Source organism: Pseudarthrobacter sp. lyk4-40-TYG-27 (assembly GCF_030209295.1).
In the GTDB taxonomy this organism is placed as follows: Bacteria; Actinomycetota; Actinomycetes; order Actinomycetales; family Micrococcaceae; genus Arthrobacter.
Map to the genome: position 1 here is coordinate 114202 of NZ_JARVSH010000002.1, position 57671 is coordinate 171872.

Genomic DNA, 57671 nt, shown 5'->3' on the forward strand with positions numbered 1-57671 from the left:
ACCGCAACGTCGACCGGACGCTGTTGGTGGTGCTCGCCATCCTCTCCGTGGTCCTGGTGGCTTTTGCCGTCACCGCCGCCAATCCGGTGCTCACCGTCATCTCACTGGTCCTGATGGGCGGCTTCGGCTTCGCCACCGTTCCCGGGCTGCAGATGCGGGTTATGAAGTATGCCCCCGGCGCTCCCACGCTTGCCTCCGGGGCGAATATCGGTGCGTTCAACGTGGGCAATGCCCTGGGCGCCTGGCTGGGTGGCGTCACCATTACTGCGGGATTCGGCTATACGTCGCCCATCTGGGCCGGGGCTGTCATCACCCTTGCGGGAGTGGTGGTCATGGCGTTCGCAGCGGCGGCCGCCAAGCGCGGCGAACAGCGGCCGGCCGGCGAGGTGCAGGCGGCGGAACCGTTGGCGGTCCGCTAGGCCGCCGGGCCGGGAAAAGAAGCGCCCGGTTTTTGGTCAGGCCCCGAAGGGCAGCCGGGGATCGATGTCCTGGCCCTCCCAGGCCTGCCGTACCCAGCCATGGTGCGGGTCGTCGCTGATCAGCCATTCGCGCACCGGCCCCGGGCCCGCCATGACGTTCAGGTAGTAGAGGTCGTATCCCGGGGCAGCCATGGCGGGGCCGTGCCAGCCGTAGGGCACCAGCACAACGTCGCCCGTGCGGACTTCTGCCGAGACATCGATGGGCCGCTCGTCCGAAGCGTAGACGCGCTGGTATCCAATCGCATCCACATCGGCAGGTGCCGCGCCGCCGGCCGCTACCTGGGTTTCGAAGTAGTAGATCTCCTCCAGGGAGGTCTCGCCGACCGTCTCCTCGTCATGTTTGTGCGGAGGGTAGGAGGACCAGTTGCCGGCCGGGGTGAGGACTTCGCAAACGATGAAGCGGTCCGCCTCGAGTGCTGCCGGTGTGCCGAAGTTGTGGACCTGGCGGGAGCAGTTGCCCGCACCACGCAGTTCCACCGGGATGTCGGCGGCGGGCACCACCCGGGTGGGGTACGAGGCCCGGGCCGGGGCGGTGGCAACGGCCACCCGCCCGCCGTCGGCTGACGTGATGCGGACGGTGCGTCCGGTGCCGGAATAGAGTACGTCGGTGGGGCCGGCGAAAACGGCCGGGCGGCCGGCCAACGGGTATTCCGTGCCGTCCACTGTCACGGTGAACGATCCGCTGAGGGGCACCACGATCCGTTCCTCGCCTGCGGCGGGAAGGTCGACGGCGGCGCCCGCCGGCAAGGTGGCCACCTTGAGTCCCGTGTGTGCCCAGCCCTCCACGGAGAGGGAGGAGTCGGACGTGCCGATCGAAACGTCCCATTTTCCGTCCGCGGCTGTGCCCAGGGGATAGACCCAGTTGGTCATGGCGGTGTTCCTTTGCGCTAGCGCTGTACGAGGGTCATTTCAAAGCTGTATGAATCGGCCCGGTAGACGTGGTGCCCGGTCTCGACGCGGCGGCCGGTGTCATCCACGGCCGTGCGTTCCATGGTGACCAGGGCGGAACCGGCGGCTGTGTCCAGCATGGATGCCTGGTAGTCGTTGGCATTCACGGCGCCGATGCGCTGGTTGGCCAGCCGGAAGTTCACGCCGCCACGGCGCAGGATCGAGTACAGGCCCTCGGCCCCCAGCATGGCCTCGTCCATGTCGGCGATATCGTCGCGCACCCAGTTCTCCATCAGGGCCAGCGGCTTGCCGGCCACCTTCCGAAGCCGGGTGAAATGGTAGACCTTGGAGCCGGCCGGAAGCTGGAGCGTGGTGAGGGTGGCGTCGTCCGCCTCCACATGGGAAAAACTCAGGACCTCGGTAGTGGGCTTTTTGCCGTTGTTGGTGAGGTCGTCGTAGAGGCTCGAGAGCTCCAGCGGGCGGCGCACCTGACTGGACACCACCTGGGTTCCCACACCGCGCTTGCGCACCAGGAGGCCTGAACGCACCAGTTCGTCCATCGCCTTGCGCATGGTTGGCCGGGAGAGGTTGAGCTGGGCGGCCAGGTCGATTTCGTTGTCCAGCCGGCTGCCGGGTTCGAGCACCCCGCTGTAGATTGCGGCTTCGATCCCTTGGACCACTTGGTGGTACAGGGGTACGGGGGAGGAACGGTCGATGTTCAGTCCCAGGTTGTTCGCCACGGTGCGGTCCCTCGCCTTTGGTGTCTGCGCGGCAGTCGGTCCGGGCGGCGTGCCGACGTACCGAGCGCCTATATGTTCTCTTGATAGGACATACTATCCTGCTCGATCGTAGCAGGCGGGTTCCGGGCGTCAAGGGAAGTCGCGGCTGGTGGCCGGACGGGACAGGCCCGGCGCCCATCGCGCCATGCGGCAGAGCCCCGCCGTGCACCTGCGGTGCCCTAGGCTGGCTCCATGACCAGGACCGGAGGGCAGCAACCGTGAACTTCGCCGGCAGCCTTGGCCCCCGTCCCCGCAACCTCGAAGTCCAGGACCTGGCCAGCTTCGACCGGTTGGTTGCCGGCGGCGCCGTCAACCTGCATGGCTGGCACGCCCAGTCGCTGGACCTCCGGGGGCGGGCCGCGGACCTAAAGAGGGTGGATGTTGAGGGGGCCATGTTCCTTGGCTGCCTCTTCGACGACGGCATGGAGGCCAACCTCCGCAGCCGTGGCGCGCTGATCTTTCCCCGGCTCGAAGGCGTCCCGTTCGACCCCTACCGCGCCACCCTGTATTCCCCGGCCGAGCTCTACGACGGGCTGGCTTCCTCTCCCTACGAGGAACTTCCCGATGCCCGCATCTACCACTGGAGCATCCAGGCCGGCCAGCGCCATCGCGTGGACGCGACCCTGGCCTCTGCCCTGCACGACCACGCCATCGGCGATGCGCTCGACGAACTCACCCGCTCCGCGCCCTGGAACCGCCGGTCCATCGTCGGCGTGATGGGCGGCCATGCGGCGCCCCGCGGCAGTTCGGGGTTCGCCCAGGCGGCGCGGCTGGGCAGGCTGCTTGCCCGCGACGGACATGTGGTGGCCACCGGCGGCGGACCCGGCGCCATGGAGGCGGCGAACCTGGGTGCGTACCTGAGCGGGGCGTCCGACGACGACCTGCAGCAGGAGCTCACCGCGCTCGCCGCCGTCCCCGGGTTCCGGCCCTCGGTCTCGGCCTGGGCACGCGCGGCCGCCGCCGTCGTCGACCGCCACCCGGGCGGGACTCCGTCCCTGGGGATCCCCACTTGGTTCTACGGGCATGAGCCGCCCAACTACTTCGCCACGCACATCGCAAAATACTTCGCCAACGCCATCCGCGAAGCCATCCTCCTGCAACTGTGCCACGGCGGCATCGTGTTCCTCCCCGGAGCCGCGGGCACGGTCCAGGAGATCTTCCAGGACGCCTGCGAAAACTACTACGGTGCCCGGGAAAAGGTGGCTCCCATGGTGCTGGTGGGGCGCCGGCACTGGGAACAGGAATACCCGGCCTGGCCCATGCTGGCAAGCCTGGCCGCCGGGCGCACCATGGCCGACTACATCTTCCTCGTGGACACAGTGGACGAAGCAGTGGAGGTCCTCCGGCGCCGCTGAACGGCGCCCGAAGACCTCCACGGAGTGTGGGCAGGTGGCGGCTAGCCCACCGCCGTGCCGAACAGCAGGCCCAGCAGGTAGGTGATGACGGCGGCGCCCAGGCCGATGGCCAGCTGGCGCAGGCCGCGGGTCAGCGGGGACGTGCCGGACAGCAGGCCAACAGCGGCGCCTGTGGCCAGGAGGGAGATGCCCACCAGGGACCCCGCCACCACGAGGGCGGCAACGCCGGTGAGGCCGAACAGGAACGGCAGGATGGGGATGATGGCGCCGGATGCGAAGAAGCAGAAGCTGGAGAGCGCGGCACCCCATGCGGTGCCTACTGCCTCATGCTGGTCCTCTTCCTCCGGCAGCTCCGGCTGCAGCGACAGGCTCGGGTCGCAGTCGCAGGACAGCAGGCCCGTGCGCTCGGCCACCCGGTGTTCGGCTGCCTCCCGGGACATCCCACGGGCCAGGTACACCAGCAGGAGTTCGTTGTGTTGGAGGTCAAGCTTGGGCGCAGCCGCCAGGGTGACCTGGGTGGGGCGCGTGGCTGCCAGCAGTTCCCGCTGGGAACGAACGGAAATGAACTCGCCGGCCCCCATGGACATGGCGCCGGCCAGGAGCCCGGCGATGCCGCTGAGCAGTACCACGCTGCTGGCCACTCCGGACGCCGCCATGCCCATCACCAGGGAGAGGTTGCTGACCAGGCCGTCGTTGGCACCGAAGACGGCGGCGCGGAACGTACCGGCCAACCGGTTGCGGCCGCGGGTTGCCAGTCCCCGGACCACCTCCTCATGGATCTGTTCGTCGGCCGCCATGGCCTCGGTGGCATTGGGGTCCTTGGCGTAGGGGGAGCGGCCCTCCGCCCGCTGGGCCAGGGCCAGCACGAAGACGGAGCCGAAGTGCCGGGCCAGGAACCCCAGGAACCGGCTTCGGGCGGATGCCCGTTTCGGCTTGCCCGCGTGCTCGCCCAGCAGGGCCAGCCAGTGCGCCTCGTGCCGGCCTTCGGCTTCAGCCAGGGCCAGCAGGATGGACCGCTCTTCCCCTTCGCGGTTCTGCGCCAGGTCGCGGTAGACGGCGGCTTCGGCGCGCTCGTCGGCGAGGTACTGGCGCCACCGTTTGATGTTCGACGGCGAGGGCTGGCTCCGGGGGGTCGTGGCGGCCTCCGGGACGGCATGGGATTCGGACTGGGCGTGCTGCGACACTGGTACTCCTGGGTTTGGAAAGGGCATGGTTGCGGCGCCTTTGCCCTGCCAGCGTACTGCGATTTTCCGCGGTTTTTTGGCTGGCAAACCTCGCTGGGGAGTTTCGGTTTACCGTAAAAAACACCCCGTATTTCCTGGATTCCGCGGCCTTTGATGGTGCCGCCGCGGCCCTTGACCCCCAGCCCCGCCGGTGCTGTGATGAAGGGGTGGCGCGGCCTTCGCCCGTCCCGAAAGAGCACGCCAGGCGAAACACGGAGGTTGGATCATGGGCACCACCGGACAGCACCCCGACATGCCGCACCTGGACGCCGTAGAAGCGGACCCCGCCTACGATTACGCCGAGGATGCCCCGGTGGACGATGCCGGCTGGGACGCGGAGGATGAATTCATGGACCAGGAAGAGCCCGTGGTCAAGGCCCCTCCGGTCGTCATCGACGCCGAGGACCGCGAGGTCCCGCTGGATGATGACGAGCTCCGCGGCGAAGGGGAGTAGGACCAACGACGACGGCGCCTCCTTCCGCCTGGAAGCGAAAGGAGGCGCCGTCGTCGTGCGTTGAAGCCTGTGTCCAGTCAGTGGCCGGCGAGGATTTCCTCGGAAGCTTCCTCCGGCTCCTGGCCGGCCACGCGGCGCTGCCAGGCCTGCATGACCAGGGGGTCGGTGGGGCGGGTGAGCAGCGAGGCGGCGACGTAGACAATGGCCGAGGCGATCAGGCCGTAGTAGATGGGCTCGTTCGCGTAGATGCCGTCCAGTGGCGCCTTGGCGTTGACCTCCAGGATGATCATGGTGCCCAGGGTCACCACGGAGCCGACTGCCATGGATGCCGCTGCTGCCAGTCCGGTGCCGCGCTTCCAGACGAGGCCGCCCAGGATGGCTACCAGGAGGCCGCCCACCAGGATGTCGTAGGCAATGGTCAGGGCCGCAACTACGTCCTTGGTGATGATGGCGATGACAATGGCCACAATGCCCAGCGCGAGGACCCACACCCGGTTGGCCTTGACGTCGTGCTCCGGGTTCTCGGAATCGCCGGTGGAAACCTCCTTGCCGAACCAGCCGGCGACGAACGGCAGGACATCCGCCCTTGCCACGGTGGCGGCGGCGATCAGTGCGCCGGACGCGGTGGACATCATGGCAGCTACGGCGGCGGCCAGGACCAGGCCGCCGATGCCGACGGGCAGGAGGTTTTGCGCCACTTCGGCGTAGACGTCGTCCTTGGCCGCGATCTTGACGTTGGACAACGCCACGTTGGCGGCCATGCCGATCAGCGCACCGGCCACACCGTACAGGATGCAGTAGACGCCGGCCGTGGCTCCGCCCCAGCGGGCCACCTTGGGCGTCTTGGCGGTGAAGACCCGCTGCCAGATGTCCTGGCCGATCAGCAGGCCCAGCGTGTAGACGACGAAGTAGGTGATGATCGTCTGGACGCCGATCCCGTCAATCTGGAAGAAGCTGGCATCAACGCGGCTGCGGATGCCGTCAAGGCCGCCGGCGGCGTTAAGGGTGAAGGGGAGCATCAGGAAGAAGATGCCCACGGTCTTGATCACGAACTGGACCTGGTCCGCCAGGGTGATGGACCACATGCCGCCAATGGTGGAGTACACCAGCACAATGGCTCCGCCGATCGCGATGGCGAGGGCCCGGTCAAGCCCGAACAGGACCACGAAGATGGTGGCGTACGCACCGGTGGAGGTGGCGCAGAGCATCAGGGTGTAGGCGAGCATGACGATGCCCGAGGCCTCCGTTGCCCGGCTCCCGTACCGGAGGGTGAGCATCTGGGACACGGTGTAGATTTTCAGCTTTTGGATGGTGCCGGCGAAGAGCAGGCTCAGCAGCAGGACCCCGGCGCCAATGGCCACCACGAGCCACATCCCGGAGATGCCGAACTTGTAGCCAAGTCCCACGCCGCCCACGGTTGACGCACCGCCCAGGACCACCGCGGCCATGGTGCCGGTGTACAGGAAGGGGCCCAGCCGGCGGCCGGCAACCAGGAAGTCACTGTTGTTCTTGGTGCGGGACTTGCCCCACCAGCCGAAGGCCAGCATTGCGAGCAGATACACCACCACGATGGCGATGTTGATGGCACTTGCATCCATGTGAAGGGCTCCTTGGAGCTGTTGGGCGCCGGGTATGGGACCGGGGGCGAGGGCCCGCGGAACCGCCGCGGACGAACGGAGGGGATTCCAGTATTGGGGATTCCAGTATTGCCTTATAGGCAACAGGAGTTTTCAAAGCCTAGGATGTGACGGCCGCAACAGTCAAGAACAATCGCGCCGCGCGGCCCGGGTGTGGCATGCGCGCGTCACAAAAGCGCCGCGGATTAGGATGGCTCGAGAGTGGAGCCGGGCTGCCGGCCATGAAAGGTTCGTAGATGAAGGCACTGCCAGTTGAGCCCAGCAACGTCCCGGTCGCCATCGGTTCCAGGATCCGGGCCGCCCGGCAGTCCCAGCGGCTCACCATCGAGCAAGTTGCGGACGCCACCGGGCTGACCAAGGGGTTCCTCAGCCGGGTGGAGCGCGACCTGACCTCACCGTCCGTGGCTTCACTGGTGACACTTTGCCAGGTGCTTTCGATTTCGATTGGCGACCTCTTCGCTGCGCCGGAAACCCACCTCACCAAGCGCAATGACGGCCCGCGCATCTCGCTCGGCGGCCAGGGCATCGTAGAGCGGCTGCTGACCGCCCGTTCGGAACGCCGGGTCCAGATCATCCAGGCCGTCATTGAGCCGCACGGCCGCGGCGAGTCCGAACTCTACGCCGTGGACTGCGATGTGGACGTGCTGCATGTGATCAAGGGGTCCATCAAGCTGATCCTCACCAACGAGGAATACGACCTCAGTACCGGCGATACGGTGACGTTCCCGGGGCGGGAGCCGCACACGTGGATCAATCCCTCGGATAAGCCGGTCGAGGTGCTCTGGGTCCTGGTGCCCGCCGCCAGCCGCTGACTGCTCCTCAGGGTCCCGGGGTCGGTTTGGTAAACACCTGATGCTCCAAAGGAAACAGGAGTGTATGATGGCAGTCACACAATCCCCTCAACTCCTCGAAGGAGAGGCCTCCATTGGAAGAACTGCGCATCGAAGCCAACGGCAACCTTGGCCCCATCGATTCATCCCGGATTCCGCGCTACGCAGGTGCCGCCACCTATGCCCGGCTGCCCCGCCTGGACCAGGTGGCCAAGGCTGACGTCACGGTGGTGGGTGTCCCCTTCGATTCCGGAGTTTCCTACCGGCCCGGCGCCCGCTTCGGCGCCAACCACGTCCGCGAGGCCAGCAGGTTGCTGCGCCCCTACAACCCGGCCTGGGACGTCAGCCCGTTCGAGAACATCCAGGTGGCCGACGCCGGGGATATGGCGGTCAACCCGTTCAACATCAACGAGGCCATCGAGACCATCCAGCAGAACGCACTGGACCTGACCGCGGCCGGCAGCAAGCTGCTGACCCTGGGCGGGGACCACACCATCGCGTTGCCATTGCTTCGGGCGGCTGCCGAGCGTGCCGGCGGCCCCATCGCCATGCTGCACTTCGACGCCCACCTGGACACCTGGGACACCTACTTCGGCGCCGAATACACCCACGGCACCCCGTTCCGCCGCGCCGTTGAGGAGGGCATCCTGGATACCGAGGCGATCAGCCACATCGGCACCCGCGGCCCGCTTTACGGCAAGAAGGACCTCGACGACGACCACCGCTTCGGGTTCGGCATCGTCACCTCCGCCGACGTCTACTACCAGGGCGTCCTGGAGACGGTGGCCAAGGTCCGCGACCGGATCGGCAGCCGCCCGCTCTACATCTCCGTGGACATTGACGTCCTGGACCCCGCGCATGCGCCTGGAACCGGCACGCCGGAAGCCGGCGGCATCACCAGCCGCGAACTCCTGGAAATCATCCGCGGCTTCCGCGGCATGAACCTGGTGGGCGCCGACGTCGTCGAAGTGTCCCCGGCCTACGACCACGCCGAGATTACCGGCGTCGCGGCCAGCCACGTCGCGTACGAGCTGGTGACCCTGATGGCGGACAACGCCGTTCCCGGGGACCGCTTCGGTGCGGCAAACGGCTACGAGGCCCAGGCGCTGGGCCGGGAGGCCCACCGGCCCGCCGGTTTCGCTGCCGCCGCCAAGGAGTAGATCCATGACCGAACCTGTACACCCCACTCCTGCCGGCGCCCCCGGGGGAGGCGCGCGCAATGGCGGGGATCTCGTCGTCGAAACGCTTGAAGCCCTGGGCGCCAAGACGGTGTTCGGCATCCCCGGCCAGCACGCCTTGGGACTCTTTGATGCGATGGGCCGCGGCAACCTGCAGTTCGTCTCCTCGCGGGTGGAGAACAACTCGGCCTTCGCCGCCGACGGCTACTCCCGAGCCACGGGAGAGGTCGGCGTTCTCTTCCTCTCCACCGGCCCCGGCGCGCTGACGTCCCTGGCCGGGCTGCAGGAGGCCTATGCCACCGGCGTCCCGATGGTGGTGGTGGCAAGCCAAATTCCGCTCGAAGGCCTCGGTGCCCGCCGCAAGGGCATGCTGCACCAGCTCGATGACCAGAAGGCCTCGGCCGCCAACGTCACCAAGAGCCAGCGGCTGATCCAGCACGCGTCCGGCATCCCCTCGGCCATCCAGGACGCCTGGACCGAGGCGATCTCCTCGCCGCAGGGCCCGGTGTGGCTCGAAATCCCGCAGAACGTCCTGCTGGATCCCATCATGGTGCCGCCGGTGGAGGATGCGCTCGCCGAGGCCGCGGACAACCCGCCGCGCGTTGAACTGGTCCGCGAGGCCGTGTCCTGGCTTTCGGAGGCGAAGCGCCCGGCGATCATTGCCGGCGGCGGCACCCGGCGCGGCCGCGCGGAAAAGTCCCTGCTGTCCCTAGCCGAGAAGCTCCGCGCCCCGGTGATCTGCACGCCCGGCGGCAACGGCGCGTTCCCCTGGAACCATGAACTCTCACTCCAGTCCTGGATCGAGGACCAGTTCATGACGGAGCTGCTCGAGGACGCCGACGTGCTGGTGGTCATCGGCTCCTCACTCGGCGAGGTCACGTCCAACTACTTCACGTTCGAGCCGCGCGGCCGGATCATCCAGATCGACGCCGAACCCCGGGTCCTGGAGTCGAACCGGCCGGGCCTGGGCATCCGTGCCGACGCCGGCCAGGCGCTGGCGGCGCTCGACGGCGCCCTGACGGAGCCGCACGGGGAACAGGCGGACTGGCACGGCACCTCGCCCGAGGACTTGGTCAGGGACACGCTCGCCAAGGTCAAGGCCCGGCTCGAGTCCCAGGACCTCGGCAAGGAACTGAAGTTCATGGCGGACATCCGTGAGGCAGTGCCGGCGGACATGCAGACGTTCTGGGACATGACCATCAGCGCCTATTGGGGCTGGTCCTGTTGGGACGCCCGCCAGGGCCAGTTCCACTCGGCCCAGGGCGCCGGCGGGCTCGGTTTCGGCTTCCCGGCGGCGATCGGCGGTGCGGTGGGACTGGAAACCACCGGCAAGGGCGCCAACGCCGCCCGGGTGCTGGCAGTGTCCGGGGACGGTTCGGCGATGTATTCCATTGCCGAGCTGGCCACTGCCAAGCAGCACAACGTGCCGGTCACCTGGCTGATCGTGGACGACGGCGGCTATGGCATCCTGCGCGAGTACATGGTGGGTGCCTTCGGCAAGGCCACGGCCACCGAACTGGCCCGCCCCGACTTCGTGAAGCTGGCGGAGTCCTTCGGCGTGCCGGCAACCCGGGTGGCCCCGGAGGATGTGGGGAACGCACTCAAGGCAGCGTTCGCCGCAGACGGCCCCAACGTCGTCGTGGTTGAAACGCTCCTGAAGATGTTCGCGCCCACCCATCTGGACCGCTGAACCCAAGGCTTCTGCGCATACGCTCCCTTACGCGCCGGCAACGGCTGCGTGGGGGAGCGTATGCATTTAAGCGACATCCACGACAATAACTTCGTTTCCCTAAGCAACCTTTTGCTGGTACAGTTGCTTGCAGCAACTAATTCTTTAGGGAGGATCATGTCTGTCGCACCGGCCACCGCAGCCGACCTCGTCAGCCATATCTATGACCTCCAGCGCGCGCTGCGCTGCGTCACCATGGTCAACGTCAAAGGTCAAGATACGGGCATCGCACTCCAAGGCGTGCTCAAGTTCATTGGCGAAGGGGAAACCCGTGCCGCGCACCTCGCCGAACGGCTGGGGGTCAGCGCTCCGGTCCTCAGCCGGCACGTCGCGGAACTGGCGGACGCCGGCCTCGTGCTTCGCACTCCGGACCCCGACGACGGGAGGGCCCAGCTGCTGGCCCTCTCACCCAAGGGAAAGGAAAAGCTCGCAGAGCTGGTGCGCCACCGGGCAGAAACCCTGCAGGGCTACCTCGCCGACTGGAACGAGGACGACGCCGTTGCAACCGCCGCGATGCTGAACAAGCTCACCGCATCCCTGAAGAATTCCATCCGGGCAAGGGCGGCCGGAACCACCACCGAACACGCAGGAGTCAACTAATGGCCAACGTCACCGCCGCCGCGGACCAGGAGCAGGAGCGCCAGCGCCAGCGCTCCGCTAAACAGGAATCGCGGCAATCCAAGCGCCACGAACCCGGCGCACCCATGAACCACCGGCAGATCATGGAAGCCCTGACCGGCCTCCTTGCCGCCTTCTTCACCGCCATCCTCAGCAGCACCATCGTGGCGAACGCGCTGCCCACCATCATGTCCGAGCTCAAGGGCACCCAGACCGACTTCGCCTGGGTCATCACGGCCGCCCTGCTGGCCAACGCTGCCACCACCCCCATCTGGGGCAAGCTCGCCGACCTCTTCGACAAAAAGGTCCTGGTCCAGCTGAGCATCGTGATCTTCGTTGCCGGCTCGGTCATGGCAGGTTTCTCCGAAAACATTCCGTTCCTGCTCACCGCCCGCGTGATCCAAGGCATCGCCATGGGCGGGCTGACCGCCCTGGCGCAGGCCATCATCGGCTCCATCATCCCGCCGCGCGAGCGCGGCAAGTACTCCGGCTACATGGGCGCCGTCATGGCTGTCGGCACGGCCGGTGGCCCGCTGCTCGGCGGCTTCATCGTGGACAGCCCGCTGGGCTGGCGCTGGACCTTCTTTGTCTGCGTGCCGCTCGCCGTCGTCGCCCTGATTTTGCTCCAGATCACGCTCAAGGTTCCGCACATTAAGCGCCCCGCCAAGATCGACTGGCTCGGCGCCATCCTGCTCACGTCCGGCGTCAGCCTGCTCCTGGTCTGGGTTTCCTTCGCCGGCAACCCCGACTACTACGACTGGTGGTCCTGGCAGACCGCGGTAATGGTGGGCGGCGGTGTCCTCCTGCTGGCACTGCTGGTCCTGGTGGAATCCAAGGTGTCCCAGCCGATCATCCCGCTCAAGATCATCTCTGAGCGCACCACCGCCCTGGCCATCGTCGCGTCCGTGGCCGTTGGCGTGGCCATGTTCGGTTCCTCCACCTTCCTGGGCCAGTACTACCAGGTGGCCCGCGGCGCCACGCCCACCGAGGCCGGCCTGCTGACCCTGCCCATGATCGCCGGCAACCTGGTCGGTTCCGTCGTGTCCGGCCAGCTGATCAGCCGCTACGGCAAGTGGAAGCGCTTCCTGATCGGCGGCACCATCATGTTGATCGGCGGCCTGGCCCTGGCCGGGACCATGGACCACACCACCGAACTTTGGCTGACCGGCCTCTACACCGGCATCTTCGGCCTCGGACTGGGCATGCTGATGCAGAACCTCGTCCTCGCCGTGCAGAACACCGTGCAGGCCAAGGACATCGGTTCCGCCAGTGCCTCCGTCGCGTTCTTCCGCTCGGTGGGCGGCGCCATCGGCGTGTCCGTCCTGGGCGCCGTCATGGCCAACCACGTCAAGGATTTGGCCACCGACGGGCTCGCAAAAATCGGCATCCAAGCCGGCGGCAGCAGCGGTGCCACGCTGGACCTCAAGGACTTGCCCGCGCCGATTGCGGACATTATGCGCGCGGCCTACGGCGACGCCACGGCAGGCATCTTCATGATCACTGCCATTGTCAGCGTGGTGGCCCTCATCGCCGTCATCTTCATCAAGGAAAAGCCGCTGCGAAGGACCGTGGACATGACCCCCGAGGCGACCTTGCAGGCCAATGCCGCCGGTGAAGCGGGGATGACCGCCATGACCGGCCAGCTGCCGGTGGTTGCTGCCGCCGGGAACGGGCCCGTCCCCGGCGGACTGGGAACCGCGGCACGGACTTCTACGCATGCCGGTGCCGCAGTTGCCCCTGCCAAGACGTACGACGGCGGTGCTGCCGCCGCGGCGGCAGCGTCCGGAAGGGTTGCCACGGAGGACTTCGAGGAAGTCTTCGCCAGGAGTTTCCGCTCCGACGGGCTGGACCTGCGGTCCGCCGACAGCGTCGACAAGGCCGCGGACGCCGTGGCCAGCGCCGCTGACACGCTCCGGAAACTGCAGGACACCCAACAGCTCCTGGCCCGCCAGCAGGTGGAACTGGGCGGCCTGGTCCTGGATGTCCAGGAGCAGCTGCGTTCGCAGCGGGAGGTTGCAGCCAAGCAGGCGGCCACGGCCGCTGAGCTCAGCAGGGTCCAGCGCAAGCTCCTGAAGGAGCGCAAGCTGCAGGCTGCGGCCGCGCTGTACCTGGCAGGCCACGGCAAGCACAGTGCCGCCGCCCCCTCGCAGTCTCGCGCCGACCGGCCGGAGTCCGTGCAGGGAAGCTAGCCCGCCGCCGGCGGACCAGCCACGGCCCCCTTCCCGCCGACCTATTGCCGCGGACCCAATGCCGCAGCCCGCGCCCGGAGCACCCTCCGGGCGCGGGCTGCGGCATTTCCATCTGGTCATGGACCACTTTGGGGCAGAAAAAGCATTCATGCCCGGCGTCAATGTCAGTGGGGATCGCTAGAGTGAAACCATGCTCCTGACCCTCATTCGGCGCTACTCCAAACCGTACGCGCCGTACATCCTTGCTGTCGTCGTTTTCCAGCTTGCATCCACCATCGCCGCGCTCTACCTTCCCAGCCTGAACGCGCAGATCATCGATGAAGGGGTGGCGCGCGGGGACACCGATTTCATTTGGCGTACCGGTGCCATGATGCTCCTGGTGGCCTTCGCCCAGGTGGGTGCGGCCATTGCCGGCGTGTATTTCGGCTCCCGCACGGCCATGGCGGTGGGCCGGGACCTGCGGCGCGCGGTGTTCCGTAAGGTCACGAGCTTCTCTGCCAAGGACGTCAACGGGTTCGGAGCCCCCACCTTGATCACCCGAGGCACCAACGATGTCCAGCAGGTGCAGATGCTCCTGCTGATGGGGCTGAACTTCATGGTTGCCACCCCCATCATGTGCGTCGGCGGCATCATCATGGCGCTGCGCGAGGACCTCAACCTGTCGTGGCTCGTCTGGGTATCGGTTCCGCTGCTGGCAGTCGTGGTGGGGTACCTGGTGGTCCGGCTCATGCCGTTGTTCCGCACCATGCAGCGGAAGATCGACCGGATCAACGCCGTGCTGCGGGAGCAGATCATTGGCATCCGGGTGGTCCGGGCCTTCGTGCGTGAACCGTTCGAAACCGAACGTTTCGGCGGTGCCAACAAGGAACTTACGGACGTCTCGCTCCGGATTGGGGCACTGTTTGTCCTGATGTTCCCGGCCATCAGCATGATCCTGCACCTGTCCACCGCCGCGGTGCTATGGTTCGGCGGCCAGAGGGTGGACGCCGGGGCCATGCAGGTGGGATCGCTGACGGCGTTCCTGCAGTACCTGCTCCAGATCCTGATGGCCGTCATGATGGGCACCTTCATGGCAATGATGATCCCGCGCGCCTCCGTCTGCGCCGACCGCATCGGCGAGGTGCTCGGCGTGGAACCCTCCATCCACGATCCCCAGGACCCGCAGGCCCCGGCCTCGCTGGCCGGCGTGGTGGAGTACCGCAACGTCACCTTCGCCTACCCGGGAGCTGAGTCTCCGGTGCTCAGCAACATCAGCTTCACGGCCCGGCCCGGACAGACCATTGCCATCATCGGGTCCACGGGTGCGGGCAAGACGTCACTCCTGTCCCTCCTCCCCAGGCTGTACGACCCCGTGGAGGGCCAGGTACTGCTGGACGGCGTTCCGGTGGACCGCATGGACCGTGCCGAGATCACCAAACGGGTGGCCCTGGTGCCGCAGCGTCCGTACCTGTTCTCAGGGACCATCGAGCACAACCTCCGCTTCGGCAAGACCGAAGCCACGGACCAGGAATTGTGGGAGGCGCTCCGGGTAGCCCAGGGCGAGTCCTTCGTCCGGGAGAAGAAGAACGGGTTGGAATCACGGATCGCACAAGGTGGAACCAACGTATCCGGCGGCCAGCGGCAGCGCCTCTGCATTGCCCGTGCGCTGGTGACGAAGCCCCGGGTCTACCTCTTCGACGACTCCTTCTCGGCCCTGGACGTGGCCACGGACGCCCGGCTCCGGGCCGCCCTCAAAGGCACAACCTCGGACGCCACCGTCATCATCGTGGCCCAGCGGATCTCCACCATTACCGACGCCGACCAGATCCTGGTGCTGGACAACGGCAGGATCGTGGACCGCGGCACCCATGAGGAACTGCTGGAAACGTCGCCTACATACCAGGAAATCGTCGAATCCCAGCTGAGCGTGGAGGAAGTGGCATGAGCGCCCGCAAGAAGGACTCCAGCCCCATGGAAGAAACCCCGCTGCCCGCCCAGCCGGCGGCAGGCGCCGGAGAGGTCCCGCCCGGGCAGCCCGGCGACGAGGACTTCGTCGAGGAGGAGTTCACGCCCACCGAAGCGGACGGCGGCATGTTCGGTGCCATGCCCGCCAAGAAGGCCGAACACTTCTGGCCATCGGCCAAACGCCTCATGGGCCTGCTGAGGCCCGAAGCCGTTGGCATCTACGCCGTGGTGGGCCTGGTGGTGGTTTCCGTGGTCCTCAATGTCATCGCCCCCAAGATCCTCGGCCAGGCCATGGACGTCATCTTCGCCGGGGTCGTCGGCAAGCAGCTGCCCGCCGGGGCGAGCAAGGAGCAGTTCGTCGCCGGCCTTCGCCAGCAGGGCCAGGACAACTTCGCGGACATGGTGTCGCGGATGGAACTGGTACCCGGGACCGGCATCAACTTCGACAAGCTCACCACGCTGATCGCCGTGGTCCTGCTGATGTACTTCGTTGCAAACATCTTTATGTGGCTGCAGGGGTACGTGCTTAACCGCATTGTCATGAAGGTCATCCGGCGGCTGCGCGACGACACCGAGAGCAAGCTCAACCGCCTTCCGCTGAACTACTTCGACACCCGGCAGCGCGGCGACGTGCTGTCCCGGGTGACCAACGACGTCGACAACATCCAGCAGGCACTCCAACAGGCCTTTGCCCAGTTGGTCAACTCCGTGCTGACCGTGGTGGGCATCGTGATCATGATGTTCATCGTGTCCTGGCAGCTCGCCCTGATCGCCCTGATCGCCCTCCCGCTCTCCGGCGTGGCCGCAGGCATGATCGGGGTTCGAAGCCAGAAGCTCTTTGCGGCCCAGTGGAAGAACACCGGAACCCTTAACGGCCAAATCGAGGAGTCGTTCTCCGGGCACGACCTCGTCCGCGTGTTCGGCCGGGATGCGGACATGCTGGAGCGGTTCGAGGAACGCAACGAAGCACTCTACAAGGCAAGTTTCGGAGCGCAGTTCGTTTCCGGGATCATCTTCCCCGTCATGCAGTTCGTGTCCTACCTCAGCTACGTGGGCATCGCCGTGGTGGGCGGCCTGCGGGTGGCCTCCGGCGCCATGTCCCTGGGCGATGCGACGGCGTTCATCCAGTACTCCCGCGAGTTCACCCAGCCGCTGGGGCAGATGGCCGGCATGGCCAACATGCTGCAGTCGGGCGTGGCGTCCTCCGAGCGCGTCTTCGAATTCCTGGACGCCGACGAAGAGGAAGCGGAAACCGCCACCGAGCACCTGCCCGCCAAGACCGACGGCCATGTGGATTTCAAGAACGTCACCTTCAGCTACACCCCTGACAAGCCGCTCATCGAGGACCTGTCCTTCACGGCCGAGCCTGGAAATACCGTCGCGATCGTCGGTCCCACCGGGGCAGGCAAAACCACCTTGGTGAACCTGGTCATGCGGTTCTACGAGCTCAACTCCGGCTCCATCATGCTCGACGGCGTGGACGTGACCCACCTCAGCCGGGCGGAGCTGCGCTCCAAGGTGGGCATGGTGCTCCAGGACGCCTGGTTGTTCGGCGGGTCGATTTACGACAACATCCGGTACGGCAACCTCGAAGCCTCCGAGGAACAGGTCATGGCAGCGGCGAAGGCGACCTTCGTGGACCGCTTCGTCCGCGCGCTCCCCGAGGGCTACGACACCGTGATTGATGAGGAAGGAAACAACGTCAGCGCCGGCGAGAAGCAGCTGATCACCATCGCCCGCGCCTTCGTGGCCAACCCCTCGCTGCTGATCCTGGATGAAGCCACCAGCTCCGTGGACACCCGCACGGAACTGCTGGTGCAGAAGGCCATGGCGGCACTGCGCAGCGATCGAACCAGTTTCGTGATCGCGCACCGCCTCTCCACCATCCGTGACGCGGACACCATCCTGGTCATGGAGAACGGACGAATCGTCGAACAAGGCAACCACCAGGTGCTGCTCGCGGCCGGGGGCGCCTACCACCGCCTGTACATGTCCCAGTTTGCCGGTGCGGATGCGGGCGAGATGCCGGTGGATGATTCGACGGCGGTGCACAGCTGAGCGCGCACGGGGGCGGCCGGATCGAAGTCCTGGTGCCCATGCGGTGGGGCGACATGGACGCCTATGGCCACATCAACAACGTCCAGATCGTACGCATGCTGGAGGAGGCGAGGATCGCAGCCTTCGGACCGCCCCGGGGCGCCGGCCTGCCGGGCATCGAGCCGCACGTGTCCCTCTTCAATGACCTTCCGCCCGGAACCTTGGCCCTGGTGGTTGACCATAAGATCCGGTACGTACGGACACTCGAGTACCGCAACGTCCCGGCCGTGGTCCAGGTATGGATCGGCGCCGTCAAGGGGGCCAGTTTCGACATCCACTACGTCCTCCAGGACCCCGTCAGCAGGGAGGACTGCGTGAAGGCCAGCAGCCACCTGGCGTTCGTGGACGAAGCCACCGGCAGGGTACTGAGGCTCACCCAGGAACAAAAGGACCGGATGGCCCCGTACAGGCACTAAGCCCCTGTACAAGTCCGGCCCGACCCATTGGACTGGACCTACGACGGACAGCGAAAGGAAACCCTGATGGCCAGGACTAAGAACCGTGCCGCGCGGAAGAAGAAGACATGGAAGGAGATGTCCCCTTCCGGCAAGGCGGGCACCGTCCTGACGGCGATTGTGCAGGTGTCCCTGCTCATTGCCGCCCAGCGGGACATCTCCCGCCGGCCTGCGGAGCTCATCAACGGGCCGAAGGCTGCCTGGCGGGCGGCTTCCTTCGTCAACTTCATCGGACCCATGGGGTACTTCGTCTTTGGCCGGAAGCGGTCTGCCGGCGGCGCCTAAACCGGCAGGCGGGGACGGCAGGCCGCGGCGGCAGCGAACCGGCGTGGAGCCGCCGCCCAGCTTGACCCTGTAAATTTGAGGGCATGACCCCCACCGCCATTGCTGCCATGACCCGCGCCCTCGGCATCTCCAGGGAGATCGAAGACGCAGCGTGGTTTGTCCTGGGCCCGGGCCTGCAGGGAAAGGCGTCGCCGCTGGACGGGCGAACCCGGACGTGGTCGGTCGCGGCGGCTTCAGAGCTTCTGGACCGCCTGGAGCGGGGTATTCCGGACGCCAAGGCGCCGATGATGACCAACCTCCGCGAGAACCTGGGCGGCGCCACCCGTGGAGCCAAGCAACTGGCGGTGGAGCTGCTCTTCCTGCAGTCCCTGCCGCTGGCCCACGAAGTGAAATCCCTCAAGGTCAAGCGCGCCCGCGTCGCCGAGGCCGCCGGCTGGCTGGAGCCGCCGCTTGAGCTTCCCGAAGAGCTTTACGCGGGCATGACGGACCACGGCGTGATCCGCGACCGGACGGCTGAATTCAACTGGACCATCTGGGACCACCTCAAGTGGCTTTGCCGGTTCGTCCGGAACGTCGCACAGCGGCCGGCCGCCGTGGTGCAGGCCGCCATCAAGGATCCCCTGCAGTTCCACCGCCTTGCGGCCTCCACGCCGGATGACCAGCCTGCCATCCGCCGCAGCATCGAATTCCTGGCGTGGCCCAGCTACTTCGAGCCCGTGGTGGCGGATGTGGAGCGGCAGGAAATCCGTGACGCGTTCGCCTCGCTCGTGGGCGGGGCCAACGGCGACAGCGAAGAGGACATCACCGCGGACATCCACCGCATCCGCCTGCACCTGGACGAGCAGGCGGGCCAGCGCATCGACTGGTACTCCCGGCAACTGGTCAGCCAGTGGCGCAAAGTCGGGGACCCCGGACGGCGGGCCTGGCTGCTCCGGACCCACGGCGACCACCCCGAGCTCCTCACAGCCTGGCACGCGGAGGAGAAAGTGACCCTGGACGTCGAACATCTCCGCCCCCTGGAGCCGGGGGTCAGTGCAGGCGTGGTCCAACACGCCGTGGACGAGGACTACAAGCACCTTGGCTACGTGGAGCGTGAGGACACCAAAACCGCTGCCCTGGCGTTCCTCACCGTCATGAAGCCCGGGGACCTGGTGCTCTACCAGCACGCCGGTACGGTGCGGCTGGGTGGCGTGCTGGGGGAGCCGGAGTACAACGACGACAACCGCCGGCTGCGGCGCAAGGTGCGCTGGTTCGACGTCGGCCACGCCACCACCAGCCTGCCCCGCCACGTCCAGCGCCAGCTCAGCACGCCCGGCATCGTCGTGGACGCCACCAGGGTGGTGCAGGCGCTGCAGGCGCTCCTGCCCGCAGAAGCGGAGACCGAGCCAGACGCCGAAACCGAAGGCGCCGCCGTCGTACCCCCCGTCCAGGAGGGCTTCCGCGCACTGACGCCCGAGTTCGCCGCGTCCCTGCACATGGAGCTGGAACCGCTCCAGGAGATCGCCGAGCTGCTCGAGGAAAACCGCCAGGTGGTCCTCTACGGTCCGCCCGGCACCGGCAAGACCTACCTGGCCAAGCACCTCGCGGCGGAGCTGGCGGATGACACCACGGACGAACGCGTCAAACTGGTCCAGTTCCACCCGTCCTACGCCTACGAGGATTTCTTCGAGGGATACCGGCCGGACAAGACCGACGACGGACAGGTCTCCTTCAAACTGGTGGCCGGCCCCCTGCGCCGGTTGGCGGAAGAAGCCGCGAAACCCGGGAACGAGAAGAAGCCGTACTTCCTCATCATTGACGAGATGAACCGCGCCAACCTGGCCAAGGTGTTCGGCGAGCTGTACTTCCTGCTGGAATACCGCGATGACCGGATCTACCTGCAGTACAGCCCCAACGAACCCTTCACGCTGCCGGACAACCTCTACATCATCGGCACCATGAACACCGCGGACCGGTCCATCGCCATGATGGACGCCGCCATCCGGCGCCGTTTCTCCTTCATTGAGCTGCACCCGCAGACGGAGCCGGTGAAGGGGTCCCTGCTCCGGTTCCTGGCGACCCGGCAGCTGGACACCACCCCGGCTCTGTTGCTGGATGCGCTCAACGGTGCCATCGACGAATGGGACCGGGACCTGATGATCGGGCCGTCCTACTTCATGAAACCGGCAGCCCAGACCCCGGCCGGGCTGCGCCGGATCTGGAAATACGAGCTCATGCCGCTGCTGGAGGAGCACTACCATGGCCAGCTGACCAGGGCCCAGCTGGAGGAACGTTTCGGGCTGGACCAGCTGCTGGGACGCCTTGCAGCGCGCTGACCCCCGGGCGTCCGTCCGGCACCTGGTCCTGGACGAGCTGTCCGGCGGCATGGTGGAACGGCTGGACGCACCAAGCGCGTCCTTCCTGAACGCCAGCGGCCTGGCCAGGGCCTCGCCTATGGGCATGGGGTTGTACCGGATCGAGCCGGTGGGCAAGGTGGGCTCCGTGCGGACCCCAACGGTGCAGCTCGACGTCCGGCCCAAGGACCGGCTGGGTCTGGGCAGGCTCCTGTTCCTGCTCAGCTACGCGGGGGAACAGGGCTTTCGCCCGGACGCCGTGGCCGCCGACGAAGAACGCGACCTTTGGAGTGCGCTGGCGGAATCCCTGGCGCAATTGGCCGAACGCGCCTTGGGCCGCGGCGTCCTGCAGGGCTACCTCACAGTGGACGAATCCTTGCGGACCGTCAAGGGGCGGATCCGGATTTCGGACCAGATCTCACGCCGGCCGGGAATGCTGGTTCCCTTGGAGGTCTCCTACGACGAGTTCACCGAGGACATCGCGGAAAACCGGATCCTGCGGGCGGCCCTGGAACGAATGGGGCAGGTGCCCGGCGTGCGGCCGGAGGTGCTGGGCCGGCTGCGGCAGCTGAAGGGAAAGCTCGACGCCGTCACCCGCCTTCCGTCCGGGGCGCCGGTTCCGCCGTGGAAGCCAACCAGGATGAACCTGCGCTACCACGCCGTCCTGCGCCTGGCCGAGCTGATCCTGCGCAACGCCTCCGCGGAATCAGGCGAGGGCAAGCAGCAGACGGCCTCATTCGTGGTGGACATGGCGCAGGTGTTCGAGGATTTTGTGGGCACCGCGTTGCGCAGCGCGATGGCCGCCTACCCGGGGGAGCTGCGGCTTCGCTACAACGCCCTGCTCAGCGAGGCCGTGCGCGATTCCGACCGTTTGTCCGTCCGTCCGGACGCCGTGCACCTGCTGGGTGGGCGCCCGGTGGTGGCCTACAACGCCAAATACCGGGCAGCCTCCGACGCCGGTGCTTCCCTGACCGCTGACCACTACCAGATGCTGGCGCACTGCACCGCCCTTGCGGTGCCTACCGCCTGGCTCGTCTACGCCGGGAAGGGCGAAATGAAACTCCGCCGGATCCTGAACACGGACATCGACATTGTGGAGTTCCCGCTGGACCTCAGCCAGCCGCCGTCGGACATCCTGGACTCCATCCGGGACCTTGCCCGGCAGTCCTGGGGCGAAGTCGCCCGCGTTTCGGCAAGCTCAACCACCGGTGGTTGAGCCGGTCGAAGTCAGACCGGCACCCGGAACGTAAACGTCGTCCCCTTCCCGAGCGTGCTGTCGACGTCGATGGTCCCGCCGTGGGCCTCGACGATCGCCTTGCTGATGGGCAGGCCCAGCCCCACCCCGGGGATCGCGGTGCGCCGGACGTTGCTGGTGCGGAAGAACTTGGCGAAAACCTCCGACGCGTCTTCCGGGCTCATGCCCATGCCCGTGTCCGATACCCTGCAGGCCAGGTGTCCGTCCTCCTGCGCCAGCGAGACCACCACCTGGCCGCCGTCGGGGGAATACTTGATGGCGTTGGACACCAGGTTGTCCAGCACCTGCGAGATCCGGGCGCTGTCCACGTGGGCCTCGAGCTGCGGCGGAGTTTCGGCACGCAGTTCCACCCCGGCCGCGGCAGCCCGCGGCATCGCCGAGGACACACTGCTTTGCACCAGTTCGGCCACGTCAACGGTGTGGGGTGTGACGATCAACTGGCCGTTCCGGCTGGACAACAGGTCCGAGACCAGGGTCAGGAGCCGCTCGGAATTGCGGTGGATGATCTCCAGCATCTCCCGCTGCGACTGGTCCGGTTCGTCGGCGAGCAGGATCTCGACGTAGCCCAGGATGGACGTCAGCGGGGTGCGGAACTCGTGCGAGACGCTGGAGACGAAGTCGTCCTTGGCGGCGAGGGCGTTCACCAGGTCCGTGACGTCGCTGAAGACGATCACGGAACCGGCGAAGCGGCCGTCCGAATCCTTCATGGGCCGGGCTGTGGTCACCAGGGCCCGTTGTTGGCTTCCTTCACCCAGCCACACCAGGTAGTCGGTGAAGGTTTCCCCCAGGACGGCGCGGCGGACCGGACGTTCCGCCACGGGGACCAGGGTCTTCCGGTCCGGGCCGAAGACCAGGAGCTGGGACTCGTTGGGGTCCGCAATATCCTTTGGCCGTGCCAGCTCGTGGTTGGCCCGTTGCTTCCGGTTCATCAGCACGTCGTGGCCGTCGGCGTCCACCGCCAGGACACCAAGGTGCACGGTATCCAGGACGGTGTTCAGCAGCGACTCCTGCCGCTTGCTGGTGCGCAGGCTGGCCCGCAGTTGCTCGTCCTTGTCCTCCAGCTGGTTCTGCTGGCGCATCATGCTCAGCGTCAGGACGCTCACGGACACTCCAATCCCCAGCATCATGACGGGCAGCAGGAGGGACCGGGCGAAGTCCTGCGGGGTGTAGTTGCCTTTCAGGAGCAGCGGCACCCAGATGATGGCCAGTGGACCCAGGAAGGAGAACCACAGTGCCGCCTTGGGGTAGTACCCGGAGGCGCAGAGCCAGATGACGGGGAACACGGCCAGCAGGCTGATTCCGGTAAGGCTTTCCTGGCCGCCCTCGCGGCCTGCACCAATAGAGATGAAGTCCAGCACCGGGATGGCCAGGAAACTGGTGTACGGCAGCCGGTCCCACGGGACGGCGTAGCAAAGCGCCATGAGCACCAGCTGGGAGATGAGAAAGGTGACGAACAGGGGATTGCCCATGGTGTCCGGGAAGAACGCCCACACCAGGAATGCCGTGAGGAGAGTGGTGACGAACAACGGCATCTGGCTCAATGCCACCCGGTCCGTCAGCCGGTATTCATGGAAGGGCCGCTTGAAAAACCGCAGCCGACCGGATGACCAGGCCGTCGGGGCGCTCATCGTTCGGTAGACGCGGAAGTCGGAGTGTTCGAGACCATACCAGCAGGATATCCGCAGCCAGCTATACTTCTGACGTTGGCACTGAGGGGGCTCTATGAGTGAGGCACGTGTGGGTCTGGTCATCGAAGATGACCACGACATTCGGGAACTGGTTCGCACTGTGCTGACCCAGGCTGGATTTGACGTTACCGTCGCCAGTGGCGGCGCTGAGGGCGTCTTGATGGCCAAGAGCCTGAATCCTGACGTTATTACGCTGGATTTGGGACTGCCGGACATTGACGGCTTTGAAGTTTCCCGGCAGATCCGGGAGTTTTCGGACGCCTATATTGTGATGTTGACGGCGCGTACCGAAGAGCTGGACACGTTGATCGGGCTCGAATCGGGTGCGGACGACTACCTCACCAAACCGTTCCGGCCCCGGGAGCTCCGTGCCCGGGTCGCGGCCATGATGCGGCGCCCACGGTCCGTTCCGGACCCCGGCGACGTCGCGGTGGACCCGTCGTCGGACGGCGCCGCCCACCCGGAGCGTGGAAACTTCAGCCACAACGGCCTTGAGTTGAGCTACGCGTCCCGTACCGTAACCGTCGACGGCACGGAAATGAACCTGACCCGCACCGAATTCGAGCTGCTGTACGCGCTCCTCGAGGCGGGCCGCACGGTCCGGACCAAGTCGGACCTGGTGCGCCGGCTCCGGGACGAGGATTACGACGTCGGCAGCTACATCAGCGAGGCTGACGAACGTTCCGTCGAAGTCCACATGGGAAACCTTCGCAAGAAGCTGGGCGACTCGCCGCAGCAGCCGCGGTGGCTGCAGACAGTCCGCGGGGTCGGTTACCGGTTGGCGCCGGGACAACACTGAGCCTGTAACCGGTGGATGGTCTGCCGGCTGCACTGGGTGATGGGCCGCAGGAACGTCGCCGCCAGCCTCGGCAACGCCACCGACATGTCAGCGTGGCGGGCCTCGGCCCTGATTTCGGCTTCCAGGTCCTGGGCCATGCCCGCCAGCCGTTCAGCACCGACCATTTGGCTTGCCGTCTTCAGGCTGAGGACCGCGTCCATTGAACCTTCCAGGTCACCCGTGGTGAGGGCGAGCCTCAGCTTTTCCAGCCGCTCCGGGAGGTAGTCGATGAAGTTGGCCACGAAGACCCGGCCGTAGCCCTCTTCCTCCTCAAGCTCTTCCCGCAAACGGTCCAGGACCGATGGGTCCACCAGCGGTCTGGGTGCATCATCTGAGGTGCTCATGACACTCCTTTCGGCTGACACTGCGGACTCTGGAACCACGTGAAATTGCGGACTCTGGAACCACGCGGTTAGGCGTGGGAACCGGTGTTTGTTCAGGTTAGGACTGTTCCCGGGCGGCATCCGGGGTTGGGAAATTAATTGCGGGTTTCTTGATGAGATTGCGGTTTTTGGCCCTATCATCAAGCCAGTGCTTTTCGCGCTACCACACAAGCGGCCTGGCCGCCTTCAAATCTGGGGATAGATTGCCGTGTTTCGTTCGCTGAAGATTTTTGTCCTGGCTTTGTTGGTGGCCTCCGGATTGGTGGTGGCCGCGGTCCAACCAGCCAGCGCGGCCACCTCGCCTCAAATCACCCTCAACCCGGCGTCCGGTCCGGCCGGCTCCGCCGTGACCGTCGCCGGAACCGGGTTCAAGGCCTCCACTACCGGGACGGTGATTGTGGGTTCGGCGACTTTCGCGTTCCAGACCAGCTCCACCGGGGCGTTCAGTACCGGCATCACCATTCCTGCCGCGTCCACCGGAAGCATCACCATTGCCGCCAAGACCTCGTCCATCAAGGCATCCGCCACGTTCGTAGTGCAACCGGCGCCGGCCCCTCCCACCGTCAGCAGCGCGGCCCTTCGCTTCGGGGTGGCCAACGCCGGGGGGCCGTTGGCCGGCAGTGAGTTGGACGAGGTAGCCACCCTTGCCGGGGAAAGTCCGTCCATCCTGATGATCTACAAGGATTTCCTCCAAGCGCCTCCGGTGGCTGAGATGGACGCCGCCCGCTCCCGGGGTGCCACCCCGTTGGTCACCTGGGAACCGTGGGCGTGGGGTGGTGGGGTGAACCAGCCTGCCTACGCTTTGGACCGGGTGGCCGCCGGCGATTTCGACGCGACCATCACCCAGTGGGGCCAGTCAATCGCTGCCTGGGGCAAGCCGGTGATGTTGCGTTTCGCCCATGAAATGAACGGCAACTGGTACCCGTGGGCGGAGGGCGTCAACGGCAACCAGCCAGGCGACTACGTGGCCGCCTGGCGGCATGTGCACGACGTCGTCGCCGCCACGGGTGCCGCCAACGTCCAGTGGGTGTGGTCGCCCAACGTGCCCTACTGGGGGTCCACGGACCTGGCAGGTTTGTACCCGGGCGGGGGATACGTCGACGTCGTGGCCCTGGACGGCTACAACTGGGGCACGTCGCAAACCTGGAGCAGCTGGGTTTCACCCGTGGACCTCTTTGCCCCGGGCATCACCCAGCTCCGTTCCCTTGCCCCGGGGAAACCGGTCCTGATTGCCGAGACCGCCTCCAGCGAGCTGGGCGGTTCCAAGCCGACGTGGAACACGGACCTGGTGTCCTACCTGGCCGCGCAGCCAGACGTCATGGGCTTCGTCTGGTTCCACATGCAAAAGGAAACCGACTGGCGCATCAACAGCAGCGCGTCGTCGGCCACCGCGTTCAAGTCAGCCTTGTTGGCCCGGAGGAGCTAGGGGATAGGGGCGCTGCTCCGGAACGACGGGTGGCGGGCTGCCGTATCCCGGCAACCCAATGATCTTGTCCTGCCCGGATCAAGGACGGCGGCGGAAACAACCAAAGATTGCCTCAAGATTGCGGTGTCAGGGGCGGCCATCGAGGAACTCGAGCAGGTGGGTTTCGAGGGCTGAACGGTCCTTCATTTCGCACTCCCAGACGGTCAGCACCTTCCAGCCGGCGCTTTCCAGTTGGCGCAGTTGATCGGCATCGCGTTCACGGGTGCGGGTGCGTTTTGCCTTCCAGAAGTCCGCATTGGCCTTGGGTGCGTGTTGACCCACCCGGCAGGTATGGAAATGCCAGAAGCAGCCATGGACAAAGATCACTTTGTGGCGCCCGGCGAAAACCAGGTCCGGATTGCCCGGGAGCTTGGTGCCGGCGGAGGTGCCGTGCAGGCGGTACCTGTAGCCCTTGGCGTGCAGGAGCCGGCGCACCAGCAACTCCGGTTTGGTGTCCTTGCCGCGGATCCTGGACATGTTCCAGCTTCGCCTCTCCGGGGAGAGCTTGTCCGCGGTGGGTTCGGCCGCGCTGGAGGTGCCTGGCATCTTTCCAGTCTAGGAGTGCTAGATCTCGCGCTCCGGCTGTTCGCCAAAAACGAAGTGCCTGCCGCTCACGGAGGAGGGGGTGATCTCCACGTAGAAGTCTTTGAGCGTGGGAACCCAGGTTTTCAGGCCGAGCTCTTCAATGGCGGCCAGCTCGTCCGAGTTGCTCAGCACGCGCGCCGTGCCCCGCAGCACAACGGACCACGCCTCAGCGGACAGGATGCCATCGGTCTCAAAAAGGACCCGGGCGTTGATGGTCAGCTGCGCCAGTTTGTTCCCTGGTGCCGTCCGGAGATAGACCTTCCGGTTCGACGTCACGTAATTCACCGGAAAAATATCGGGTTCGCCCGCAACGGAAACCACCAGCCGGCCATGTTGCGTGGCCGCCAGAAGCCGCCAGGACTGCTCATCGTCGAGTTCCAGGACGGGATTGCCGTCCGCATGTTCAAACATCATGCCGCCATTGTTCTCGTCCGGCTGGAAACGCACCAGAGTCCGGAGTCCCCCTTACGAAGCATGCAATCCGTGCCGGGAGCAACTGGCCCACCAGCCCAGCGGGGAAACCTGGACCAGGAGCCGGCGGCCGCACGACGCGCAGAAGCGCGGCGGTTCCAGCTGGAGAAGGTCCGCGCACCTGGTGTGGTGGTACGACGGCGGTGCGTCGCCGCCGTCGTCCTCCTCCTGCTTGGGCGGCGCGTTCTCCTCCGTGGGCGCGTTCCCGTGCAGGGAACGGGGCTGCAGTGGAAGTCCGCAGAGTTCGCAGTAGGGCGTCCCAGCTGAAGGGATCAGGTCCGGGGTGCTCACAGGGTTTTCTGCAATTCCTTGATGGGCATGTTCAGGTCCACCAGGAGGTTCAGGTCGGCGGTGGCCGGGCGGCCCAGGGTGGTCAGGTAGTTGCCGACAATCACGGCGTTAATGCCGCCAAGGAGGCCTTGCCGGGTACCGAGGTCGCCGAGGGTCAGTTCGCGGCCGCCGGCGTAGCGCAGCACGGTACCGGGCATGGCCAGCCGGAAAGCCGCGATTGCCCGCAGGGCGTCTTTGCCGTCCATGAGCGGCTGGTCCTGGAGCGGCGTGCCCGGCCTGGGGTTGAGGAAGTTGAGCGGAACCTCGTGTGGTCCAAGGGCCGCCAGTTGCGCGGCGAGTTCGGCCCTTTGCTCCAGGGTTTCACCCATCCCGATCAGTGCCCCGCAGCACAGCTCCATGCCGGCATCCTTGACCATGGCGCAGGTTTCCAGCCGTTCCTCGTAGGTGTGGGTGGTGACCACCTGCGGGAAAAAGCTGCGGGCGGTTTCCAGGTTGTGGTTGTAGCGGTGGACGCCCCAGCCGGCCAGCTGCTCCACCTGCCGGCGGGTCAGCATGCCCAGGGAGCAGGCGATATTGATGTCCACTTCCTGCCTAATGCGGTCGATGGCGAACTTGACCTGGTTCATGAGTTTGATGTCGGGGCCGCGGACAGCAGCCACGATGCAGAATTCCGTAGCGCCGGTGGCTGCGGTTTCCTTGGCGGCCTTGACCAGTTCCGGTATGTCCAGCCATACGCCGCGGACCGGGGAATCGAACAGCCCGGATTGGCTGCAGAAATGGCAGTCCTCGGGGCAGCCTCCGGTCTTGATGGAGATGATGCCTTCCACTTCCACGTCTTCGCCGCAATGCCTTAACCGGACGTGGTGGGCCAGTTCCAGGAGCGCCGGGAGTGCCTCGTCAGGAAGGCGGAGGACGTCCAGCAGCTGTTCCCGGGCCAGGCCGGCGCCCTGTTCAAGGACCTGCCGCCTGGCCGTTTCCAGGATGGAGTGGTCCTGCAAGGGAGGGGAATTCGTCATTGCTGTCCTTTGGCTCGCCGTCATGTCCTTTCCTTTCCGACGCTAGTTCGGTGCGCGCCTGCTGTTTTTGTGGACCGCATACAAGGCGGGATCGCGGACTTTGTTGACACCTGCAGTCAATACTTAACGCTGCCGAAACAGTTCCGTGACCGGCCTGTCGTTTCGGCTGGATAGCGTCGCTTCGAGACGTTCCCCTCCCATCGAAAGAGACAGGCATATGAGCCAGGACCTGGATACCCAGCAGTTGCTGGAACCCGCGGCACCCGCCGGGGCCGCCGTCGTCGGACATCCTCCGGCGACCACGACGGCGGGCAACACCGCCGCCCTCAACGCCACCAAGGAAAGCCTGGAAGACTACACGCTCCGGTTCGCGCCGCGTTCCTATCGCAAGTGGAGCGCCGGGGTGGTGGCCACCAGCGCGCTGGGCGGCATCGCGTATCTTGCAGACTTCTCGATCGGCGCCAACATCGGCATTTCCTACGGAACGGTCAACGCGATCCTGGGGATTGTGGTGGCCGCCGTCGTCATCTTCGCCACCGGATTCCCGCTGGCCTACTACGCTGCCCGCTACAACATCGACCTGGACCTGATCACCCGTGGCTCCGGTTTCGGCTACTACGGGTCCGTGGTCACCAACGTCATCTTCGCGACGTTCACCTTCATTTTCTTCGCGCTGGAAGGCTCCATCATGGCCCAAGGCCTGGAGTTGGGGCTCGGAATTCCGCAGTGGATGGGCTACGCCGCGTCCACCATCATCATCATTCCGCTGGTCATTTACGGGATGAACACCCTTGCCAAGCTGCAGGTGTGGACCACTCCGCTCTGGCTGCTCCTGATGGTGGTGCCGGTGGGTTACCTGCTCTTCTCCCACCCCGAGAGCATCGACAGCTTCTTTGCGTACACCGGCGCGTCCGGGGACGGCGGCCCCAACCTGGCATCCGTCATGCTTGCCGCCGGGGTGTGCCTGTCGCTGATGGCGCAGATCGCTGAGCAGATCGACTACCTCCGGTTCATGCCGCCGCGTACCGATGCCAACAGGGGAGCCTGGTGGCGGGCTGTCATCCTGGCCGGTCCGGGCTGGGTGATCTTCGGTGCCATCAAGCAAATCGTGGGGCTGTTCATTGCCATCTACCTGATCGCCACGCTGGACCCTGCCGCTTCGGCAACGGCCAACGAGCCGGTTCACCAGTTCCTGGGCGTCTACCAGGAAATGATGCCGGCCTGGCTGGCCATGACCCTGGCGGTGGTGCTGGTGGTCATCTCCCAGATCAAGATCAACGTGACGAACGCCTATTCAGGCTCGCTGGCGTGGACCAACTCTTTCACCCGGATCACCAAGACCTACCCGGGCCGGATGGTGTTCGTGGTGGTGAACCTGCTGATCGCCCTTGTCCTGATGGAAGCGAACATGTTCGATTTCCTCAACACCATCCTCGGGTTCTACGCCAACTGCGCCATGGCCTGGGTGGTCACGGTGGCGTCCGATATCGCTATCAACAAGTACCTGCTCAAGATCTCGCCCAAGGTGCCGGAGTTCCGCCGCGGCATGCTGTACGCCGTGAACCCGGTGGGATTCGTGTCCATGCTGGTGTCAGCCGGTGTTTCGATCGCTGTCTTCTTCGGGGCGTTCGGGGCCGCCATCCAGCCGTACTCGCCGATCTTCGCCGTGGGCCTGGCGCTGGTCCTTCCTCCGGTCCTCGCGGTGCTCACCCGGGGGAGGTACTACCTGCGGCGCACGGATGACGGCATTGAGCTCTCCATGTTCGACGCCGACGGCAACCCCAGCGACGCCAAGCTCCTCTGCCACGTGACCGGGATGGAATTCGAACGGCCGGACATGGTGCGCTCAGCGCAAGACGCCCCCGACGGCGGACCGCAGTACGTTTCGTCGCTCGCCTTGTCCACCGACAAGACAGGCGAACTGGTGCTGCCGGCCGCGAAATAGCAGTTCATTCTTTTCTCAGGAAGGAAGCCGGTGCCGTATGGCGCCGGCTTCCTTTATGACTTTTCCGTGCTGCGGGCTGGTGGTAGAACCGAGGACGTTGGCCTGTGGATAAGTCTTAGCGCCACATTGTGACCTGGGCTACCCTTAAGTCACTGTTCGGAGCAAGCCGTCTTGAAACTACTGGGGGAATAGCGGCCCATGACACTACAGAAGCCTTTTACGTCGCGCATTTTTTGGTCCCGTCCGCAGCGGTCCACCGCGGGGGCCCTTGTGATTGCGGGCTCGCTCCTGCTGGCCGGTTGCGCGGGCTCATCACCCGCAGATCCAGGCACAACCTCGCCGGCTGCATCGGAGAGCGCCACGCCAAGCGCCGCGGCCACCCCAACCCCGACGCCCAGCGCCGTCTACAAGCCGGCCGACGCATCCGGCCCCGCCCAGCACGTCCCCGTCCCCATGCTTCCTGATGTGGCAAAGACGGAGACGAAGGAAGGGCTCGAGGCGTTTGCTAAGTACTGGTTCGATCTGCTGAATTCCGCCTATCAGACCGGGGACGTTTCCGGATTGCAGTCAGTCACGGACCGAAACTGCGAATACTGCTCGAAACTCACCGCTTCTCTAACCACCAACTATCAAGGCGGTCGATGGTTGGCTGGCGGAAAAATCACTACTCCAGCCATCACTACATCTTTTGAGAGGTCTAGCGACGGCAACGTCCAGGTCATATTGCAGGTGTTGCAGTCTCCAATTAGCTACTACGAGACTGGCGGCAAGGAATTCAGAGCCGCGAGCAATGGGTCGAATACCGGCAACGTACTATTAGCCAATTACGTGGATGGCGCTTGGCGCGTCAACGACCTGCACCCGATACGCTGATGCTCAAGTCAGGGCCGCGAAGTCTTGTAGTCTTACTGGCAATTTTGTTTTGCGCCATCTGCGCGCCGGTCTCTCCCGTATTTGCGGACGATGGTCTTGAAGCTGACTTTGGTGAAGTAGGCATTGATATTGACAGCTGGACTATGGATCCAGCAACAGGTCACATGGTTCCGCCTGAACCCGGCGCCGTTGTTTCTGACCCCAACGAGTACAAATACGAGTTGCAGTGCCACCTTGGCGGCGGAGACTTCGACACTCCCTGCCTTGGCCGACAGCTCGACTGCAAGGACAGGGAAGACGGCGCCAAGGGTATTCCGGTCATGTGGCTCTCGCGGCCACGCGGTGTTCCCGGTGCGGTCTGGGCACACCACTCAGGCCCCACCTGCCTTTACGATGCCAAACCGGAGGATCTCCTGCCACGGATCGCTGCGGACATTCAACGGCAATTCCAGAACCTGCCTGTGAATGCGGGCAGCGTCGTGGCCCAGCCCAGCCCCAATACTCTGCGTGGCGCCGAAACCAATTTCTACGCGGAGGCCGTCGAGCAGCAGTTCGACATCACCATGTTCGGCCAGCAGGTCCATGTCGTGGCAACACCCGTCCAGTACACCTGGAACTACGGTGACGGGACTGTGTTCGGCCCCCAGCCGTCTATGGGAGGTCCCCTCCCGCAGGATCGGTGGGGAGAAAAGACGCGGACCAGCCACGCCTACGCCGCAACCGGGGATTTCCAGGTGGTGCTGATGACGTCCTTCCAAGGCACGTACTCGGTGAATTCCGGTCCACCATTGCCCATCCCGGGCCAAGGCCAGTTCAGCGCCCCGCCGGAAGGCATCAGCGTCTGGCGTTCGCTCACCCGCAACTACGCGGACGACTGCAACGCCAACCCCCAAGGCCAAGGTTGCCCAGGTGCCGTGACACCGCGCTGAGCCCGCTCCCGGATCCGAACGCCCAAAGTCCAAGAATGTGATCCCGGTCCCAGAAGGAATAGTTGCACGCGCCCTACAGTTGGCATGGACAGTACGTCTCCAGCCTTCGAAAGGAACTGCGCATGCTGTTTTCCCCCCTCACCCTCGGCGAACTCGAACTTCCCAACCGCCTGGTGATGGCGCCCCTGACCCGCCTCCGTGCAGGTGAAAAGGGCGTCCCGGGCCCGCTCCTGGCGGAACACTACCGCCAGCGCGCTTCCCTGGGCCTCATCGTCAGCGAGGGCACCTACCCCACTCCCGCCGGCCAGGCATACCCCGGCCAGCCCGGAATCGTCACCGAGGAACAGGTCGCCGGCTGGAAGAAGGTAACGGATGCCGTCCACGCCGAGGGCGGCCACATGTTCGCCCAGATCATGCACGGCGGACGGGTTTCCCATTCGGACATCACCGGGGGCCTGGAAATTGTCGCCCCCAGCGCGGTGGCCATTGACGGCGTCGTCCGCACTCCCGAAGGCAAGAAGCCGTACCCTGTGCCGCACGCGCTGACCACCGACGAACTCCCCATGGTCATCCAGGAATTCGTCAACGCCTCACTGAATGCCATCGAGGCAGGCTTCGACGGCGTGGAACTGCACTCGGCCAACGGCTACCTCCTGCACGAATTCCTGGCCCCCAACTCCAATGTCCGCACTGACAGCTATGGCGGATCACCGGAGAACCGTGCCCGCTTCGTCATCGAAACCGTCAACGCCGTGGTGGCAGCCCTCGGCGCCAACCGGGTGGGCCTGCGCATTTCCCCCGAGCACAACGTCCAGGGCATTTCCGAAACGGATGCAGCGGATGTCCGTGACACCTATGAGGTCCTGGTGGACAGCATCGCGCCGCTCAACCTGGCGTACCTGAGCATCCTGCACCACGAGCCCACCGGCGAACTGGTCCAGGACCTCCGCGAACGCTTCGGCGGCCCCTTCCTGGTCAACACCGGCTTCGGCGTGATCACCACGAAGGAAGAAGCCGTGACCCTGGTGGCCGACGGCCACGCGGACGCCGTGGTGGTGGGACGCCCGGCCATCGCCAACCCGGACCTGGCCCGCCGCTGGAAGGAAAGCCTTCCGCTGAACGAGCCGGACCCGTCCACCTTCTACGCAGAAGGCGCCACCGGCTACACGGATTACCCGGTGTACCAGGGCTAGGCATTTCTTCGGCCAACCCGAATCAAACGACGACGGCGGCACCCAGCGTGGGTGCCGCCGTCGTTGGCTGTCAGGGGTGCTGGTCCCGGGCAGCAGTGCCGCGAGGCCATCCGACGGCCTCCGGCTGAGAATTTATGTGGCCCGCCGGACTCCCTCGGAAGCCGGCGGTGATCAGATGATACTCCAACGAATGGACTCCTGCCAGAGCCACTTTGTGAGTCGGCATCCGGCTCACATCACGGCCTCACGGCCAGTGCCCTCCCGCATCAGCAGCCTGCCGTCCTCAATGGAGACCAGCACGCTTTTGGGCCTGCCGCTGACCTTGGTGATGGCCTTGAGCCCGCGGTTGGTGACTTCAACTCCCACCTGGGCACCCTTGGCCGGAAGCTCCACCGAAACTTCAGAGGCGATGCCCAGCAACGGATTGGTGGAAACGTTCATGTCCCTGCGCACAACTTTGCCGTTGACCGTCACGGTGATGTTGGCTTCTTCAAACCCCTCCTGAAACACGACAAGCAGTTCCCGCATGGTGGCCTCTTCCTCGAGCATGGGTGCCAGTGACTGCAAGACCACTACAGCACTTTGCGGGCCCGAGTGGAATACTCGCTTTCGCTGGCGCTTGCCGGTCATTGCCGGCCGCGGTGGAGCCATGCGGGCCGGTAGGGCAAGATGTTCTGGTGACCCAACAGCCTGTGCCTTCCCCCGCTTCCACCTCCTCAGCCGTGACCGCCGAGGACCCCATCTACGGCCAGATCGCCGATGAACTGGGGGTCAAGGCCTGGCAGGTGAAGGCGGCGGTAGGACTGCTCGACGCCGGGTCAACCGTCCCCTTCATCGCCAGGTACCGCAAGGAAGCCACGGGGACGCTCGACGACACCAAACTCCGCGACCTCGACGAACGCCTCCGCTACCTCCGCGAACTCGAGGACCGGCGTCGAACAGTGCTTGAAGCGGTTGAGGCGCAAGGCCAGTTGACGCCGGAACTCCGCAGGGCGATCCTGGCGGCGGACACCAAGTCCAGGCTGGAGGACATCTACCTGCCGTTCAAGTCCAAGCGACGCACCAAGGCCCAGATTGCCCGGGAAGCCGGACTGGAACCGCTCGCGGACGCGCTGCTGAAGCGCCCGGACCTCCACCCTGAACGGGAGGCCGCAAAGTACCTCAACAGTGAGCACTCCATTGGCGATGCCGCCGCCGCGCTCGCCGGCGCCAGGGCCATCCTGGTGGAGCGGGTGGCCCAGGATCCAGACCTTGCCGCCACCCTGAGGGACCGGCTGTGGAGCCAGGGCCGGATGGTATCCCGCGTCAAGAAGGGCAAGGAAAACGAGGGCCAGAAGTTCTCTGACTACTTCGAATTTGCGCAGGCCCCGGACCGGATGCCGTCCCACCGGGTGCTGGCGCTGCTTCGCGGCGAGAAAGACGGCATCCTGGACCTGGATCTCACCGAAGCCGACCCCTCCGACGACGCCGCGCTGACCGCCGCCCGGGCACGCTACGAGTCCGCGGTGGCCAGGTTCCTCGGCGTCGCCGACCGTGGCCGTCCCGCCGACGCCTGGTTGCTGCAGACCGCCCAGGTGGCATGGCGTTCGCGCGTCCTTGCCCGGCTCACCGCCGACCTCCGGGGCCGGATGTTCGCCGCAGCGGAGGACGAAGCGGTGCGGGTGTTCGCCGCCAACCTGCGCGACGTCCTCCTGGCCGCCCCCGCAGGGAACCGAGCCACCCTGGGACTGGACCCCGGGCTGCGGACCGGAGTGAAAGTCGCCGTCGTGGACGGTACCGGCAAAGTCGTCGCCACGGACACGGTGTACCCGCACGCGCCGGCGCGAAAATGGGACGAAGCCCTAACCACCCTGGTGCACTTGGCCCGCCGGCACTCGGTCGAACTCGTGGCGATCGGCAACGGGACCGCGTCGCGCGAGACGGACAAGCTCGCCGCGGAACTGATCAAGCTGCTGCCGGACGTGGACCGAAAGCCACAAAAGCTCGTCGTGTCGGAAGCCGGCGCCTCGGTCTACTCAGCGTCGGCGCTCGCAGCCGCCGAACTCCCGGGGATGGACGTTTCGCTCCGCGGCGCCGTGTCCATTGCCCGGCGCCTGCAGGATCCACTCGCCGAACTCGTCAAGATCGATCCCAAGTCCATCGGCGTGGGCCAGTACCAGCATGACGTGACAGCGTCCAAGCTGGACCGTAGCCTTGACGCCGTGGTGGAGGACTGCGTGAACGCCGTGGGCGTGGACGTTAACACAGCTTCACCCGCGCTGTTGAGCCGGGTGGCCGGCGTCGGACCATTGCTGAGTGAAAACATCGTGGCGTACCGCAATGAATACGGGCCCTTCTCCAAGCGGACCGACCTGAAGAAAGTCCCGCGGCTGGGCGCCAAGGCGTTCGAGCAATGCGCCGGCTTCCTCCGGATCACCGGGGGAGCGGAACCGCTCGACGCCTCAAGCGTGCACCCGGAATCGTACGCCGTGGCGAGGAAGATTCTGGTGGCCGCCGGGTCGGCGCCCGCGTCATCCCTGGACCCCCGGAACTTCGTCGACGATACCTTCGGGCTCCCCACGGTCAAGGACATCCTGGCCGAGCTGGATAAACCCGGCCGGGACCCACGCCCCGCCTTCGCCGCAGCCACCTTCTCGGAGGGGATCGAGAAGATCTCGGACCTCAAGCCCGGCATGGTCCTGGAAGGGACGGTGACCAACGTTGCGGCGTTCGGGGCGTTCGTGGACGTGGGAGTGCACCAGGACGGACTGGTTCACGTTTCGGCCTTGGCCAACCGGTTCGTCTCCGACCCCCGCGAGGTGGTCAAGTCCGGGCAAGTGGTGCGCGTCAAAGTCTTGGAGGCTGATCCGGAACGGAAGCGGATTTCGCTGACCCTAAGGCTCGACGACGAACCGGCCGGCGGCGGGGCAGCTTCGGGGCGGGGCCCGGGCGCCGGTAAGACGGAGCGGACCGGAAAGCCTGAGCGCGGCGGAAAACCTGACCGCGGCGAGCGTGGTGACCGCCTCGACCGCCAACAGCCAAAGCAAGCGGCCGGAGCGCCCGGCTCTGTCCGGTCGGCTCCCAAACCCCAGCCCGGCAGCAATACGGCCATGGCCGAGGCGCTCCGGAAAGCCGGCCTGGCTTAGCAGCCTTGCGGTGAGCCCGGACACGCTGTTATCCGGGCCCACCGATCATGCGCGGCCGTCCGAACCTGGTCCGGACTCCCGGCGAATAGAGCACTGAATCCGGCGGCCCGTCAACAGTGATCCCGGCAGCTCCAATCAGTCCATCGGTTAGCTGCCGCACCTCCGCGTGGAAGAGCGGCCACGCCTGGTGGGTGTTCGGCACGTAGGCGGTGCGGCCCAGAAAGCGGCCGTGCATCCCGAACCTCGCGGTCAGGAAGACAGACAGGGAATCAGAGGCCGGCTCCCGGAGCTTGGGGACGACCACGAAGTCGCTCCGTGCTCCCGTGCTGCCAAACCGGCGCACGGTGTAGCCGACTGGAAATTCATCAGTGGACCCGGCAGCGTCTCCGCCGGGATGCTGTGTTCGGCTCCTGGCGTCCGGAAAGGGCGGACGTTGCCGGATACGCGACCAGACGTAGGGGATGCCAGCCGCCCGTGTGGCCAGGACCACCGGCAGCCGGTTCGCATCCAGGCTCAGGAACACCACTCCGCGGGTCCCGTCCGGCTCACGGGAGTACAGCCGGACGTTCACCTCGTTGAAGCTGCCCAAGTACGGAACGCCTGGGCCGCGCCCAAGCCCCGCCTGCTCCATGCGAAAGCCGATCAAACCCACCCAGGAACTGCCGTCGAACACGTCCGGCCGGATTCCCTCAGGCATGAACGCCGCTGCCTCCGCCTCCGGGATACGCCAGTGAAGGAAAACGGCCTCAAGCCAGCGTTGGTCGGAGAACACCGGCGCAGGAAGTTCCGGCGGCCGCGGCCACACTCCTGCCGCACTTGCACTTCCGGTCACAGTCAATCGACTCCTTCGCTGGGCACGGCCGCCGACCCTCCTAGTTCAAGGGACGGGTGTCTTCGGGAAGCTGTCCGCCGGCGAGCAACGCGGCCGCGGTGTCGGCCAGTGCGGTCAGTGCCACGCGCTGTGTCCACGGACCGTAGGAGATGCGGGCAACGCCCAGTTCCTGCAGCCGGGCCGGGGGAAGGGACCCGGGGACGTTGATGACGGAGACCTTGTTCCAGCCAATACCCTCGACCAACGCGGTGACGGTAGGCTCATCAAGCAGCCCGGGCACGAAGACTGTTGTGGCACCCACGTCCAGGAAGGCCCTGCCGCGGGCGATGGCGTCCGCGAGCACCTCGCCGGGGTCCCGGTCCTTGCCCTTGAGGAAGGCGTCGGTCCTGGCGTTAAGGACGAAATCGATCCCTTCCGTTGACGCGGCGTGCACCACTGCTGACATTTGGTTGACCGCATCCGCCAGCGGCCTCATCTGGTCCTCGATGTTTGCCCCGACGATGCCGACGCCGATGGCCTTGCGGGTGGTCTCCCCGGGGTTGCCGTAGCCGGACTCCAGATCGGCACTGACGGGAAGATGCGAGGCGGCGGCGATGCGGCCAACGGCGGCGATCATCTCGTCGACGGGAATGTTCTCGCCGTCTTCGTAGCCCAGCGAGGCCGCGATGGAGTGGCTTGCCGTGGCGAGGGCGGTGGTGCCCGGGACGTCCGTGATGACTTTGGCGGTGATGGCATCCCACACGTTGACCACTTGAAGGATCTCAGGGGCCTGATGGAGTCGGAGCAGTTCGGACGCTTTGGTGCGAAGAGTTTCAGCCATGGCTGAAGCCTAACGGACGTTGCAAGGGTAACGGCGGGGCGTAGCGCAAACCTGTATTCCCAGGCGCGGATTAGCCCCTGCCAGGGATGGGCCCGACGGCGCGGCCTCAGGCGCCCTTATCCGGCAGGGGCGGAGGCTCCGGGGTGGGCTGCCGCCGGGTCCTTTTGCCAAGGCCAGCGACCCGTGATCTCAAGCTCCAGGGAAAAGCTGAGGAAGGTCCTGATCAGCACAATGACGGCCAACACCCCGACGCTTTCGAACGTCGGAGTGACCGCGACAGTGCGGATGATGTCCGCAGCGACCAGTAATTCAAGGCCCAGGAGGATCGAACGGCCCAGCGACTGGCGGTAGGAGCGGTAGAAGCTCAGTCTCTTCGCCCCGGCCGGGACCTGCCGGGGCTGGTAACCGCGGATCGCCAGCGGGAGGGACACCAAGGCCCCAATCACCATGACCGCAACCCCTGCAAAATCGACCAGCTGGCCGGTGGCTTCAATGATCTGCCTGAATTCCATTCCCTGCCTTACTTAGAGCCTGGCATGTGCCGCCCGACGTGGAACCGACTGGGGCACGGGGCCGGGCTACGGATGGCGGCTGCCGTTCCCTGCGATGACGTCCCTGTACCCTTCCCGGAAGGTGGGAAACGTGAAGTTGAACCCGGTGCTTCGGAGCAAGTCGTTCCGGCAGCGCTTGTTGCCGCCGCGGGCGGGACCAGCATCGCCCGCCTGGGGTTCGGGCAGCCCAAGTTCGGACGCCAGGAAACGCAGTACGGCACCCAGATCGGCCGGTTCGTCGTCCACGCCGACGTAAACCGGAGCAGGGACATCCGCCATGGTGGCCAGGTGCACGATCGCCGCCGCGGCGTCATCCCGGTGGATCCTGTTGGTGTAGCGCACATCGTCCGGAATGACGGCGGAGCCGCTCCGCACCTGGTCGATCAGCCTGGTCCGGCCGGGTCCGTAGATGCCACCCAGCCTGAGGGCCGTGGTGGCGCTCCTGCCGGAAAGCCGGCCGTGCAGGAGCTCCTCGGCCTCAAGCAGCACCTTCCCGGAGAAACCACCCGGGTTCGGCTCCGTGGCCTCATCCACCCAGCCGCCCGCTGCGTCCCCGTACACCGCCGTGGAAGACACAAAGAGGACGCGTTCCGGTGTCACGCCGTCCCGCTCCAGCGCATCCAGCACATGTGCCACGCCGCGTACATACGCAGCACGGTATGCCTCCTCTGAGGGGGCATCAGCCGCAACGGCGATGACGACGGCGGTGGTGTCCGCCGGGATCGGCGGCAGGTCTGCGGATCCCAAGTCTGCCGCGGCTCCCTCGATGGCTGCCGGCAGTTTTTCGGGGGACCGCCGCCACCCTATGACCCTGTGGCCAAGGGCGGCGAACCGCAGGCCCGCCTCGGTGCCCAGGTCGCCGCACCCTGCCAGCAAAACAGTCATGGCTACGGGGCCTCGACCGGAAAGAACACCCGGGGGTCCTGCAGCAGGGCGGGGTAGGCGAATGCCGAACGGTCCATGATCTCCAAAACCTCGAAAGTCCTGCCAAAGCGGCCGTCATCGAGGTTGATCGGACGGCCCACTACCTGGCCGAGCGCGAACTTTGCCCCGTGTTCCAGCGGGACAGCGACGGGCGTCTTCCCTGGGAGGGTGCGGAATGCCTCCTCCTGCGCCTGCCGTTTGCGGGTGGGCTTCTTCACCTGGGGCCTGGGCGGCGCCTTCTTCGGGGCGCGGGACGGACGTCGGGAACCGTCGTCAACATAGACCGGGGCGTAACCATCGTCCCCGGCTGACGCCGCTGCGGAGGCGTTCCGGTTCACCGGCGGAAGTGCCACCGTGGTGAGCGACTGCGGGTCGACGTCGTCGTGAGGGTCGCGGAGGATCCACAACAGGTCTCCGTCCGGCTCCTGCGGCAGGAATTCGTGCCGCGGCTCCGGCCAGACGTAGTCCATTGCCGGAATGGCGTCCGGGAAAACGGAGGCGTAGAACTTGGGTTCCTTGTGCACCAGCTTGGACCGGTGGCTCAGGTGGAAGTCGGGCTCCCCGAGCCACGGCGGCATGATGATCTTGGCGGCGTAGTCCGGGTGGGCTGCCTGCGGCGCGAACTCGGCGATGTTGGCCCGTGTGTTATCCGGGTGGCCCCGTTCCATCCACTCGTCCACCATCGCGAGCCCATACATGGTGAGGGCAGGAACGTGGCCCATCCACATCCGGATCGCCGGGTGGGTCTGCCAGCCGTATTCGGGGATCACCAGGGCACGGAGGGTTTGCAGCGCTTCAACCCGCTGCTTGCCCAGCCGCGCGGTGTCCAGGGCTGCGGCGCTTTGGCGGAAGTCAGGGTACGGGAGGAAAGTTTGCATCCATTCAGTTTGACGGCAGCCGGCGGAAGTGCCAATTGCTGTGCCGGCGGCCACATCCCCTGGCCGGCCCGTGGCGCGGTCTCCGCCACCAAGCTTGTCCAGATATTGGACGCATACATACGGCTCCCAGGTTAAACCACTAAGATCTCGGCAACCACCCCAGCGTTTTGGAAGCTCACTCATGACATCTACACCTGAAAAGTCCACAGCCGCCGCCCGCCCGGCGCTGCCCCGCTACGGACAGATGCTCGGCCCCGAAGCCCAGGGCATCCTGGTCCTCGACGAGTTCACCATCGATCCCGCAGCCGCCCGGAAGGACCAACACCGTTTCCGCGACGGCATGGCCGCCGTCGCCCGGACCGTCCGCCGGATAGCCGCCCTGCGCGTGGTGATCGCGCTGGTCGCCATCGGAAACCTGCCCCTGTTCCTGCTCTCGAGCGGATGGTGGATTTACGCCGTCTCGCTCACCCTCGTCGTCGCGGTACACAGCGCCGTGACACTGCTGAACCGGCACGAGCCCCGGCTCAAGCAGCGCTCCGCGCTGGAACTGCACATGCATCGCGAACGCAGCGCCAACTACCGCAAGGTTCGCGACGCCGTGAAGTACATGATCGACACCCCCAGCCGCATGAACGAGCACCTCTACCTGGAACTGCTGGCCGTCAAGCGGGTGGCATTGAACCTGGCGCACGGAACGGTAGCGCTGTTGGATACCAGCGACGACTCCGCCTGGAAGGTGCGGATCGTCCGCGAACTGCCCGCCGCCTGACTGACCGGCGCGTCCCCGCCGCGGCAGCGGACACCGGCTTAAAAAGAACGACGCCGGCACACCCCTTGTGGGGGCGTGCCGGCGTCGTCTTTGGTCAACGGAATTTGTCTATCGCCGACCTGTCTGTGGCCCCTTGGGAGGCGGTGCGGCCAAGGCCGCTGCCGTTACGCGGGGAGCTGGATGACCTGTCCTTCGAACACCAGGTTCGGATCGGAAATGGTATCCAGGTTGGCGTCGGCAAGGTGCTGCCAGCCGCCCTGGATCCCCAGCTTCTGGGCAACGATGCTCAGGGTGTCGCCGGCCTGCAGGGTGTAGGTTTCACCGCTGAGCGGAACGGACGTTGCGTGCCGCGGTGCCTGCTGCACAGGTGCGCTCTGCACCTGCGTGGCCTGCTTGACCGGGGCGCTCTGGACGGGCGCGCTCTGCACCGGTGCACCGCCCCCGCCGCTCAGGCCGAGCTGCGACGCGCAGGAGGGCCATGCGCCCCAGCCCTGGGAAGCCTGGACCCTTTCGGCCACCGCGATCTGCTGTTCGCGGCTGGCGTCCGCCGGCGAGCCGGTGCCGCCGTAGGCAGCCCACGTGCTTGAGGTGAACTGCAAACCGCCGGAGAAGCCGTTGCCGGTGTTGGTGGACCAGTTGCCACCGCTCTCGCACTGGGCCAGCGAGTCCCAGGTGGAGGTGGGGGTTGCCGCGTTTGCGGCGGTGGCGGAGAGGGCCAGGCCTGCCGCTGAGACGGCGGCAAGGGTGATTCCACGGCGTGCGGCAGTACGGAATTTGGTGTTGTTCATGATGTGATGCTCCCGAGGGCCACCAGCGCTGGTTCCGTCCCCGGAGATCGTCGCGCTACTGCCCACCCCTGACAAATAGAGGTCAACGTCGGTGGCTGCCGCTGGGCAGTTCTGGTGGAGGCAGCACCGGGCAATCAAAAAGCCCGCCAAACGGGCATGCATTTCACGCTAAGACATAGCCTTGGCGTTATCAAATCGGGACCGGGCCGGGTGTTGGCTGGCAGTTTCCTGGCCGAGTGCGGTTGCCAGGTAGGGAGCGGTCCGGCTTTCCACGGACTGCGCGACAGCCGCAGGTGTGCCCGCGGCCATGATGCTGCCGCCTTTGTCCCCTCCGGACGGCCCAAGATCAATGACCCAGTCAGCACCGGCCACAACGGCCATATCGTGTTCAACCACCACCACGGAGTTTCCGGCGTCCACCAGGCCGTGGAGCTGTGCCATCAGCAGCTGCACGTCCGCAGGGTGCAGCCCGGTGGTGGGCTCATCGAGCAGGTAGAGGGTGTGTCCGCGCTGCGCCCGCTGCAGTTCTGTGGCGAGCTTGATCCGCTGCGCCTCGCCGCCGGAAAGCTCCGTGGCGGGCTGTCCCAGCCGCAGGTAGCCCAAGCCGACGTCGCGCAGGCTGGTAAGGCTCCTCGCCGCGGCAGGAACGTCCGCCAGGAACTCGGAGGCGGCGTCCACGGTCATGGCCAGGACCTGGGCCACGTTCTGGCCGTGATATTCCACCTCAAGGGTTTCGGGGTTGTAGCGGGACCCGCCGCACTCCGGGCATGGGCCGTAGCTGCCGGGCAGGAACAGCAGTTCCACCGCCACGAACCCCTCGCCCTGGCAGGTCTCGCAGCGTCCGCCGGCCACGTTGAAGGAGAACCGCCCGGCGCCGTAGCCGCGGGCCTTGGCTTCGTCCGTGGCGGCGAAGACTTTCCGGACGGCGTCGAAGAGTCCGGTGTAGGTGGCCAGGTTGGAACGCGGGGTCCGTCCGATCGGTTTCTGGTCAACTTTTACCAGCCGGTCGATGTGTTCCAGTCCGGACACCGGGCCGACGCTGAGCGGGGCGCTGAGCTCCCCTTCGTCCACTCCGCCGTCGGCTGCGCCCGTGGAAACGGCGCCCGGCCCGTCGGGACGCAGCCAGCCGCCTGCCACCTCGGCCAGGACCTGGCTGACAAGCGTGGATTTGCCGGACCCGGAGACGCCTGTGACAGCGGTCAGGACACCCAGGGGGAACTCAGCGTCGAGGCCTTGCAGGTTGTGGCGGCTGATGTCCCGCAGCTCCAGCCAGCCTGCCGGTTCGCGGTCACGGCCCGGGGCGTCGTCGTCTGCTTCCTGACCGGAGAGCTCCGGGAACAGGTACGGCCTGGTGACCGAATCCTCCACTCCGGCCAGCCCGTCCACCGGACCGCTGTAGAGCACCTCGCCGCCGCCCTCGCCGGCGCGCGGACCCACGTCCACCAGCCAATCGGCGTGGCGGACAACGTCCATGTTGTGCTCCACCACGAAAACCGAATTGCCGGAAGATTTCAGTTGCTCCAGCACCTCCAAAAGGGGCTCTGCATCGGCAGGATGGAGCCCTGCAGAGGGCTCATCGAGCACGTAGACCACGCCGAACAGCCCGGAGCGCAGCTGGGTGGCGATCCGCAGCCGCTGCATCTCGCCGGGGGAGAGCGTGGGCGTGGAGCGGCCCAAGGCCAGGTAGCCCAGCCCCAGGTCCAGCAAAACGGTGACGCGCTGCAGCAGGTCGCGGGTGATGGCGACGGCCACCTCGTTGGCTTCGCCGGAAGACTGCTTCCTGGACGCCGTCTCGGCTGAGGCCAGCTCGGTGGTGGGGCGGATGATGCCCGCCAGCTCTGTCAGTGGTACCGCGTTGAGCTCGGCGATCGTCCGCCCCGCGAACGTCACTGCCAAGGCCTCAGGCCGCAGGCCGCTGCCACCGCACAGGGGGCACGGACCGGATTCCATGTATGCAAGCACGCGTTCGCGCATGGACGCGCTCTGCGAATCGGCCAGGGTGTGGAGGACGTAGCTCCTGGCGCTCCAGAACCGGCCCTTGTACGGTTTGGCCACGCGGTCGCGCTGCGGAGTGACTTCCACCACCGGCTGCTCCTCCGTAAAGAGGATCCAGTCGCGGTGCTTCTTGGGCAGCTTCCGCCAGGGAATGTCGACGTCGTAGCCCAGGTGGGTGAGGATATCCCGCAGGTTCTTTCCCTGCCAGGCGCCGGGCCACGCGGCGATGGCACCCTCGCGGATGCTCAGCGACGGGTCCGGGACCAGCGAGGCTTCGGTGACGGTGTGCGCCACACCCAGGCCGTGGCACTCCCTGCAGGCACCCGCGGCCGTATTGGGGGAGAAGGCATCCGAGTCCAGCTGTGGGCTGCCCTCCGGGTAGGTGCCGGCGCGCGAGAAGAGCATCCGCACCGAGTTGGAGAGCGTAGTGACGGTCCCCACCGTGGACCTGCTGCTGGGGACGCCGCGGCGTTGCTGGAGTGCGACGGCGGGCGGCAACCCGCTGATCAGCTCCACCTTGGGGTTGTGGCCCTGCTGGATGAGGCGGCGGGCATACGGGGCGACGGATTCGAAGTAGCGCCGCTGCGCCTCGGCGTAGATGGTGCCAAACGCCAGGGACGACTTGCCCGAGCCCGAGACGCCGGTGAACGCAACGATCGCGTCACGGGGGACATCCACGTCGACGTTCCGGAGGTTGTTCTCGCGCGCTCCCCGGACCCGGACAAATCCGTCCGCGGCGGGGCTGGGAGCCGGGTCCTGCAGGTCATCAGTGTGCTTGGCGTTCTGCATTGGTTTGACTCTAGTGGTGATTCGGCCGCCGGGCATTATCCTGTCCGGATGGAAACCTACGCCGGCGGCAGCACCATGCCCGAATCCGAAGCGGTCCCCGCGGAACCCGCGGTCCCCACCAAGCCCCTCCCGGTGGCCGAACTGCACCTGCATATCGAAGGTACGCTTCAGCCCGAGCTCATCTTTGCCCTGGCCGAGCGCAACGGCATTGTCCTGCCTTACTCCGGGTTGGAAGAACTCCGCGAAAAGTACGAGTTCACGGACCTGCAGTCATTCCTGGACCTCTACTACGCCAACATGGCCGTGCTGCGTACCGAGCAGGACTTCGCGGACATGACCCGTGCCTACCTTGAGCGGGCGGCCGCCGCCGGTGTCCGGCACGCCGAAATCATGATGGACCCCCAGGCACACCTGTCCCGCGGCGTCCCGCTGGAAGCATGCGTCAACGGCGTGGCCTCGGTCCTGGCCACGTCCCGGGAGGACTACGGCATCTCCACCATGCTCATTGCCGCTTTCCTCCGGGACCTTCCGGAAGACTCGGCGTTGGAAGTCCTGGAGCGGCTGCTGGCCATGGACGCTCCCATCGGAGCCATCGGCCTGGACTCGGCCGAGGTCGGAAACCCGCCTTCCAAGTTCGAGCGGCTTTATGCAAAGGCCCGCGCGGCCGGCCTCCGGCTGACGGCGCACGCAGGGGAGGAAGGCCCGGCGTCGTACATCATTGAGGCCCTGGACCTCCTGGGCGTGGAACGCATCGACCACGGTATCCGCTGCATGGATGACGCCGACCTGGTGGAGCGCCTGGTTGATGCCCGGGTTCCCCTCACCGTCTGCCCACTGTCCAACGTGCGGTTGAGGGCAGTGGACACTCTCGCTGACCATCCCTTGCCCGCCATGCTGGCCGCGGGCCTGAACGTCTCGGTCAATTCGGACGATCCTGCGTACTTCGGCGGTTACGTGGATGACAACTTCGCCCAACTGACTGCGGTGTTTGAGCTGTCCGACTTTGACAGGGCCCGCCTGGCGGCGAATTCCATCCACTCTTCCTTCGCCTCGGAGGAGCGGAAAGCGGAGCTGCTGGAGGAATTGAACAGCCGGGAAGCCACCGCCTGAGCACCCGCTGTGCCGCGGGCAACAGTGCGGCTCCCGGGCCGGTAAACTGGGAGCCGCAGGCGTGTCTGGGGAGTGCAAGGCAGCACCCATGTCAGCGCTTGAGGGTTATGCAGCCGGCCCTTACCCGAGACCTCCGCCTCACTTGCGGGACTATCCGCTTCATAGTCGGTCACGACACGCAGAGTTAACCAATTAAAGTCGCGCGATTTAATAGGCAGTTGGCAAGATGCCTAAGACCGATCGCTTTTATATAAGGGGAATCATGGCCAAGTCCACCGCAGAAAACACCTATCTTCGTCTCAAGACCGTCCTGGATGTCCTGACCGAAGGCGTGTGGTCCGGCGATGCACTGAATGCTGGCCAGGTCCTGGCGGAAGCAACGGCCCGCGTGCCTTTCAACGAGCACGAAGCCGAACTCCTCAGCGGCGGAATTCCCCGCGGCCACAAGACCCTCACCTCGGCGACCGCCAAACTGGTCAAGGCCGGCTGGCTGGTCAAGGGCCGTACCGGCTGGACCATCACCGAGGACGGGATGCGCGCCACGGTTGCCTTCCCTGACGCGGTTTCCTTCGCGTCAGCGCTCGACGCCGGCACGCCCGTCCCTGCCGACACGCCGGTCCCCACCGCTCCCGAAGGCTTTGTCCGCCCGGTCTCCGCAGCTGCTTCCGTCCTGGAAGTTCCCGCCAAGGATGACGCCAAAGCGGCGAAGAAGGCTCCCGCCAGGAAAGCGCCGGCCAAGAAGGCGGCCGCCGCTGTGGGCAAGGCCGCCAAGGCCATCGAAGACGCCGTGGAACCTGTGGTGAAGGCTGTCCGGAAGAAGGCGCCGGCGAAGGCCAAGGCCGAAACCGCGGTGCCCGCAACCGAACCGTTCGAGGGTCCGGATGTCGAAACCCACCCGCAGCCGGAGGCCGTGGCACTGGCCGGCGACTTCAACACCATCCTGGGCGCACCGGAGAACTGGGCGCCGCAGTACGACGAAGCGCAGATGGAGTTCGACTTCCTGGACCAGCTCTGGAAGAAGAGCGCCGAGCTTCCTGCCGGTTACTACACCTTCAAGATCGCCCTGAACCGCTCGTGGGACGAAAACTATGGTGCTTTCGGTGCGTTTGACGGCCCCAACCACGAATTGCACCACGCCGGCGGCACGGTGACCATCCGCTACAACCACGCCACCCGCGACATCACCATCAACTAGCCGGTATCTCCTCCCGGCCCTGGCAGGAAGCCGCGCCTTCAGTGCGTTAGGTGCCGCGGCCGGGAGGAAGTTGGCCGGTCCCGAGGAGGAACACCATGGGCAGGCACGCAGGGACACCGAAGGACGGTTCGGCTGGGGATGCCGTGCGGCTGGATGCCCGGGTGCTCGGCATGGTCCAAGGTGTGGGCTTCCGGTACTGGACCATGGCCAAAGCGGAGGAACTGGGATTGTCCGGTGAGGTGGCCAACCGCGACGACGGATCGGTGTCAGTCGTGGCCGAAGGACCCGAGCCCAAGGTCCGGCAGTTCCTGGAGTGGCTCAACTCCGGCAGCACCCCGGGCCGGGTGGAACGGGTGGACGGGTCAACGTCCCGGGCCGGGGGCCACTTCCGCGGTTTCCGGGCGCACTGACCGCCCCGTCCCAAGCTTGCGCCCCGGCGCCCGCCGCGACTACTCCCGCGGGCTGAGGCCGATGAAGGCGCCGAGTTCCTCCAGTGCCGCCGGTTTGTGCGGCATATAGCTGGTGACTTCGGGGGAGCGGATGATGACGGCCCGCCACTGCCCGCGCGAGACTGCCACATTGATGCGGTTCCGGTTGAGCAGGAATTCCGCGCCGCGCGGAGCCTCCGCTACCGCCGAACACGCCATGGAGACGAACACTACCGGGGCTTCCTGGCCCTGGAACTTGTCCACCGTGCCCACCTTCACCTCCGGCAGCCCGGCTTCGGCCAACGCCCTCCGGACCAAATGCACCTGGGCGTTGTAGGCGGCCACCACCATCAGGTCCTGCTGCTCCAGCGGGCGTGACCCCGCGTCCGGGCCGGAGGTCCACTTCAGGCCGAGGTGGCGGCGCGCCTGCCGCACCACTTCCTCCGCCTCTTCCTTGGACGCTGTGGCATTGCCACTGTGGTTGACGAACACCGTCTCCACCCCGGGCGGCAGCCCATCGAGTTCGCGCTGGCCCGCGGCTGGTGCGGACTGCAGCTTGCCGTCGTAGCTGAGGTTCGAAACTGCCCTGCACAGCTCCGGGTGCATCCGCCAGGTATCGGCGAGGAAGTAGCCCAGGCTTGCGGGGAGGGTCGCATGCCCCGCGGCGAGCCAGCCCAGGGCTGATTCGTCCACAGGTTCCGGATGTGCCCCTTGGGTGACCTGGGGGAGCTGCTGCGGATCGCCCAACAAGAGGAGGCGTTTCGCCGCGCGGGAGACCGCCAGGGTGTTGGCCAGCGAGAACTGGCCGGCTTCGTCGATCACCAGCAGGTCCAGGGACCCGGCGGGGACTTCCTTGCCGGTCATGGTCCATGCGGTGCCGCCCACCAGGCAGCCGCCGGGTGCGGCCAGCATGCGTCCCACATCACGCTCATCCGTTGCCGTCCACGGGACAGAGTGGGGCGCGGCGAGCTTTTTGGCCACAAGCGAAGGGTCCACGCGGCCCGCCTCGACGGCACGGCAGAGGAGGTTTTCCACCACATTGTGCGACTGCGCAACCACCCCCACCTTCCAGCCCGCCCGCACCAGCTCGCCGATCACATGCGCGCCGATGTGGGTCTTGCCCGTTCCCGGGGGTCCTTGAACGGCCAGGTATGAGGTATCGAGGTCCCGCAGGGATGCGGCAATGGCTCCGGCGTAGTCGACGGTGCCGTCCGGTAGGTGCCGGACCCCGGCCGGGGCGCCCATGCTGCGGAACCGCGGAGGCACCTTGCGCAGGATGTCCAGGCCCGGCTGTGCGGGCAGTCCGGGCACGGTGGAGCCGACAGTCCTGGCAAGTTCCGCGATGGCGGCCTCAATGTTGTCTGTTGGGATGGGGGTGTCCTCGGTCAGCGCTATGGGAAGGTGCGGGTACGCGGCCACCTTTCCGGATTCCCGCTCCGAGATGGTGATGATGGTGTGCTCCGGGTTGTCCGGCGCCGCCGCGAGGTCGTGGATGCGGGTCTTGAAGGCATAGGCCTTGGCCTGTGGTGTTGCATTCGGGGCAGCCATGCCCTCGGGCCCGGGGGCTTCGTAGAGCCGGCACCAGTTGGAATCGACCCGGAAATCTGAACCTTCCGTCATGGTGCCGCGGAGCTGCAAGACCCTGGTCCGCATCCGTTCCCGTGGTTTGGCGAGGGCCCAGTCCGAAATGACCTCCGCCGATGACACTGTGAACACGTTCCGCTGGTCCGCCCAGTTCTCCACAGGCGCTTCGACGCGGTCGAAATGCTGCCACCAAAACTGTTTCCGCTCGCGCCGGTGGTAGCCGGTGGCCGCTGCCACCATGGCGACGGCCCGCTCATCATCGGTCCAGGGCCGGTCATCGGGAAGGGCCGAGAGGTACCCGCGCAGCTGCAGTTCCTCGGGGGTTTCGTCCGGCGCGTCCGGGAGGTCGTCGGGCGGGGGATTTTCGATAGGCGTGGTGGCGGCCGGCGGGCCACCGGCCCGTGCCGGTTCCGTGGTGTTTACCGGCAGCCGGGCGGACCGGGTGTCTGGGACCGCCGTCGGGGCGATCTTCAGCAGCCAGTCCCGGAGCCGCAGGGTGGAAAGGCAGTCGTATCGGTTGTAGTCCGAAATGGACGCCAGGACGGCATCGGCTTCGTCCCGGCGGCCGGCATCACGGGCGGCACAGTAAGCGGCATATGCCACCACGGAGGCGCCGGCATCCTTGACGTCCCCGGACCGCAGGTTGTCTCCCATATACAGCGGTTCCAGCTTCTTGATGGAATACGAGGCCTCGGAGATCCGGATGGAATGCTTGACCGTGGCGTAGAGGTCCACCAGCAGTCCTTGCCGAAGCCAGTCGTCCACCGTGTCCTCGCCTGCCTGGTGCACCAGGGAAAGATTCCGCAGGGCTGTCTTTTCGTAGGCGGCGTAGTGATAGACGTGCATGTCCGGGTACGTCGCACGCCGCTTCTCCACGTAGTCAAGGAAAGCCAGGAAGGCGCGGCGTTCACCGGCGCGGGAATGCGCCCAGAACGGACGGAATGCGGGCTCCTTGGCGGGGTCCGTCCCGGGGGCCTCGATGACCCCGAAAAGGTACTCGATTCCCCAGGCACCGGTGGCTGGATCCTGCCAGAGCGGATCGCCTTCGAAGTCGAAGAAGATGTCTCCGGCGCTCGGAGCGGGAAGCGAACCGACGGCGTGGTCCGCAAGGACGGTATAGGAGACCGTATGAGGCTCCCCGTCCTTCATGAACGTGCGGGATCCTGCGGCTGTGTCCAAGCCCAGCTGCATCCGGGCTTGCGCGCGGAGGCGGGCCAGTGACCCCTGTGCATCCGGGGCGGGCATGGCCGCGAGCTGGTCAATGGTGGTGACTCCGGCGGCATGAAGCTTCCGCCGTTGGACGACGGACATCCCGGCGACCATCAGGAGGTCCCGGTGGCGGGTCACCTGCTCGGCGCAGTAGTCGCAGCGGCCGCAATGCACGATGCCGGGCTGTTGCCACTGCACAGGGGCATCTTTGGCGCGGTGGCCGGCCGTCAGGTACCGGAAACGCCTGCGCCGTTCGCGGAAGACCGGAAGCAGGTCCGGCAGGGAATGGCTGCTTCGGAGCCAGTCGTCGCCGTCACGGGTCCCCAGCACCAGCGTGACGACGGGGGAGGGATCCAGCCCCATCCCGAGAAGCTGGTCGCCGTAGGCAGCCAGTTGCAGCAGGGCCCCCACCTTGGCGTGCCGGGCAAGCTTGGTGTCCCAGACCTCGTACCGGCCCGGGTTTCCGGTGCCTGCGGCCTCGTTGACCAGGAAGTCGGCGTAGCCCAGGAACTCGCCGTCGAAGAAAGTTGCCTGGAACACCACGTCGGCCCCGGAGCGAAGGGCAAGTTCGGTTTCAGCATGTTTTGCCTGCAGCTCACCGCGCAGGTTCAGGCCGCGTTCCAGGGAGTAGACACCCGAACCCCGGCTGGCATCCCACGGGCCATACTTGGCCACCAGGCTGGCCAGCACGGTTTGTTCATGCCGGTCGCCCAGTTCGCCGGCCCGCTTCTGCATCTCGTCCACGGGGAACTCCGCCTTGGGAGCATGACCCAGCTTTTCGTCCAGGATCCGGAGTGTGCGGTACTCACATTCGGAGGCCGCCACAAGGTCGCTGGCGGAGAAGACCAGGTCCGGCGGCGCGTCGGATCCGGCATCATGACCGGCAGCGTCCAGCAGAAACACGGGGCCTCCCCAACTGTTTGCGGGCCCGGAGTCGGTTCCCCCGGCCTGGAATCAAACCTAGCAAGGAGGGCCGACAAAAAGGGCTGCGCGCTTTCCAGCACCTTGACGGACAGGTTTATGGACCGGGCGCGGCCTGCCGGGCTGGGCGTAGAGTTCAACGGGGCGCCTCCGCGCGGTTTCCCTTCGACCCCAAGAACGCGCCTGTCAAGCGGCGCCTGGACGGATCGGTGTACGACTGGTGAACACTGCAGCCTTTGAATCCTTTGACGTGGTGGTGATGGGGGAGATCCTCATCGAAGTCGCCACCGACCAGCCCTTCGGCCATGGCGTACCAGCACGGCTGGGCATCTCCGGAGACGCCCTCAATGTCGCTGCAGCCGCCGCAGCAGCGGGTGCCCGCGTGGGCCTGCTGTCCGTGCTCACGGACGACGACCTGGGTCAGGCCATCGCGGCCCGGATCGCCGAGCTGGGGATCGTCACCGACCAGTTGACGTTCCGTCGCGGGCAGCAGGGCGTCTACCTGGTGCACAGCGACCCCGACGGCGAACGCGAATTCACCTACGCCCGCAGCGGCAGCGTCGGGTCCACCCTTGGGCCGGACGATGTCGACCCGGACGTCTTCGGCGCGGCCGGCGCGGTGGTGGCGGGCGGCATCACCTGCGCCATTTCGACGACGGCGCGCGCCGCCGTCGTCAAGGCCGCGTCCGCAGCCAAACGCTTTGTCTACGACCCCAACTACCGGCCCCGGCTCACCACCGCTGTGGACGCGGCGGCGGCACTGACCGAACTTGCCGCACAGGCCTTCCTGGTGACGCCCTCCTTCCCGGGCGAGACGGCAGCCCTGCTGGGAGTTTCCTCGCCCGAAGCATCGGCCGCGAAGCTGCGCTCGATGGGGGCCGCCAACGTAGCTGTCACCTGCGGCGCCACGGGCGTCCAGCTCGAATGGTCCGGCGAAACCGGCGTGCAGTCCGCGTGGGTACCGGCCATTCCGGCGCCCGCGGTAGTGGACCAGACCGGCGCCGGGGACGCGTTTGTGGGCACGCTCACCGCACGCCTGGTGCTGGGCGACGACTTCCCGACGGCGGTCCGGTATGGTGCGGCGGCTTCCTCGCTGGTGGTCGGAGGCAAAGGCGGCACAGGCCTCATCCCCACGTTCGAGCAGACCTCTGCCCACGCCGCAGCCACCTTCCCTGAGGACTGCCGCACCATCGACACCAACGGGCCGGACGGCCTGGGAAATGAGGTCAACCATGGCTGACGCATCAGGCGTCCTCCGCGTGTCACCCGTCATCCCGGTGGTCACCATCGACGACCCCCAGGATGCGGTGCCCCTGGCCCGTGCCCTGGTGGACGGCGGCGTGAAGATCATTGAGCTGACGCTGCGCACCGACTCCGCGCTGACCTCGCTGAAGCTGATCGCCCAGGAGGTGCCGGACATCCTGGTGGGCGCCGGCACCATCCTCACGCCGGGGCAGGCGGACGCCGCCGTCCAGGCGGGTGCCACCTTCCTGGTCAGCCCCGGCGTCACCCCCGCGCTGCTCACCCACATGCTGTCCCTGGACGTCCCGGTGCTGCCCGGCGTCGCCACTGTCGGGGAGGTAATGGCCGTCCTGGAGGCCGGTTTGGATGCGATGAAGTTCTTCCCCGCCGGGCCTGCAGGCGGGCCGTCCTACCTGGCCGCCATCGGGGCGCCCATCCCGCACGTGCAGTTCTGCCCCACCGGCGGCATCAGCCCGGCCACCGCCCCGGACTACCTCAAGCTGCCCAACGTGGCCTGCGTCGGCGGCAGCTGGCTCACCCCGGCAGACGCCGTCGCGGCCAAGGACTGGGACCGGATCACCACCCTGGCAGGCGGCGCGGCTGCGCTGGGCCGGTAATCCGCCCCGCCGCAGCGCCCGGGAGTCAGCCCTCGGCCGCGGCCGCCCTGACCTGGGCCTTGTCGTGCTCCTCATGGGCGCTGCGAAGCAGTTCCAGGAACTCCGTTTCGTGCCGGACAAGCCGCTTGTACTTTTCCGGAAGCTTGCGGATCTGGTCTTCTTCGCGGCACATCTTGGCGAAGATCTTGTCCCGTTCCGCCATGTCGGTCTCGTAGTTGAGGTCAAGGTACTCGACGGCGTGCCGCCTGGCCCCGGAGACAGCGTTCTTGGCTTTGCCCTTGGGGCTGAAGACCGACGCCAGGATCGTCAGCAGCAGCACGCCGAGGATCACGCCCAGGGAAACCCCGGTGCTGACTTCCACCACGTTGACGTGCTCGCCGTCGTTGATGAACGGCAGGGTGTTCTCGTGCAGGGCGTGCAGGACCAGCTTCACGCCGATGAAACCGAGGATGACGGCCAGCCCGTACGAGAGGAAGATCAGCCGGTCCAGCAGGCCGTCGATGAGGAAGAACAGCTGGCGCAGGCCCATCAGCGAGAACGCCGTGGCCGTGAAGACGATGAACACGTTCTGGGTCAGGCCGAAGATCGCCGGAATGGAATCCAGGGCGAACAGGATGTCCGTGCCGCCGATCGCCACCATCACCAGCAGCATGGGGGTCAGCACCCGCTTGCCGTTCTCCACGGTGAACAGCTTGTCACCGTCGTAGTGTTCGGACGCCGGCAGGAATTTCTTGGCGAGCCGCACCACAACGCCGTCGGAGTCGTCGTCGTGGTCATCCGGTTTGAGCAGGTGGCCCGCGGTGACCAGCAGGATAAGCCCGAAAATGTAGAAGACCCAGGCGAAACTGTTGATCAGCGCGGCGCCCAGGAAGATGAACGCGGTGCGGGCGACCAGGGAGAAAATGATGCCGAACAGGAGCACCTTCTGCTGGTCCGCGCGCGGCACCTTGAAGCTGGCCATGATGATGAGGAATACGAAGAGGTTGTCAACGGACAAGGCCTTTTCCGTGACATAGCCCGCGAAGTATTCGATGCCCATGTCCGGCCCGCCGAAGATGAGGACAGCCAGCCCGAACAGCACCGCAATGCTCACGTAGATGGCGGACCAGACAGCCGATTCCTTCAGGGACGGGGTGTGGGCCTTCCGGACATGGAAGAAGAAATCGAAGGCCAGCAGCCCTGCGATAACCACAATGGTCAGGATCCAGGCGTAGGCAGGGGTTTCCACGCGGCGGGCCTTTCGTCGGAGGTTACCCCAGCCTACCTAAGCGGGCTTCAGGAGATGGTGCTCCACGACGGCGGATCGCGACAGCGTCTTGTACCCCTCCTGTTCGAACAGCACCGTGATGACGTCCCCCTCCTCCCGCATCACCAGGCCCGGCCCCCACTCCTTGTGCACCACTGCGGACTGTGGCGGGAACGGTGCACCGGCGCTGTACGCCGGACCGCCGTCGTCGTCCGTGTCCTTGCCGGCCGGAGGCGCAGCTGCTCGGTGGACTTCCGCCGTGCACGCGTCGCAGTTTCCGCACGGTTCAGGCATGTCCTCGCCGAAGTAGCCCAGCAGGAACCGCCGCCGGCAGCCGTCCGCCTCGGCGTAGGCGCGCATCATGCCCAGCCGGGACTGGTCCACGCGTTGCCGGGCTTCGGCGAGCTCCACGGCGTCCTGCACCAGCGCTGCCGGTTTGGCCTTGGAGGTCAGGCGGACTCCACGTTTCCCGCTGCTTGCGGCACCGATCTCTTCCAGCAGGTTGACCAGCGCCGTGATGCGACGGGCCGGGAGGCCCGTCAGTTCCGCCAGGGATGACTTCGGCGCGGGAGCCTTGGCGGCTTTGAGGACCTTCAGGACCGCCAGCAGCGAACCGGGATCGGGCGAGCGGCTGCTGAAGAATTTCCGCAGCCCCAGGTCCTCCGATCGGTAATGCAGCACGGCGGCCGCGGAGTTTCCGTCGCGGCCGGCGCGGCCTATCTCCTGGTAGTAGGCGTCGAGTGATTCCGGAATGTCGGCATGGACCACGAAGCGGACATTCGGCGTGTCGATGCCCATGCCAAAGGCAGTCGTGGCCACCACCACATCCAATTGGTCATGCAGGAACAGCTCGTGGATGCGTTCCCGGTCCGCGGCGCGCCGGCCGGCGTGGTAAGACTCGGCGCGCAGCCCCTTTGCCGCCAGCCGCGCCGCGTACTCTTCGGTGTCTTTCCGGGTGGCGGCGTACAGGAGGCCCTTTCCCGTCCGGGCCAGGTCCGCCACCTGCCCCATCACCGCCTTGCGTTTGTCCTTGTCCTTGTGGTGCCGGACCACAGCCAGGCTGATATTGGGCCGGTCGAAGCCGTGGACCAGGACCAGCGGGTCCTTCATGGCCAGCCGCTCCACGATCTCATCGCGCACCGGAGGGGAAGCCGTGGCGGTCAGCGCGGCCACGGGCGGGTTGCCCAGTTGCTCCCGGACCGTGCCCAGGCCCAGGTAGTCCGGGCGGAAGTCATGGCCCCAGGAGGAGACGCAGTGGGCCTCGTCCACCACGAACAGGGACACATCCAAAGCCTTGAGCCGGTCCACCGTTGACGGCCGCGCCAGCTGCTCCGGGGCCAGGAACACGAACACGGCCCTGCCGTCCTCCACCGACTGCCAGGCGGCGTGGACGTCGGCGTCGCTGTGTGCGGAATTGATGGCGACGGCGGCATCCGGCCCCAGATCCGCAACCAGCGATTCACGCTGGTCCTCCTGCAAGGCGATCAGCGGAGAAACCACGACGGCGGGACGCCCGGTGAGGTTGTGAAGGTGCAGGGCTGCGACCTGGTAGATGGCGGACTTTCCGTACCCCGTGGGCATGACGGCCAGGACGTCGCGGCCCCCGGTGAGGGCGGCCATGCCGGCCAGTTGGCCTTCCCGAAGGTTGTCCAGGGAGAAGGACGAGGCCGCAAGGGCGCGAAGGGCAGGTTCGTCGGACATGAAAAAGGGCTCCGCACGGAAGGAAACAATGGCCGCCTGCTTCAGCCGTGGGAACCAGCCTACGCCAGGGCCCTGGTGCTTGACTTCACGGGAATGCTCAACAACTGTGGAGTGACATATCCGCCAATCCAGCCGGTCCTTCCGGGAGCCGGCGAACAAGGAGCATGTTGTGGCGCGCGAAAACCCGAAGGTCGAAGAACCGGAAGAGTCCGATCTCGAGGTGACCGGCCACCCCAAGACCTGGGCCGCGGGAGTTCCGGGCGTCTACCACTCGATGCAGCCGGCGGTCCAGCACATGGGTGTGGAACGGTCGCGGAAAACCCTGTTGGCCCTCAACCAGAAGGACGGCTTCGACTGCATGAGCTGCGCGTGGCCTGATCCGGGCCACCGCAAGACGTTCGAGTTCTGCGAAAACGGTGCCAAAGCCGTCACCTGGGAGGCGACCCCGGTGGTGGTCGGCAGCGAATTCTGGGCAGAGCATCCGGTCAGTGAACTGCGGAAGCGGTCCGAATACTGGTTGGGCATGCAGGGCCGGCTCACCGAGCCCGTCTACAAGGCTGCGGGGGAGGACCACTACCGCCCGGTGACGTGGGAGCGCGCCTTCCAGATCATGGCTGACAAGCTCAAGTCCCTCCCGGACCCCAACCAGGCCACGTTCTACACCAGCGGCCGCACCTCGAACGAAGCAGCCTTCCTGTACCAGCTGTTCATCCGCGCCTACGGCACCAACAACCTCCCCGACTGCTCCAACATGTGCCACGAATCCTCGGGGTGGGGCATGGGGCAGACCATCGGCGTGGGCAAGGCCACCGTGTCCTACGATGACTTCGGCAAGGCGGATTTGATCATCGTCATGGGCCAGAACCCGGGCACCAACCACCCGCGGATGCTGACGGCGTTGGAAGAAGCCAAGGAAGCCGGCGGCCATATCGTCGCTGTCAACCCGCTGCCCGAGGCCGGACTTCTGCGCTACAAAAACCCGCAGAAGGTCAAGGGCATCATCGGCCACGGCACCCAAATCGCCGACCAGTTCCTGCAGGTGCGCATCGGCGGTGACATGGCGCTGCTCCAGGCGGTGTCCAAGCGCGTGCTCGACGCCGAGGCCGCCAACCCCGGTAAAGTCCTGGACCACGCATTCCTTGCCGAACACTGCTACGGTCTCGAGGAACTGCGGGCGCACCTGGCCCAGCTGGACGAGGCAGCGGTGCTGGAAGCCACCGGCCTGCGGTCTGAGGAAATCGACGAACTGGCGGCCCGCTACCTGGCGGCGGACAAGGTGATCATCACCTGGGCCATGGGCATTACCCAGCAGAAAAAGGGCGTTGCCACCATCAAGGAGATCATCAACCTGCTCCTGCTGCGCGGCAACATCGGCAAGCCCGGTGCCGGCGCCTCGCCCATCCGCGGCCACAGCAACGTCCAGGGCGACCGGACCATGGGAATCTGGGAACAGATGCCGCCGGCCTTCCTGGACGCCCTTGGCCGGGAGTTCCAGTTTGAGCCGCCGCGCGACCACGGCCTGGACGCGGTCCAGACCGTCCG

The 57671-nt window shown here is 66.3% G+C and carries 49 protein-coding genes (2 of these 49 only partly in view); 28 read left to right on the forward strand and 21 right to left on the reverse strand.

Features of this window, described 5'->3' with window-relative positions:
* Positions 1–419, forward strand: the final stretch of a protein-coding gene (locus QRM96_RS03975) for an MFS transporter (RefSeq protein WP_285318468.1). The gene continues 784 nt to the left of window position 1, outside the view; 419 of the gene's 1203 nt are visible here — the last part of the coding sequence; the start codon falls outside the window, past its left edge; the stop codon is at positions 417–419.
* A 36-nt stretch (positions 420–455) separates the two neighbouring features.
* On the opposite strand, the gene iolB is transcribed toward QRM96_RS03975, so the two are convergent.
* Positions 456–1349: a 5-deoxy-glucuronate isomerase gene (gene iolB, locus QRM96_RS03980; RefSeq protein WP_285318470.1), complete on the reverse strand. Its 894-nt coding sequence runs from the start codon at positions 1347–1349 to the stop codon at positions 456–458.
* Positions 1350–1366: 17 nt separating this feature from the next.
* Positions 1367–2107 carry a GntR family transcriptional regulator gene (locus QRM96_RS03985; protein WP_018762201.1) on the reverse strand — a complete coding sequence of 247 codons (741 nt, stop codon included), beginning with the start codon at positions 2105–2107 and terminating at the stop codon, positions 1367–1369.
* 257 nt (positions 2108–2364) lie between these two features.
* Here QRM96_RS03985 and QRM96_RS03990 point away from each other — a divergent pair, with 257 nt between their 5' ends.
* Positions 2365–3501, forward strand: a complete 1137-nt coding sequence (locus tag QRM96_RS03990; protein WP_285318473.1) for an LOG family protein — start codon at positions 2365–2367, stop codon at positions 3499–3501.
* A 41-nt stretch (positions 3502–3542) separates the two neighbouring features.
* Here QRM96_RS03990 and QRM96_RS03995 read toward each other — a convergent pair whose 3' ends face one another.
* Positions 3543–4685 (reverse strand): VIT1/CCC1 transporter family protein, encoded by a 1143-nt coding sequence (locus QRM96_RS03995; protein ID WP_285318474.1) that lies wholly within the window; start codon positions 4683–4685, stop codon positions 3543–3545.
* Positions 4686–4950: 265 nt separating this feature from the next.
* Between QRM96_RS03995 and QRM96_RS04000 the strand changes: the two genes are divergently transcribed.
* The gene (locus QRM96_RS04000) at positions 4951–5178 is read left to right on the forward strand and encodes a hypothetical protein (RefSeq protein WP_285318475.1); all 228 of its coding nucleotides are present in this window, start codon (positions 4951–4953) and stop codon (positions 5176–5178) included.
* 77 nt (positions 5179–5255) lie between these two features.
* On the opposite strand, the gene QRM96_RS04005 is transcribed toward QRM96_RS04000, so the two are convergent.
* On the reverse strand, positions 5256–6776 hold the full coding sequence (locus QRM96_RS04005; protein WP_018762205.1) for a sodium:solute symporter family protein: 1521 nt from the start codon (positions 6774–6776) through the stop codon (positions 5256–5258).
* 275 nt (positions 6777–7051) lie between these two features.
* On the opposite strand from QRM96_RS04005, the gene QRM96_RS04010 reads away from it, so the two are divergent.
* The 11 genes from QRM96_RS04010 (at position 7052) to QRM96_RS04060 (ending at position 21689) form a co-directional block, all read left to right on the forward strand.
* Complete coding sequence (locus QRM96_RS04010; protein WP_018762206.1) at positions 7052–7627, forward strand: helix-turn-helix domain-containing protein; 576 nt, start codon at positions 7052–7054, stop codon at positions 7625–7627.
* Between the two features lie 113 nt (positions 7628–7740).
* Positions 7741–8805, forward strand: coding sequence for an agmatinase (speB, locus tag QRM96_RS04015; RefSeq protein WP_109863824.1), 1065 nt, complete (start codon positions 7741–7743; stop codon positions 8803–8805).
* Positions 8806–8809: 4 nt separating this feature from the next.
* Positions 8810–10513: a thiamine pyrophosphate-binding protein gene (locus QRM96_RS04020; RefSeq protein ID WP_109863823.1), complete on the forward strand. Its 1704-nt coding sequence runs from the start codon at positions 8810–8812 to the stop codon at positions 10511–10513.
* 156 nt (positions 10514–10669) lie between these two features.
* Positions 10670–11152, forward strand: a complete 483-nt coding sequence (locus QRM96_RS04025; RefSeq protein ID WP_285318479.1) for a MarR family winged helix-turn-helix transcriptional regulator — start codon at positions 10670–10672, stop codon at positions 11150–11152.
* Positions 11152–13359 carry an MDR family MFS transporter gene (locus QRM96_RS04030; protein ID WP_285318481.1) on the forward strand — a complete coding sequence of 736 codons (2208 nt, stop codon included), beginning with the start codon at positions 11152–11154 and terminating at the stop codon, positions 13357–13359. The genes QRM96_RS04025 and QRM96_RS04030 overlap by 1 nt, the downstream gene beginning before the upstream one ends.
* 190 nt (positions 13360–13549) lie before the next feature.
* Positions 13550–15283 (forward strand): ABC transporter ATP-binding protein, encoded by a 1734-nt coding sequence (locus QRM96_RS04035; RefSeq protein WP_285318482.1) that lies wholly within the window; start codon positions 13550–13552, stop codon positions 15281–15283.
* On the forward strand, positions 15280–17361 hold the full coding sequence (locus QRM96_RS04040; protein ID WP_133832490.1) for an ABC transporter ATP-binding protein: 2082 nt from the start codon (positions 15280–15282) through the stop codon (positions 17359–17361). The genes QRM96_RS04035 and QRM96_RS04040 overlap by 4 nt, the downstream gene beginning before the upstream one ends.
* A 38-nt stretch (positions 17362–17399) precedes the next feature.
* Positions 17400–17816 carry an acyl-CoA thioesterase gene (locus tag QRM96_RS04045; protein ID WP_018762213.1) on the forward strand — a complete coding sequence of 139 codons (417 nt, stop codon included), beginning with the start codon at positions 17400–17402 and terminating at the stop codon, positions 17814–17816.
* Between the two features lie 66 nt (positions 17817–17882).
* Complete coding sequence (locus tag QRM96_RS04050; RefSeq protein WP_285318484.1) at positions 17883–18140, forward strand: PLD nuclease N-terminal domain-containing protein; 258 nt, start codon at positions 17883–17885, stop codon at positions 18138–18140.
* An 83-nt stretch (positions 18141–18223) separates the two neighbouring features.
* Positions 18224–20455 (forward strand): McrB family protein, encoded by a 2232-nt coding sequence (locus QRM96_RS04055; RefSeq protein WP_133832488.1) that lies wholly within the window; start codon positions 18224–18226, stop codon positions 20453–20455.
* Complete coding sequence (locus QRM96_RS04060) at positions 20442–21689, forward strand: 5-methylcytosine restriction system specificity protein McrC (RefSeq protein ID WP_285318486.1); 1248 nt, start codon at positions 20442–20444, stop codon at positions 21687–21689. Before QRM96_RS04055 ends, QRM96_RS04060 begins: the two co-directional genes overlap by 14 nt.
* A gap of 11 nt (positions 21690–21700) precedes the next feature.
* Here the strand turns inward: QRM96_RS04060 and QRM96_RS04065 are convergent, their stop codons facing one another.
* Positions 21701–23356 carry a sensor histidine kinase gene (locus QRM96_RS04065; RefSeq protein ID WP_133832487.1) on the reverse strand — a complete coding sequence of 552 codons (1656 nt, stop codon included), beginning with the start codon at positions 23354–23356 and terminating at the stop codon, positions 21701–21703.
* A 94-nt stretch (positions 23357–23450) separates the two neighbouring features.
* Between QRM96_RS04065 and QRM96_RS04070 the strand changes: the two genes are divergently transcribed.
* Positions 23451–24215, forward strand: coding sequence for a response regulator transcription factor (locus QRM96_RS04070; protein WP_208294429.1), 765 nt, complete (start codon positions 23451–23453; stop codon positions 24213–24215).
* On the opposite strand, the gene QRM96_RS04075 is transcribed toward QRM96_RS04070, so the two are convergent.
* Entirely contained in the window at positions 24188–24598 is a 411-nt protein-coding gene (locus QRM96_RS04075; RefSeq protein ID WP_018762219.1) for an Hpt domain-containing protein, read from the reverse strand. The genes QRM96_RS04070 and QRM96_RS04075 overlap by 28 nt on opposite strands.
* Before the next feature lie 247 nt (positions 24599–24845).
* Here QRM96_RS04075 and QRM96_RS04080 point away from each other — a divergent pair, with 247 nt between their 5' ends.
* A complete protein-coding gene (locus QRM96_RS04080) occupies positions 24846–26063 on the forward strand; it encodes a glycosyl hydrolase (protein ID WP_018762220.1) in 1218 nt (405 codons plus the stop codon).
* Positions 26064–26189: 126 nt separating this feature from the next.
* Here QRM96_RS04080 and QRM96_RS04085 read toward each other — a convergent pair whose 3' ends face one another.
* Genes QRM96_RS04085 through bioB form a run of 4 tightly spaced genes read right to left on the reverse strand, consistent with a single transcriptional unit; the run spans position 26190 to position 28465 of the window.
* On the reverse strand, positions 26190–26648 hold the full coding sequence (locus tag QRM96_RS04085; protein WP_018762221.1) for a very short patch repair endonuclease: 459 nt from the start codon (positions 26646–26648) through the stop codon (positions 26190–26192).
* A gap of 18 nt (positions 26649–26666) precedes the next feature.
* A complete protein-coding gene (locus QRM96_RS04090; protein ID WP_026264709.1) occupies positions 26667–27101 on the reverse strand; it encodes a pyridoxamine 5'-phosphate oxidase family protein in 435 nt (144 codons plus the stop codon).
* A 51-nt stretch (positions 27102–27152) separates the two neighbouring features.
* Positions 27153–27449: a biotin synthase auxiliary protein BsaP gene (gene bsaP, locus QRM96_RS04095; protein ID WP_285318490.1), complete on the reverse strand. Its 297-nt coding sequence runs from the start codon at positions 27447–27449 to the stop codon at positions 27153–27155.
* Positions 27446–28465, reverse strand: coding sequence for a biotin synthase BioB (bioB, locus tag QRM96_RS04100; RefSeq protein ID WP_285318492.1), 1020 nt, complete (start codon positions 28463–28465; stop codon positions 27446–27448). Before bioB ends, bsaP begins: the two co-directional genes overlap by 4 nt.
* A 217-nt stretch (positions 28466–28682) precedes the next feature.
* On the opposite strand from bioB, the gene QRM96_RS04105 reads away from it, so the two are divergent.
* From QRM96_RS04105 to QRM96_RS04120, 4 genes are all read left to right on the forward strand, one after another.
* Positions 28683–30410 (forward strand): purine-cytosine permease family protein, encoded by a 1728-nt coding sequence (locus QRM96_RS04105; protein WP_285318493.1) that lies wholly within the window; start codon positions 28683–28685, stop codon positions 30408–30410.
* 198 nt (positions 30411–30608) lie between these two features.
* On the forward strand, positions 30609–31283 hold the full coding sequence (locus tag QRM96_RS04110; RefSeq protein WP_285318494.1) for a DUF6318 family protein: 675 nt from the start codon (positions 30609–30611) through the stop codon (positions 31281–31283).
* Between the two features lie 164 nt (positions 31284–31447).
* A complete protein-coding gene (locus tag QRM96_RS04115) occupies positions 31448–32212 on the forward strand; it encodes a hypothetical protein (protein ID WP_285318496.1) in 765 nt (254 codons plus the stop codon).
* 122 nt (positions 32213–32334) lie between these two features.
* The gene (locus QRM96_RS04120) at positions 32335–33405 is read left to right on the forward strand and encodes an alkene reductase (protein WP_285318498.1); all 1071 of its coding nucleotides are present in this window, start codon (positions 32335–32337) and stop codon (positions 33403–33405) included.
* A gap of 231 nt (positions 33406–33636) precedes the next feature.
* Here the strand turns inward: QRM96_RS04120 and QRM96_RS04125 are convergent, their stop codons facing one another.
* Positions 33637–33954, reverse strand: a complete 318-nt coding sequence (locus QRM96_RS04125; protein ID WP_285318570.1) for a hypothetical protein — start codon at positions 33952–33954, stop codon at positions 33637–33639.
* A 128-nt stretch (positions 33955–34082) separates the two neighbouring features.
* Here QRM96_RS04125 and QRM96_RS04130 point away from each other — a divergent pair, with 128 nt between their 5' ends.
* Positions 34083–36530 (forward strand): Tex family protein, encoded by a 2448-nt coding sequence (locus QRM96_RS04130; RefSeq protein WP_285318499.1) that lies wholly within the window; start codon positions 34083–34085, stop codon positions 36528–36530.
* Positions 36531–36558: 28 nt separating this feature from the next.
* On the opposite strand, the gene QRM96_RS04135 is transcribed toward QRM96_RS04130, so the two are convergent.
* From QRM96_RS04135 to QRM96_RS04155, 5 genes are all read right to left on the reverse strand, one after another.
* Entirely contained in the window at positions 36559–37362 is an 804-nt protein-coding gene (locus QRM96_RS04135; RefSeq protein ID WP_285318501.1) for a YqjF family protein, read from the reverse strand.
* A gap of 40 nt (positions 37363–37402) precedes the next feature.
* Positions 37403–38182: an isocitrate lyase/PEP mutase family protein gene (locus tag QRM96_RS04140; protein ID WP_109863810.1), complete on the reverse strand. Its 780-nt coding sequence runs from the start codon at positions 38180–38182 to the stop codon at positions 37403–37405.
* Positions 38183–38298: 116 nt separating this feature from the next.
* Positions 38299–38694, reverse strand: a complete 396-nt coding sequence (locus tag QRM96_RS04145; protein ID WP_018762233.1) for a DUF1622 domain-containing protein — start codon at positions 38692–38694, stop codon at positions 38299–38301.
* A 66-nt stretch (positions 38695–38760) separates the two neighbouring features.
* Positions 38761–39618, reverse strand: a complete 858-nt coding sequence (locus QRM96_RS04150) for an SDR family oxidoreductase (protein WP_133832480.1) — start codon at positions 39616–39618, stop codon at positions 38761–38763.
* Between the two features lie 2 nt (positions 39619–39620).
* On the reverse strand, positions 39621–40535 hold the full coding sequence (locus tag QRM96_RS04155) for an MSMEG_6728 family protein (RefSeq protein ID WP_018762235.1): 915 nt from the start codon (positions 40533–40535) through the stop codon (positions 39621–39623).
* A gap of 181 nt (positions 40536–40716) precedes the next feature.
* On the opposite strand from QRM96_RS04155, the gene QRM96_RS04160 reads away from it, so the two are divergent.
* Complete coding sequence (locus tag QRM96_RS04160; RefSeq protein WP_018762236.1) at positions 40717–41304, forward strand: hypothetical protein; 588 nt, start codon at positions 40717–40719, stop codon at positions 41302–41304.
* 164 nt (positions 41305–41468) lie between these two features.
* Here the strand turns inward: QRM96_RS04160 and QRM96_RS04165 are convergent, their stop codons facing one another.
* Together QRM96_RS04165 and QRM96_RS04170 are read right to left on the reverse strand one after the other, a co-directional pair.
* Complete coding sequence (locus QRM96_RS04165) at positions 41469–42092, reverse strand: LysM peptidoglycan-binding domain-containing protein (RefSeq protein ID WP_018762237.1); 624 nt, start codon at positions 42090–42092, stop codon at positions 41469–41471.
* Positions 42093–42260: 168 nt separating this feature from the next.
* Positions 42261–44876 (reverse strand): excinuclease ABC subunit UvrA, encoded by a 2616-nt coding sequence (locus QRM96_RS04170; RefSeq protein ID WP_285318503.1) that lies wholly within the window; start codon positions 44874–44876, stop codon positions 42261–42263.
* A gap of 48 nt (positions 44877–44924) precedes the next feature.
* Between QRM96_RS04170 and QRM96_RS04175 the strand changes: the two genes are divergently transcribed.
* The 3 genes from QRM96_RS04175 (at position 44925) to QRM96_RS04185 (ending at position 47591) form a co-directional block, all read left to right on the forward strand.
* Positions 44925–45986: an adenosine deaminase gene (locus tag QRM96_RS04175; RefSeq protein WP_206073956.1), complete on the forward strand. Its 1062-nt coding sequence runs from the start codon at positions 44925–44927 to the stop codon at positions 45984–45986.
* Positions 45987–46248: 262 nt separating this feature from the next.
* Positions 46249–47181 carry a pullulanase X25 domain-containing protein gene (locus tag QRM96_RS04180; RefSeq protein WP_285318505.1) on the forward strand — a complete coding sequence of 311 codons (933 nt, stop codon included), beginning with the start codon at positions 46249–46251 and terminating at the stop codon, positions 47179–47181.
* A gap of 95 nt (positions 47182–47276) precedes the next feature.
* Positions 47277–47591 (forward strand): acylphosphatase, encoded by a 315-nt coding sequence (locus QRM96_RS04185; protein ID WP_285318507.1) that lies wholly within the window; start codon positions 47277–47279, stop codon positions 47589–47591.
* 39 nt (positions 47592–47630) lie between these two features.
* Here the strand turns inward: QRM96_RS04185 and QRM96_RS04190 are convergent, their stop codons facing one another.
* Positions 47631–51305, reverse strand: a complete 3675-nt coding sequence (locus tag QRM96_RS04190) for a TM0106 family RecB-like putative nuclease (RefSeq protein ID WP_285318508.1) — start codon at positions 51303–51305, stop codon at positions 47631–47633.
* Between the two features lie 238 nt (positions 51306–51543).
* Here QRM96_RS04190 and QRM96_RS04195 point away from each other — a divergent pair, with 238 nt between their 5' ends.
* Positions 51544–52563: a PfkB family carbohydrate kinase gene (locus tag QRM96_RS04195; RefSeq protein ID WP_285318509.1), complete on the forward strand. Its 1020-nt coding sequence runs from the start codon at positions 51544–51546 to the stop codon at positions 52561–52563.
* Complete coding sequence (eda, locus tag QRM96_RS04200; protein ID WP_285318511.1) at positions 52556–53182, forward strand: bifunctional 4-hydroxy-2-oxoglutarate aldolase/2-dehydro-3-deoxy-phosphogluconate aldolase; 627 nt, start codon at positions 52556–52558, stop codon at positions 53180–53182. The genes QRM96_RS04195 and eda overlap by 8 nt, the downstream gene beginning before the upstream one ends.
* Before the next feature lie 25 nt (positions 53183–53207).
* Here the strand turns inward: eda and QRM96_RS04205 are convergent, their stop codons facing one another.
* Both QRM96_RS04205 and QRM96_RS04210 read right to left on the reverse strand, forming a co-directional pair.
* Positions 53208–54410, reverse strand: a complete 1203-nt coding sequence (locus QRM96_RS04205; protein ID WP_285318513.1) for a TerC family protein — start codon at positions 54408–54410, stop codon at positions 53208–53210.
* A gap of 36 nt (positions 54411–54446) precedes the next feature.
* Entirely contained in the window at positions 54447–56129 is a 1683-nt protein-coding gene (locus QRM96_RS04210; protein WP_285318514.1) for a RecQ family ATP-dependent DNA helicase, read from the reverse strand.
* A 169-nt stretch (positions 56130–56298) separates the two neighbouring features.
* Between QRM96_RS04210 and QRM96_RS04215 the strand changes: the two genes are divergently transcribed.
* Positions 56299–57671, forward strand: partial view of an FdhF/YdeP family oxidoreductase gene (locus QRM96_RS04215; protein ID WP_285318516.1) — the 5' portion only. The gene runs 955 nt beyond the window's last position; 1373 of the gene's 2328 nt are visible here — the first part of the coding sequence; it begins with the start codon at positions 56299–56301; its stop codon lies beyond the right edge, outside the window.

What these genes read in the sequence shown, in the direction of transcription:
- QRM96_RS04090 (WP_026264709.1), bottom strand. Translation starts at nt 27,101, where the DNA reads ATGATGTTTGAACATGCGGACGGCAATCCCGTCCTGGAACTCGACGAT.
- QRM96_RS04055 (WP_133832488.1), top strand. Translation starts at nt 18,224, where the DNA reads ATGACCCCCACCGCCATTGCTGCCATGACCCGCGCCCTCGGCATCTCC.
- QRM96_RS04045 (WP_018762213.1), top strand. Translation starts at nt 17,400, where the DNA reads ATGCGGTGGGGCGACATGGACGCCTATGGCCACATCAACAACGTCCAG.
- QRM96_RS04075 (WP_018762219.1), bottom strand. Translation starts at nt 24,598, where the DNA reads ATGAGCACCTCAGATGATGCACCCAGACCGCTGGTGGACCCATCGGTC.
- QRM96_RS04020 (WP_109863823.1), top strand. Translation starts at nt 8,810, where the DNA reads ATGACCGAACCTGTACACCCCACTCCTGCCGGCGCCCCCGGGGGAGGC.
- QRM96_RS04150 (WP_133832480.1), bottom strand. Translation starts at nt 39,618, where the DNA reads ATGACTGTTTTGCTGGCAGGGTGCGGCGACCTGGGCACCGAGGCGGGC.
- iolB (WP_285318470.1), bottom strand. Translation starts at nt 1,349, where the DNA reads ATGACCAACTGGGTCTATCCCCTGGGCACAGCCGCGGACGGAAAATGG.
- QRM96_RS04030 (WP_285318481.1), top strand. Translation starts at nt 11,152, where the DNA reads ATGGCCAACGTCACCGCCGCCGCGGACCAGGAGCAGGAGCGCCAGCGC.
- QRM96_RS04070 (WP_208294429.1), top strand. Translation starts at nt 23,451, where the DNA reads ATGAGTGAGGCACGTGTGGGTCTGGTCATCGAAGATGACCACGACATT.
- bioB (WP_285318492.1), bottom strand. Translation starts at nt 28,465, where the DNA reads ATGACGAATTCCCCTCCCTTGCAGGACCACTCCATCCTGGAAACGGCC.
- QRM96_RS04115 (WP_285318496.1), top strand. Translation starts at nt 31,448, where the DNA reads ATGGTTCCGCCTGAACCCGGCGCCGTTGTTTCTGACCCCAACGAGTAC.
- QRM96_RS04165 (WP_018762237.1), bottom strand. Translation starts at nt 42,092, where the DNA reads ATGAACAACACCAAATTCCGTACTGCCGCACGCCGTGGAATCACCCTT.
- QRM96_RS04085 (WP_018762221.1), bottom strand. Translation starts at nt 26,648, where the DNA reads ATGCCAGGCACCTCCAGCGCGGCCGAACCCACCGCGGACAAGCTCTCC.
- QRM96_RS04210 (WP_285318514.1), bottom strand. Translation starts at nt 56,129, where the DNA reads ATGTCCGACGAACCTGCCCTTCGCGCCCTTGCGGCCTCGTCCTTCTCC.
- QRM96_RS04180 (WP_285318505.1), top strand. Translation starts at nt 46,249, where the DNA reads ATGGCCAAGTCCACCGCAGAAAACACCTATCTTCGTCTCAAGACCGTC.
- QRM96_RS04160 (WP_018762236.1), top strand. Translation starts at nt 40,717, where the DNA reads ATGACATCTACACCTGAAAAGTCCACAGCCGCCGCCCGCCCGGCGCTG.
- QRM96_RS04010 (WP_018762206.1), top strand. Translation starts at nt 7,052, where the DNA reads ATGAAGGCACTGCCAGTTGAGCCCAGCAACGTCCCGGTCGCCATCGGT.
- QRM96_RS04000 (WP_285318475.1), top strand. Translation starts at nt 4,951, where the DNA reads ATGGGCACCACCGGACAGCACCCCGACATGCCGCACCTGGACGCCGTA.
- QRM96_RS04065 (WP_133832487.1), bottom strand. Translation starts at nt 23,356, where the DNA reads ATGAGCGCCCCGACGGCCTGGTCATCCGGTCGGCTGCGGTTTTTCAAG.
- QRM96_RS04185 (WP_285318507.1), top strand. Translation starts at nt 47,277, where the DNA reads ATGGGCAGGCACGCAGGGACACCGAAGGACGGTTCGGCTGGGGATGCC.
- QRM96_RS04145 (WP_018762233.1), bottom strand. Translation starts at nt 38,694, where the DNA reads ATGGAATTCAGGCAGATCATTGAAGCCACCGGCCAGCTGGTCGATTTT.
- QRM96_RS04105 (WP_285318493.1), top strand. Translation starts at nt 28,683, where the DNA reads ATGAGCCAGGACCTGGATACCCAGCAGTTGCTGGAACCCGCGGCACCC.
- QRM96_RS04110 (WP_285318494.1), top strand. Translation starts at nt 30,609, where the DNA reads ATGACACTACAGAAGCCTTTTACGTCGCGCATTTTTTGGTCCCGTCCG.
- QRM96_RS04040 (WP_133832490.1), top strand. Translation starts at nt 15,280, where the DNA reads ATGAGCGCCCGCAAGAAGGACTCCAGCCCCATGGAAGAAACCCCGCTG.
- QRM96_RS04125 (WP_285318570.1), bottom strand. Translation starts at nt 33,954, where the DNA reads ATGCTCGAGGAAGAGGCCACCATGCGGGAACTGCTTGTCGTGTTTCAG.
- QRM96_RS04035 (WP_285318482.1), top strand. Translation starts at nt 13,550, where the DNA reads ATGCTCCTGACCCTCATTCGGCGCTACTCCAAACCGTACGCGCCGTAC.
- QRM96_RS04025 (WP_285318479.1), top strand. Translation starts at nt 10,670, where the DNA reads ATGTCTGTCGCACCGGCCACCGCAGCCGACCTCGTCAGCCATATCTAT.
- QRM96_RS04120 (WP_285318498.1), top strand. Translation starts at nt 32,335, where the DNA reads ATGCTGTTTTCCCCCCTCACCCTCGGCGAACTCGAACTTCCCAACCGC.
- QRM96_RS04140 (WP_109863810.1), bottom strand. Translation starts at nt 38,182, where the DNA reads ATGGCTGAAACTCTTCGCACCAAAGCGTCCGAACTGCTCCGACTCCAT.
- QRM96_RS04175 (WP_206073956.1), top strand. Translation starts at nt 44,925, where the DNA reads ATGGAAACCTACGCCGGCGGCAGCACCATGCCCGAATCCGAAGCGGTC.
- QRM96_RS04170 (WP_285318503.1), bottom strand. Translation starts at nt 44,876, where the DNA reads ATGCAGAACGCCAAGCACACTGATGACCTGCAGGACCCGGCTCCCAGC.
- QRM96_RS04155 (WP_018762235.1), bottom strand. Translation starts at nt 40,535, where the DNA reads ATGCAAACTTTCCTCCCGTACCCTGACTTCCGCCAAAGCGCCGCAGCC.
- eda (WP_285318511.1), top strand. Translation starts at nt 52,556, where the DNA reads ATGGCTGACGCATCAGGCGTCCTCCGCGTGTCACCCGTCATCCCGGTG.
- QRM96_RS04050 (WP_285318484.1), top strand. Translation starts at nt 17,883, where the DNA reads ATGGCCAGGACTAAGAACCGTGCCGCGCGGAAGAAGAAGACATGGAAG.
- QRM96_RS04005 (WP_018762205.1), bottom strand. Translation starts at nt 6,776, where the DNA reads ATGGATGCAAGTGCCATCAACATCGCCATCGTGGTGGTGTATCTGCTC.